The sequence below is a fragment of the Paraburkholderia sp. ZP32-5 genome, assembly GCF_021390495.1.
GTDB lineage: Bacteria > Pseudomonadota > Gammaproteobacteria > Burkholderiales > Burkholderiaceae > Paraburkholderia.
In genome coordinates this window covers 1,493,249-1,550,056 of record NZ_JAJEJP010000003.1, presented here as the reverse complement: position 1 = coordinate 1,550,056, position 56,808 = coordinate 1,493,249, and the positions used below count along the sequence as shown (strand labels likewise).

Here is a 56,808-nt window from a genome sequence, read left to right as displayed (position 1 = left end):
CACGAGCGATGCAGATGGCGGTCGGCATCGATGAACCGGATTACGGCGCGCTGCTCGAAGACATGTTTTTCGCCGACGGCGCTACCATTCCAACCGAGCGCTTTATCGCACCCCGCATCGAAGTGGAGTTGGCATTCATCATGGACCGGCCGCTCAAGGGGCCCGAGGTCACGCTGTTCGATGTGCTGGACGCGGTCCGATACGTAACACCCGCGCTGGAGATCATCGACTCGCGTTCGCAGATGGTCGATCCCGACACCGGCAGGACGCGCAAGGTTTTCGACACCATCGCCGACAATGCCGCGAATGCGGGTGTCGTCATGGGCGGCCGTCCGGTGAGGGTCGGGGACATCGATTTGCGTTGGGTGAGCGCGATACTGTCGCGCAATGCCGTCATCGAAGAGACCGGGGTGGCGGCTGGCGTGCTCAATCATCCCGCCAATGGCGTGGTGTGGCTTGCCAACAAGCTGTCCGAGCACGATGTGGGTCTGCAGAAAGACCAGGTGATTCTGGGTGGTTCATTTACGCGCCCCATATTCGCCAGGAAGGGCGACGTACTGAATGTCGACTACGGGCCGCTCGGCACGGTGTCCTGCTGTTTTGGCTAGTTGCCGTCTCACGGCGCTCGCACCGCGGCGTTTGCTTGAAATCGTAGTGGAATGTGCCAGTGTTTTCCCGAGGCCGGAGAGTCGTTTTCCGATGCACTACCCGTGTTAACATTTTGTTCAGGCGTTCTCGCGTGGCTTCAGTTTGGATCTCACCCGAAGATCGAGCGAAGCAGGCGTGATTCCTGGGTGTAACCGGTGCAATGTATCGGAGGGATGATGGGGAGCGGCGTGTCGTGGTTGACGCAATCGGGGTCGGAAATTGCAGGTGTATTCGAAGATCTCAATACCCTGCGTATTTTCGTGCGTACCGTGGAGATCGGAAATTTCTCCGAAGTCGCGCGCCGAATGGGGGCCACCCCCGCGATGGTAAGCAAGCGGATTGCCGGGCTTGAAGGCAAGCTTGGACAGCGGCTGCTGAACCGTAACACCCGACGGCTCGTCGTCACTGAAGTCGGTCAACTGCTTTACGACCATGCAATGCGTGCGTTGCTCGAGCTGGACCACGCTGTCGAGGAAATGTCCTCCATGCAGAACCAGGCAACGGGGCATCTGCGAATCACCGCGCCGGCCATGCTGGGCGGAGAAATCATTGCTCCGCGTCTGCCTACCTTTCTGCAGCAGAATCCGCTGTTGTCGCTCGACATCATTTTCGCGGCCGAAAAGCTGGATCTGTATGAAGCCCGTATCGATATCGCGGTGCGCATTGCCGATACCATCGATCCGGGCCTTGTCGCCATCAAACTCGCGCCCTATAGCCGGGTTTTCGTCGCCGCCCCCGCCTATCTGAAAAGCCACGGCGTGCCGGGAATGCCGGAAGATCTGATGGATCACAACTGCCTCATTACGCGCGGATCGACATTGCGTTGGCCTGTAAAGCGTGACGGCGGCATCGACTATATCCACGTCAAAGGCAATTTCACGTCCGATAGCGGCCCGGCGCTTCGTCTCGTGTGCCTGGCCGGTCTCGGCATCATGATGGCGCCGCGCTGGATGGTTGCTCACGACATCAAATCGGGCGATCTCGTCGAAGTGTTGCCCGGCAACAGTATCGATAATCGCGCTGTTTACGCCGTGCTGTTGCAACGCAGCGACGCGTCCGCCAAGTTGCGGGCCGCAGTCGAATTTCTGCGCGGCTGTTTCGCACACATGCACTAAGTCTACGCCGAAGCCTCTCTCCGCCTCCTGATCCTCTTCCCGCGTTTTCATACCGCGGGGAACAGTTCCTGTTCCGCCGCGCGTCTTGTACGGTGCCGCGCCCTGGCGCATTCTGACTACGTCGTTAAGTCGTATTTGGAACTCATCTGCAAGAGAGGGAGATAGCTCATGAATGAGCAATGGGCGGACGTTTGCAATATCGATCTGATTCCTGAAGACGCCCCACATGCCGTCGCGATCGATGGCCGCGAAATCGCGGTCTATCGCGTCGACGGCGAGGTCTACGCAACCGATAACGTTTGTACGCACGGCGAGGCTCGCCTGTGCGACGGATACCTCGAAGGCCATGAGATCGAATGCCCGTTGCACCAGGGACGTTTCGATGTGCGCACGGGCCGCGCGACGTGTGCGCCGCTCACCGCCGACATCCGGATTTACCCGGCGAGGCTGGAGGGCGATCGCGTACTGGTGCGGCTCGCGGCTGCCAGTTGATCGGGCGAGGAAAGAATGCTGTTCCACGTCCGGCATTGCGGTAGCGCGCGGGGCGGCGCACAGTACATCACAACAGCAGAGCGGGAAGATCAACCCCGCGCACCCACACGGAGACAGGAATGAAGCTGGTCAGCTTTCTCGACCAACGCAAGGGCGGCGCACGCCGGTCCTATGGTGCGCTGATCGACAACAGGATCGTCGATCTCGCCACAGCCGCTGCGCCTACTTTGCGCGACGCGCTAACGATCGACGGCGTGGCCGGTATTGCCGCCCGCCTGCAAGGCTTGCAGGGCGCCGGCGGCCCCACATTGCGCGAGGTGACGCTCCTCACGCCAATTCCGGATCCGGACAAGATCATGTGCGTGGGGCTGAACTACCACGCGCATGCGGCCGAGGCGAATCTCGCGGTTCCTTCGAAGCCGTCGGTATTCGTCCGTTTCGCGTCGTCGCTCGCATCGCAGGGCGAACCGGTGTTGCGGCCGATCGTGTCGGAACAGTTCGATTACGAGGCCGAACTCGCAGTCGTGATCGGACGTCGGGCGCGTCGCATCGCCGAGGCCGATGCGTTGCAATACGTCGCGGGCTATGCGTGCCTTGCGGAAAATTCGGTGCGTGACTGGCAGAGGCATTCCGCCCAGGCCACCGCCGGCAAGAACTTCGTGAAGTCCGGCGCGTTCGGGCCGTGGCTCGTCACGCCCGATGAGGCGCCTTCTCCTGAACAGATGTCGATTATCGGGCGTCTTAACGGCGAGATCGTACAGAACGGAAGCTGCGCGGACCTGATCTTTGGCGTCGCGCAGATCATTGCCTATGTCACGACATTCACGGAACTGCTACCTGGCGACGTGATCGCCACCGGTACGCCCGCCGGTGTCGGCATGAGTAGAAAGCCTCCACGTTTCTTGCGCAATGGCGACGTCTTCGAAGTGGAGATCAGCGGGCTCGGCACGCTGCGCAATCCCGTTCGGGACGACCTTTAAAACATAGTGGGAGCAGGAATGACTCAGCAAGCCATCTGGTTGAGCGAAGAGGACGTGACATCGCTCGTCAGCCTTAAAGATGCCGTTTTCGCACTTGAAGACGGTGTGCGCCAACTCGGCGAAGACTCCGCTTTCAATATTCCGAAGGCGCTGGGCAGTTTCGGTGACGCATCGTCCATGCATTCGCTGGGATCGGCGATGACGAGCGCCGGCTTTTGCGGCTACAAGAACTGGATCAACACGCCGGACGGCGCGAAGGCCGTATTCGTGCTGTTCGATTCGAAAGCCGGCAGTCTGCTGGCGATGATCGAAGCGAACTGCCTGGGACAGTTGCGCACGTCGGCGATGACGGCGCTTGGCACGAAATGGGTGGCACGTCCGGGCACCAACGACATGGCGATGATCGGCACCGGACGTCAGGCACTGGCCCAGGTTGCCGCGGTGAATATCGTCAGGCCGCTGGAACGGATTCGTATCTGGAGTCCTACGCCCGAAAAGCGCCGTGCGTTCTGCGCGTCCATCACCGAGCAGTTCCCGATCGAAGTAATCGAAGCGGACTCGCTGGAGCACGCACTCGAAGGCGCTCCGCTCGTCACCACCGTCACGCGGGCCAATGCTCCGTTCCTGAAGGCACCGATGCTTCAGCGCGGCGCGCATCTGAACGCGGTTGGCGCGATTTTGCCGCACTCGGCCGAATTCGAGCAGGCGCTGTTCGAGCGGATCGGCTTCATCGTGGTCGATGACGTGTCGAACGCGCAAAAGGCGTCACGCGAACTGATCGACTATTTCGACAAGGGCCACGGCGCGGGGCAATGGGATCGTGTGCGTCCGCTCGGCAAGGTCGTCGCGAATCAGGAGAAAGCGGGTGCCGATTGCGATGTCACGCTGTTCAAATCGATGGGCATGGGAATCTCTGATCTGACGGTCGCTATCCTGGCTTACCAACGTGCGGTGCAGGCGGGACGCGGCAGAAGTATTCCCCTGATGCCAAAGTCCGAGATTCGCTGGGCAAGTTGAAGGCTAAGGTTTGGCACGATTAATTTGAAGGAGACACAAATGAACAATCCAATCACTCTTGTTGATGTCAGCGGAAAGCCGGCCCGTGAGCAGGCGTTCTGGCCGACGGTCGTGCTGCGCCGCGCGCAGATCGAAGCAGAGATCGAGCGCCTTGCGTCGATCGACCGTCCGGCCGACGGCCGTCGTGCATCGTCGGTCAACCATCCGATGAATAGCGGGCCGATTCCCGCATTCGCGCCCGGCATTGACGTGCAGATCGTGGTGCTGAAGCCCGGCGAGGAGAGCACGCCGGTCGTGCGTAATTCGAGCGGCGTCGAGATGTGCATCCGGGGTTCAGGTGTGGTGACGATCGGCAGCAAGGAATTCCGCATCGAAAAATTCGATGTATGGAACACCCCTTCAATGCGTCCTCAGGTGGTGCGCAACGACGGCAACGATCTGCTCGTGCGCCTGTCGTACAGCAACGCGCCGCTACTCGAACGCCTCGAAGTGCACTTCGTCGACAACGCTCCCGATCTCGTCGCTTCGACCGGAACGGTCGCCGCCGCGGCGGATCAGCATCGCGCCCGCGATGCGGCGAAGCCGATTCCGATCGGTGCGGAAGGCGCGCAGCTACTCGGCTACGAGTGGCTCGTCGACATCGAGACAGTGGATTCCAAGGCATTGCATTGGCCATGGAAGGAGGTTTCGCCGCATCTGCAGACCGTCTACAACATGGAGTTGGGTTACACCGGGCGACATCTTTACGTGCTGTACAACCCGGCCACGGAACGTCGAATCGGCACGTCGCCGAGCTTCTTCGCCACCATCGCGAAACTGCCCGCGGGCAAAGTCGACCGGCCACACCGCCATACGTCGGCCGCGATCAACTACATCATGTGGGGGCACGGCCGGTCTTCCGTCAACGGACAGAAAGCGGAGTGGGAAGAGGGCGACCTGCATTTCTCGGCGCCGGGCTGGTCGATACACAACCACGCATCGCGCGAGCAGGGCTGCACGGTCCTGACGGTTCAGGATCATCCGTTGCACATCGCGAACGAATCCCTGTTGTGGCAGGAGACGTTGAAGTCGCCGATCCTGAAGCTGGGAACGGATTTTGGCATCCAGACCAACCTGTCAGAGATCCAGGAGTAACTGGACATGAGAGACCGGATTACACCGATCGTGGCGGACGTGCCGCGCAACCCACAGACTCTTGCGCTGGAAGCGGAAATTCGCCGCCTGTATGAGGACGTTGCCGACTTGCTCGACGACGACGAAGTCGAACGCCTACCGTCGTATTTCATCGACGATTGCGTCTATCAGGTCGTATCGCGGGAGAACTACTCGCAGAACCTGCCACAGGCGACGATTTATTGCGACGGGATTGCCATGGTGCGCGACCGGATCATCGCGCTGCGCGAGACGCAGGTGTATGTGCCGCGTATCTGGCGGCATTTCATCAGCGGTGTGCGTGTCACCGCGATCGTGGACGGCGCGATTCATGTGCGTACGAATTTCATGGTTACCGAGGCGATGCTCGATGCCGATCCCATCGTGTTCATCGTCGGCCAGTATCTGGACGTGCTGGTTCGCGAGGGGGAGCAACTGAAGTTCCGGCAGCGGCTCGCGGTTTTTGACAACCACCACATCAGGCGTTCGCTGATCATGCCGGTCTAAGAACAGGGAGGAGAGGATCATGGAGCAGGCAGTATCGACGATCGCAATGCCGGAAAAGCGCCGCAAGTGGCCAGAAGAAGGCTGGACGCGCGTGCCTTTCTGGGTCTACACGGACCCGGACATCTACCAGCGCGAGCTGGAAACGTTCTTCTACGGCAATACGTGGAATTACATCGGACTCGAATGCGAGGTGCCCGAGAAGGGTTCGTACAAGCGAAGCTATATCGGCGAACGGCAGGTGGTCATCGTGCGCGGTGACAACGACCAGATTCACGTCTGGGAAAACCGCTGCGCGCATCGCGGCGCGCGGCTGTGCTGGAAGAACAAGGGCAAGGAAGACTCGTTCACCTGCCCGTACCATCAGTGGAACTTCGCGCTCGACGGCAAGCTGCAGGGCGTACCGCTCAAGCGCGGCATGCTGAAGAAGGGCGGCATGCCGCCCGACTTCGACAATGCGGAACATGGCCTGACTTCGCTGTCGGTATACCGCCTCGGCGGCACTATCTGGGCGAATTTTTCGCAGGATCCGGTGCCGTTCGAAGCCTATACCGGCGAAGACATGATGAACGCACTGCGCCGGCAATTTCCGGGCAAGAAGCTAACGCTGCTCGGTTATAACCGCCAGTTGATTCCCAGCAACTGGAAGCTCTATTTCGAGAACCTGAAGGATCCGTATCACGCAACGCTGCTGCATTCGTTCCTGATTACGTTCGGTCTGTGGCGCGCCGATACGGATTCGACGTCCGAACCGTGCGGATCGGGCCACAGCCTGATGTCGTCACGCAACGTCGGCAAGAAGGCGGATGAGAACGCCGCGCAGATCGCACGCTTCAAGGAAGCGCTGGACCTCAACGATCGCGATACCGTCACGCCGCGGCACGAATTCGAGGACGGCAAGATCATCGGCATCAAGCATTTCCCAAGTGTCGTGATCCATCAGCAAGCCAACACATTCGGCATGCGTCACGTGATTCCGAAAGGACACGACAAGTTCGAGCTCGAGTGGACCTATTTCGGCTATGAGGACGATGACGACGAGATGACGCGCTTGCGGGTGCGCCACGCCAATCTATACGGTCCCGCCGGATATGTTGCGATGGAGGATGGCGAAGTGCTGAGCGAGTCGCAGCTAGGCGCGCATCATGCCGACGCGCATGCGGCGGTGCTGGAAATGGGCGGCAAGGACGTGCAGAAACAGGATCACATGGTGACGGAAGTGATGATCCGCGCGTTTTACAAATACTACAAAGAAAAGATGGGGCTGTAGTTCGCGCGCGAGCGATCCATGCACAAGACGTGGACGCTCCGTTGGCGGCACCCCGCCTCGATGTGATGCCGGCCGTTTGGCCGGTGCTACTCGAAGGCGCTGTACACACATGGTAAGGAGACGAAAAATGACGGAAAAGACGGATGATTCCGCGATCAGCGCTTCCCGGCGGAACTTCGTGAAGGGTGCTGGCGCGCTTGCGTTGTTTGGCGGCGTCGCGCCCGCGGTGTTAGCGAAATCGACGGCGCCACTCAAGTTCGGATCATTGAATACCTATTCGAAGGTCTATGCCGGCTTGGGCAATGCGAACCTGAACGGCATGCAGCTGTATTTCGACCAGATCGGCAATACAATTGCGGGTCGTAAAATCCAGATCATCAAGGAAGACGACGAGCTCAATCCGCAGGTCGGCTTGCAGAAGTTGAAGAAGCTGGTCGAATTGGATCAGTGCGATTTGATCACCGGCATACAGGGCAGCAACATCGCGATGGCGGCCGTGCAGTATCTTCGGCAAAGCCAGGCGTTTCTGCTCTGCTCGGGCGCGGGTGCAACCGAGCTGTCGTACGTCGGTCTGCCCTATCTGTTCCGCTGTTCGGCGGCCACGTATCCCACCATGGAGACGATGGCCAAATACTTCTACGACAACATCGACAAGCGCGTCGTACTGACGACATCCGATTTCGCGGGGGGCCGCGACGCGCTGGCGGGATTCAAGTCCGGCTTCCAGACGCGCGGCGGAACCGTGATCAAGGAAATCTATCCGCCACTCGGAAATAATGATTTCGGTCCATATCTGGCCGATATCCGCAATACGGACGTCAAAGCGACGTTCAGCTTCTACGCCGGCACCGACGCCGTGCGTTTCGTCAAGCAGTACGACGAATATGGCTTGCGGCAAAAGTATCGCCTGACAGGCTCGGGTTTCATGCTGGAAAGCGATACGCTGCCCGCGCAGGGGCGCTCCGCACTTGGCGCCATCAATGTGCTGCACTACGCCGATACACTCGATAACGCCGAAAACCTGAAATTCGTCTCGGACTATCTTGCGCGATACAAGGAGTATCCGAGCGTCTATTCCGAATATGGCTACGTGGCGGCGCGCGTACTGCATCTGTCGCTGGAGGCGGTAGACGGCAATACGGAAGCCAAGGAAAAACTGCGCGAAGCGATGCGCGCAGTGAAGTTTAATGCGCCGCGCGGCCCCTTCCGCTTCACACCCGAAACGCAGAGTCCCACTCAAAACATCTATATCCGCGAAGTCGCCGAGATCAACGGCCGCATTACGAACAAGGTGATCTTTACCTTCAAGGACGTGCCGGAGCCGGCTAAGCGGCCAGTCTGACTTCACTGCGGTCGAGGTGGCCCGGCACGTCCGTTGCCGGATGTCGTTCTCAAGCACGAGGCGGTGCTATGGATTTCTTTATTTCGCAGTTAATCAACAGTCTGGCTTTTGCCGCGCTGTTGTTCATGACGGCGGCCGGACTTTCGTTGATTTTCGGGTTGCTGAACGTCGTCAATCTCTCGCATGGTTCGTTTTTCATGATCGGGGCGTTCGTGGCGGCAACGCTCGTCAATCTCACCGGAAATTTCTGGTTAGCTATGGCAGTGGGATGGGTGCCCGCGACGGCCGTTGCGATTCTCGTCGAACGTGTGTTCATGCGTCCGCTTTACGGCCGCGGCCATTTGAATCAGGTATTGCTTACGTTCGGCTTCATCCTCGTATTCGGTGATGTCTGTCGATATTTCTGGGGGGCCGATATCCGCAACGTCGCGCCGCCGACGCTGCTCGACGGTAGTGTCCGTCTGGGAGGAGCAGTGCTGCCTGTCTACCGGCTTTTCGTCGCCGTATTCGGTGGCGTGGTCGGCGTGACGCTGTGGTGCTTTCTCGAGCGAAGCCGACTTGGCGCGATGGTTCGCGCCGGTGTCGATGATGCTCGCACGGCGTCCGGCATCGGCATCAATGTACCGCTGCTATTCAGCTTCATCTTTGCATTGGGTTCGGCGCTGGCCGCGCTAGGCGGGATCGTCGCGAGTCCGATTTTAGGGGTTTATCTCGGCCTTGATATCGATGTACTCATTCCTGCCTTCATCGTCGTCGTCGTGGGCGGATTAGGCAGCTTGCGCGGTGCGCTCGTGGCTAGCTTGATGCTCGCCTTCGTCGATACCTTCGGTAAAGCCTATTTTCCAGACGCGGCCTTGGTGCTCGATTATCTGTTGATGGTGTTCGTGCTGTTGAAGCGTCCGCAAGGACTATTTGGCATCTTGATGAGTTGATATATGAACCAGCGCAACCAGATCCTGTCTTTTTGCATCGTGTGCGTGCTGCTGATTGCACTTGGGTTCGGCACGCCATACATGCTGGAAACAGGCGCGGAAATTCTCATTTTCGCTATTTTCGCCATGAGCCTGAATCTGCTGCTCGGCTACACAGGCATGATGTCGTTCGGGCACGCTGCCTTCTTCGGCATTGCGACATACACGGTGATCGGCCTCGGCGTGCATCTCGGTCTGTCCGGGTGGTGGGGGCTTCTTGCGGGAATCGCGGCGTCAACGGTACTCGCGGCGGTCATCGGGGCTTTCTGTGTGCGTGTGACGGGTATTCCATTTGTCATGCTGACAATGGCTTTCTCGCAACTTCTATACGCCGTGGCGCTGAAATGGCGTGACTTGAGTGGCGGGTCGGACGGTCTGAATGGCTTCGAGCAGCCATCCCTGTTCGGATTGAGTCTTCAGCAGAGTCCTGTTGGGCGCTATGCGGTCGTGGCGATCGGCTTCATCGTTGTTCTCGGCTTCATGATTTGCCTCGTACGCTCGCCGCTCGGGTCGATCTTTATCGGCATTCGCGAGAACGAACAGCGCATGCGGGCAATCGGCTACCCGGTCGAGCGCTTCAGGCTGCTTGCGTTTGTCATCGCAGGGGCGCTCGCGGGCATTGCCGGCGCGCTGTACGCGCTCTTCAATGCCTACGTATCTCCCGACGTCCTGCGCTGGGGTCAATCGGGCGACGTGATGATCATGGTCGTGCTGGGTGGCGCGGGAACGGTCGTCGGGCCCGCAATAGGCGCGGCGCTGTATCTGTTGATGAAGAACGTGATCAGCACCCACAGCGAATACTGGGCCTTTTGGGTTGGATGGATCTTTATCTTTTGCGTGATGTTCATGCGCGAAGGAGTCTGGGGATTCGCGGCCGCGTTATTCAAAAGGAACACGCCGTGTCAGCTGCTTGCACGCTCGAAAGCAGTATCCGGGCCGGGGGTGAAATGAATCTACTTGCGACCGAAAATCTTTGCAAGGCGTATGGCAGCCTCGTGGTGACAAAGCAGGTCAATCTGAGCGTGGACGTGGGCCAACGGCACATCATCATCGGGCCGAACGGCGCCGGCAAGACGAGCCTTATTCATCAGCTAACCGGACAGGTGCGTCCAACTTCAGGAAAGATTCGCTTTCGTGGCGAAGACGTCACGAGTGCAACGCCGGACAAGCTGTGCCAGTTGGGCATGGGCCGCACGTTTCAGAAGAACAATCTGTTTCCGAGCTTGTCTGTACGCGAGAACGTACGCCTTGCGGTGCAGGGCAAGCAGGGCGGATGGTACGAATCGTTCCGTAGCACGCAGACGCGCCGTGAGCAATGGGAACGGGCCGACGAATTGCTGGAGCAGGTCAGGCTAACCGATGGACGGCACCGTCAGACATCCCATTTAAGTTATGGCGAACAGCGACAACTCGAAGTCGCGATCGGGCTTGCCGCGGAGCCTGCGCTTCTATTGCTCGATGAGCCGACATCAGGCATGTCGCCAGCGGAAACCGATCGCATGATCGATCTGGTGCACGGGTTACCGAAATCTCTCGCGATACTGATGATCGAGCACGACATGAAGGTCGTCTTCTCGCTGGGCGACCGGATCACGGTTCTCTATTACGGGGAAATTCTCGCGTCAGGGTGCCCGAAAGACATTCAGAGAAACGAGCGTGTTCGCGAAGTCTATCTTGGGGGGAAGCACTGATGCTCCAGATAAATGGCATCCACAGTTATTACGGCGACAGCCACGTTCTGCACGGCGTATCGCTCGACGTCAAGCCAGGAACAGTCACCTCCGTTCTTGGACGCAACGGCGCGGGAAAGACCACGACGGTTCTGTCGATCATGGGTCATCTGAAACCACGCTCAGGAGAGGTTATTTACGAGGGGCGCCGGATCACAGGGTTGCCGCCGCATCGGATTTCGCGATTGGGGTTGGGCTTTGTGCCGCAGGAGCGCGGCGTCTTTCCGAGCCTGTCGGTCGAAGAAAATCTGACCGTTGCGGCACGGCCGGGAAGAACTGGAGATTGGACGCTGTCACGTATCTATGAACTGTTTCCGCGGCTTGGAGAACGACGCAAGAATCGCGGGTTTCAGCTTTCCGGTGGCGAGCAGCAAATGGTATCGATTGCGCGGGCGCTGATGCTGAATCCGTCGACGATTATTCTGGACGAGCCGTCCGAAGGACTGGCACTCATGATCGTCAATGAAATTGTAGAGATTATGCGGCAGATGAAGCGGGCGGGAATGGCATTGCTATTGATCGAGCAGAATCTGAACGCGGCACTGGAACTCGCCGATATTCATTATGTTCTCTCCAAAGGGCAGGTTTGTTTCGTCGGGACTTCGGAAACACTGAGGGGAAACGAGAATGTGCTGAGCGAGCATCTGAGCGTCTAGTCAAATAAGAAGTAGCGGCCTAAAAGAAAATCCGCATAAGAACACTTCCGCATCGATTCCGATATGACGGCTGCCGAGGGCAGCCGCCAGGTGGCCTGTTGTCTGGAATCTTTCAAATAAAAATAAAAAATATCCGATCTGCCGAAACTTGTAGTTTCCTTTGTTTTTTTCATACTAAATATGGAGGTAGATTCCAATGAGGAGACGTCTTGTAGTGATTGCAGTATTGGGGGCGTTGTCATCGCCGGCATTTTCTCAATCGAGCGTGACGTTGTACGGTATCCTGGACGCCGGCTTGAACTACACGGTCGGTTCGCAAAAGGCAATAGTGAATGGTCGCCCGGTGGGAGCGGGAAATCAATTAGCTCTCAATGACGGCGCGTTCGGGATGTTTGGAAGCCGGTGGGGACTCAAGGGAACGGAGGATCTCGGCTCCGGCCTGAAAGCCATATTTACGCTTGAAAATGGCTTTTCAATGAGCAGCGGTGCATTTGCCCAGGGTGGCGCCGAGTTCGGGCGCCAGGCGTTCGTCGGACTCGATTCGCCGTACGGTCGGCTCACGTTAGGGCGTCAGTATGACCCTCATCTGGACATCGTTGCACCATTTTCCGCTGCGTGGCAGTTTGCCGGCTATATCGCCACACACGCAGCTGACGTCGACAATCTGCTGAGTACGAGGCGACTGAACAACAGCATCAAGTACACGATGCCCAAGTTTCACGGCGTGAACGCGGAGGCTTTGTACAGCGTGGGCGGCGTGGCGGGATCGGTGAGTCGTAATCAGGCATGGTCGTTGGCCGTGGGCTACGACGGTGGGCCGTTTCAGTTCGGCGCGGGCTACCTGACGATCAACAACCCGAACGTGTCCTTTTATGGGGCGAATCCGAACGGGACGGGCGTGACAGGAAACAACCTCGGCAGTCTGGGAAGCGCGACCTCGCCTGCAAACAACCCGGCATACGCGGGATTTGCGTCGGCAAACAGGTACAACCTCGCAGGTGTAGGGGCGTCTTATACCTATGGATCGGCTACAGCAGGTGTCATCTACACCAACGTTCGCTACACCGGCTTGGGCGACGTCGCGACGTCTGGTCCCAATCCACTCGGATATAGCGGAACGGCTGCGATCAATACCGTCGAACTGAATCTTCGCTATTTCTTTACGCCCACAATTCTGGTGGGAGTGATGGGCAGTCTTACTCGCGTCGGGTCAGTGGGCGGACACGATGGTGCATCCTACCGCCAGTTTGGCGGTGGCGCGCACTACTTCCTATCGAAAGCGACCGAACTGTATGCGCTCGTCATGTATGAGCACGCAACCGGCGTCGACTCGACAGGCAGGGCCGCCGTCGCGGCAATTTCCGGATTGACGCCGTCGTCGACGTCGTCGCAGACCGCAGTGCGAGTCGGTATCGTTCACCGCTTCTAACAGGCATTGAAGTCGCTGTCCGCCACATTGCATCGGATGCCATGGGCGGGCGGCGGATCCCCTCACGCAGTAGGCACTGGCCGGATCCGTCCGGACGATCTCGGACCTATCCCCCGGCGATGCGGCACATGACCTACGATTTCCGCCACCTAAAGTCAAAATGCCCGAAAACGGCATTACACGGTCAACGCACCCTCAAGCTCGGCCAGCATAGCCGGCACGCGTTCGTGCAGGAAATCGACGAACGTCCTGATCTTCGCATCGAGATACTGACGCGATGCGTAAAGCGCATAGATATTCAACTTCTGCAGATGAAATTCGGGCAGCACACGCACGAGTGATCCGTCCCGCAAGTGCGGCGATGCCGCCGCCACATGCAGCGGTCCGATTCCCATACCTTCGCGAATCGCAACAGCGAGCGTGTCCGCCATGTTCACGTGGAAAGTCGTTGAGCGAAGTCTCAAGCCAATCTCTCCGTCTGGGCCGTTCAGAAGCCATTCTTCCGATGGTTGGCCTGGAACGTGTAGTTGCAGACATGCATGATTTGCCAGGTCTTCCACGTCGAGCGGCATGCCGCGCTGCGCGAGATATGCGGGTGACGCGCACAGAATGGTTTGAGTCGTACCCAGCAGCCTTGAAACAAGGCCGACGTCGCTGAGCATGGGCGTCACGACGATTGATACGTCGCATCCTTCTTCGATCAGATTCGGCATTCGTTGCGCCAGCGTGAGACTGATCGAGACGTTCGGATATTGCTTACAATATCGCGCGATGAGTGGTGCCGCGTAGTGCTGTCCGAAGCCTGCCGTGGAGTGCACGCGCAGAGTGCCTTCCGGAGAGAACTGCGCGTCTATTGCTTCCGCTTCGGCTACGTCGATCAACGTGAGGATCTCGTTGCACCTTTGAAGGTATCGTTCTCCAACTGCGGTCAGGATGGTCTTGCGCGTGGTTCGCTGAAAAAGCCGGGTGCGCAGGTGTCACTCGAGTTCGGCAATTGCTCGCGATACTTGCGACGGTGTTGTCGACAGATGTTCCGCCGTCCGTGAAAAGCTTCGTGTTTCTGAAAGACGTGTGAACACACGCATGTTTTTTAACGTGTCCATGCGAGCGTGTGCCTTAGTTGATAGAGAGAAGTTGCGAAGCAGGGGGGGCGATCATTTTGGCGGGGAGCGTGATTCGCGGCTCGATCAGAAACGCTGCGGTTGTGCAGCGTCTTCCGCGTGGCAGGAGATGGGTGAGTCAGTATTCGTTTGCCGATCGCGGTGGTCAGGCATCAGTTATGATGCCAAGCGGATAGAGTTTTTCGTCGAAATGATCGAGCGACGGAAAAGATAGCGCATCGCGCGTGTCGACGTGCCGGACCGCTTCCCGAAGGTCTTGCATGACGCGTCGCCGTTCTTCCTGTGATATATACGGGACATGAAAGCCCACGAATGGCTTCAGCACGCGAAATCCAACGTAGCCGAGGGTACCGCGCAGCAGATGGCTGAGCATGCCTTGCAGTTCGCCGTGAATGCCGTGCGGTCCGAACATGTGAGGGCGTCCGCCTAGCGTCAGCGTGACCCACGCGGTTTTGCCAACCAGTCCGCCGCGGTCGTAGAAACGCAGTCCACCATAGAACAGACCCGATAGCAGTACGCGGTCGATCCATCCTTTCATGATCGCTGGTACGGAAAACCAGAAGACAGGGAAATTGAAAACCACAAGGTCGGCCCACACAACGTTTTCAACTTCTTCCGCGATGTCGGGTGCAAGCGAATGCTGCTCATGCGCATGACGTTGCTCGAGCGCGTACACGAGATAGTCCGGTCGGGTACGGAATGAGAAATCGTCGGCACTTGCTACTGGATTGAAGTGCTTCGCGTACAGATCCGATACCCGAACTTCGCAGCCGGCAGCTTCGAATTCTCGTGTCGCCTCGAATCTCATGGATGACGTGAACGATTGTGGCTCGGGATGAGCGTGAACGATCAGAACATGTTTCATGGCAACTCACCGGGTTGAGCAAGCAGTGCTTCCTCAACGAAATGCAGCCGATCCTGCCCAAAGAAAAGTTGATCTCCGACAAAAAAGGACGGGCAACCAAAAACGCCTCTTGAGATTGCCGAATCTGTATTGGCCTTCAGGCGGTTCTTTACTTCGGGAGAACCGATCCGTGCCTTGAAATCTTCGGTGTCGATGCCGGCACTGGTGAGAACCTGTTCAAGCACGGTGGCGTCGCCGAGATTGCGAGGTGTTTGCCACATCGCTGAAAACACGGCCTCCACATAGGCCGCGAACAGCGGGCTGCCCTGCAACGCGATGGCGCCGCGCTGCAACGCCAACGTAACGACGGGGAAATGAGGGTTTTCCTGGTACTCGATGCCGAATTGCCTCGCCCACAATGCGAGATCGGCGAAGAACCACTTGCGTTTAGCAGGAACGGCAGTCGGCTGTGTGTTGCCCAGTGACTGCAGTATCGCACCGAGCAAGACCGGGGTCCAAACGATTGTCGCCCCCGTTCTATCGGCGATGGTCGCTAGCCGGCGATACGCGATGTAACTGGTGGGACTACCAAAATCGAATAGGAATTCCACTTGCCTCGGCACACTGTTCTCCTCTAGTTTTTTCACCACGTTTCCATATACGGACGAAGATCCATCTCGAATGTCCAGGCATCGCGCGGCTGATTGTGCAAATGAATGTAGTTTTCGGCGATATGGTCGGGATTGAGAATGCCGTCCACCTGCTTGAGTGCGTATTGCTCAGGAAAGCGCTCCTTGATGAATTCGGTGTCGATCGCACCATCTATCACAATGTGAGCAATATGAATATTGCGCGGTCCAAGCTCGCGCGCCATGCTTTGTGCGAGTGAACGCAGGCCGTGCTTGCCGCCCGCAAATGCGGAGAAGTGGCTCGAACCTCTCAAACTCGCGGTAGCGCCGGTGAACAGGATCGAGCCGCGTTCGCGCGCGAGCATCGCTTTGGCGACCTCGCGGCCGGTGAGAAACCCCGCAAAGCAAGCCATTTCCCAGACCTTGAAGTATTTCTGGGCAGTCGTTTCCGTGATGCTGAACCGCACGTTTGCGCCGATATTGAAAACGGCGACTTCGATAGGCCCGACATCGCGCTCAATAGACGTCACCAGCTCGACGACCTGTTCTTCCTTCCGTGCGTCGGTGCCATACGCCACGGCCTGACCACCGGCTGCGGTTATTTCGTCGATGAGAGGCTGCAGCTTGTCCCGATTACGCCGCACTACGGCAGCCACGTATCCCGCGCTCGCAAATCGCTTCGCGATCGCACCGCCAAGCGCGTCGCCCGCGCCGACTATGAGTGCCACTTTTTCGCTCAAGATCACCTCATCCGTATGAGAAAACGGAGCCCGCGAAACGCAACGGCTCCTCACTGGCTTCCGTGAGGCCGCCGGCCAGATCGGCGCACCTCATCGGGAACGCCTGCTTAGTATGTTATCGTAATAGTAACGTACTGTGGTGCGAGGGCATTGTCAATTTTTTTGTTTGCGTGCGACACGCATAGCAGGTGGCTGGGCAGTGTGCTTCATTGCGGCTCGGAGCCATGCGTAGACGCTATCGTGTGAGAGTCCATGGTGAACCAGTGGGCCGATTCGCGAGTGCCGTGGGACACCGTGCGCCGAGAGAAGGGGGGCATTGTCAGAGCGTGAACTGAGTAATTTCATCGACGGAAAAGTCTGATTGGTGGCGAGTAGAAAGAGGTTGACGATGGCGCCGCAATCGAGGTGACGAACCCCGCGACGGGTGAGTCGCTAGGTACGGTTCCGCGAATGGGCGTGAACGAAACGCGACGAGTTATCGGGGCGGCAGAACTCGCATTGAACGACTGGCGTGCGCATACCGGTAAGGAGCGCGCGGCGATTTTGCGTCGCTGGCACGATTTGATGCTGGAAAACAAGGAGGATCTCGCAATCATCATGACGATTGAGCAGGGTAAGCCGATCGCGGAAAGCCGCGGGGAAATCCTGTACGAGGCATCGTTTCTGGAATGGTTCGGCGAGGAGGCAAAACGCATTTAGTGCAATACCATCCCTGGCCATCAGCGGGATAAGCGCATCGTTGTCGTCAAGCAGCCAGTCGGTGTGTGCGCGGCGATCACGCCGTGGAATTTCCCCGCTGCGATGCTCACGCGAAGGTTTGGTCCCGCGCTCGCCGCAGGTGGCACGATGGTGCTCAAGCCCACAAGTCAAACGCCGTTTTCCGCGCTCGCTTTGTGTGTGCTCGCAGAACGCGCAGGCGTTCCTGGAGGGGTGATCTCGTGTATTACCGGTACTGCCAGCGCAATCGGCGCGGAGATGGCTTCCAATCCGGTGGTCCGTAAGCTATCGTTCACCGGGTCGACAGAAATCGGCAAAACCTTGCTCGCGCAGTGCGCATCCACGATCAAGAGGACGTCCATGGAACTGGGCGGTAACGCGCCCTTCATCGTGTTCGATGACGCTGATCTGGATGACGCTGTCGACGGCGTCATCGCATCGAAATACCGCAATGCAGGGCAAACCTGCGTATGTGTGAATCGGCTGTTGGTGCAGGACGGTGTGTATGACACTTTCGTCGAAAAGCTGGTTGCAAAGGTCGAAAAGTTGAAGATTGGCGACGGTCTCGAGCCCGGTGTGGAGATCGGTCCATTGATTGATAAAAAGGCGGTCGCGAGAGGTTCCGAGCACGTGACGGATGCCGTGGCGAAGGGTGCGCGGATTGCGACGGGCAGTCTGCGCCACGCGAAAGGCGGCAACTTCTATGAACCGACTGTACTTGTCGATGCGACACGCGAAATGATGCTCTTCCGTGAGGAGACCTTTGGGCCGGTAGCTCCGGTTTTCGTTTCAGCATTGACGAGGAGGCTATCGCGCTTGCCAACGATACCGAATTCGGTTTGGCTTCTTATTTTTACACGCGGGATATCGGGCGAGTATGGCGGGTCGCGGAGGGACTGGATTACAGGATTGTCGGTATTGACGAATGACGGATTTCCACGGAAGTGGCGCCGTTCGGCGGCGTGAAGGAAAGCGGGCTGGGACGAGAAGGTTCCAAATATGGAATCGATGACTATCTCGAGTTGAAGTATTTGTGCGGTGGCGGCGTGGCGTAATCCGCTATATCGGTGATATCAGGTAGCCCCCCAGCATGTTTGGGCTTGGGCTATGCCCGGCCCAAACATGCTAATTCACGGCGTCGGCTGCGGCGTCCCTCGACGCCTGTGGACAACTTGCGCAATATCTGATGGTCGTGTGATGGGGGCGGTCTTCGCCGCACAGGCGGGTGCGGAACGGGAAGAGCTTCGTTGCACAGGGGCGCGCGCGTTGAACGACTGGCTTGGCAAGGCGATTGCGCTCGAATCTACGCTGCCGATCGGCGCGGTGCCGACCACTTATGCCGGCTCCGAGATGACGCCGATCGACAGCCTCACCAACGGGAGTCTGGAGCGCACCGGGCGCGATATGCGTGTGTTACCGCGCACGGTGATCTACGATGCGTCGCGGACTCTTTCGTTGCCCGCGAATGTATCCGCGGTGTCAGGCGTCAACGCAATCGCGCATGCGGTCGAAGCGCCGTATCTGGAGGACGCGAACCCTGTGATCAGTCTGATGGCCGAGGAGGTGATTCGCATGCTCTGCAGTACGTGGCTCGCGGGCTTCTGTGTCGGCGCGGTCGGGATGGCGTTGCATCAAAAGCTCTGTCATACGCTCGGCGGCACATTCAATTTGCCGCACGCGCAGACGCATGCGGCGATGCTACCGCACACTACAATCACGATGCGGCGGCCTATGCGCTTGCTCTCGAACGTGTTGCATAAGGATGCGGCCGATGCGCGGCCGCTGCTGTTCGGATTGAACCGCCCGCCCGGTGTGCCGATTTCGCTCGCACAGATCGGCGCCGGAACACGGACTCGATGAAGCCGCGGATCTCGTATGCAAGAATCCGTATGCGAATCCGCAGCCGGCGGAGCGCGGTGCGTCGCGCACTGTTGCAGCGCACATGGCAGGGCACGGGCCGGCGGCCTGAGCGGCCTGAATGGCCTGAATGGCCTGAATGGCCTGAATGGCCTGTGAGCGCCCTCAGCGCCAGCGCGGAAACCCATCAAGGAGGACACATGTCGACAAACAGCAAAGACAGCGAGCACGAGCTAACCGAACAGGTTATCGCGAGCTTCGCGAACACGTCCGATGAACGGCTGCGCACGTTAATGGGAAGCCTCGTGCGGCACATGCATGCGTTCGTGCGCGAGGTCGAACCGACCGAGGCCGAGTGGATGTCGGCGATCCGTTTTCTGACCGACACCGGCAAGATGTGCGACGACCTCGTGCGCCAGGAATTCATTTTGCTGTCGGATACGCTCGGCGTGTCGATGCTGGTCGACGCAATCAATCACCGTTACGCGACCGGCGCGACCGACACCACCGTGTTCGGCCCGTTCTACATTCGCGGCATGCCGGAGCGCGCGTACGGCGAGAACATCGCGTTCAGTCCCGGCACGCCGGCGCTCGTGCATGGTCGCGTGCTGACGACGGACGGCGAGCCGATCGAGGGCGCGGTGCTCGACGTGTGGCAGACCGCCGACAACGGCATGTACTCCGGGCAGGACACCGAGCAGCCGCACGGCAATCTGCGTGGCCGTTTCCGTAGCGACGCCGAGGGCCGCTACGCGATCTCGACGATCGTACCGGTCAGCTATCCGATTCCGACCGATGGCCCGGTCGGCCGCATGCTCAATGCGACCGGGCGGCATCCGTGGCGCCCCGCGCATCTGCACTTCATGATCGACGCGCCCGGTTATCGCAAGCTCGTCACGCACGTGTTCAACAAAGGCGACAAGTATCTGGAATCGGACGCGGTGTTCGGCGTGAAGCCATCGCTGATGGTGGATTACCACGAGCATCCCGCCGATCACGAACTCGCGCGTCGTTTCGGTTTCGACGGGCCGTTCCGCGAAGCAAGCTACGACTTCGTTCTCGATCGGAGCTGAGCACAACGGGGCGCTATTTCGCGGCAGGTGCCCATTGGGAATCTTCCGAAATAAAAGCGCCGCGTGTCTTTTTAGCCCGCCAGGTTAATCACACCGAAGGCAATACGTTTAGACTGGACTGCTACTGCGCCCGCCTATCCAACCTCGCGAGGGAGCGGCGAGCCAGCTATTCATCACAGGAAGACCACCGCATGAGTACATCCAGAACAACGCCACCCAAGCCACGCCCGCCTGTAGACGCTCTCAAATACGAAAAATTGGCCTTGGCCGCTTTCCGTGTCTGCGAGCAGAACAGAGAGCAATTCGATGCTCTGGTCAAACTTATTGCTTCGATCTGTCGCCATTCTGCAAACACGCTTGCCGATCGCCGCGAGCAAAGCAGATTGCTGCAATTGCTGATCGATACCGTCGAAGGCTATAAGCAGATGAACGCCGGCGACCTGGAGCTTTTCCAGGTCATCGCGCTTGACGCAAAAGGCGTCGGGCAGTGCCGGATGAGCGCCCAGTATGCGGCGGAGCTTCTCGATGATGCGGTGTGTCGTCCGCGTGCCGGCGTGATTACTCACTGATCCTTCACGGCACTCCGCCGTGTCTCCCGGAAAAGCGCGATGTATTCGCGCTTTTTTTAGTTCGCTCTCAATGAAAGTGCGAGACGGAGATTGGAATGTTTCGATTTTCGCGAGCCCGTCGCGCGCTGAACGACTGATAGGTATACACCGCGCTCAGCTCGACGAACCGAAATCAATCTGCTTCGCCAACGGCGTGCTTTTCAGCAGCCGTACAACGGCCTTCCATGCACCGCTTTCCTGCCACGCACGCAGACGACGCCAGCAACTCGCACCCGACCCGAAGCCCAACTCCGTGGGCAGTTCGTTCCAGCTCAGATCGTTCATCTGCACATACAGGATGCCGCAGAGCACCTGCCGGTCAGTGATGGGTTTGCGGCCGGGGTTATGCGAGCGTCTCGGCCTGGCGTCGGGCAGTAGCGCCGCGATACGCTTCCACAGCGCATCGTCGATGACGGGAATGCGTGGTTCGGCGGGTGGCGGCTCTTGCGCCGGCGGTTCTTCCTTCGGCTTCTGTTCGCTATTGAAGGCGATGCGCGCGGACTCGTGCGCGGCATTGACGTGCAATTCGGCCGCGGCCCGAGCGGCTATGGGATCGCGCCGCCTGATCGCTTCGAAGATGCCGCGCATTTCATCCGCGCTGTGCCAGTCGCGTCCCTCGTTCGCCATCGATTTGGCGCGCAACACGTTGATGCGCGCGAGCAGCGATGCCAGGATTTCCTGAATGATCTTGTTGCCGCAGCCTGTCAGGATAATTTCGTAGAACGCGCTCGTCGCGCGGATACGTTCGGTGGGCTGATGCTGCTTCACCGCGCTTTCGAAATCGCGCAGTGCGTGTTCGAGCCGCGTGATGTCTTCCGCGGTCGCTTCGCGCGTGAACAGCGCCGCGGCCTCGCCTTCCAGCATCTTGCGCACGTGGTAAATCTGGTCCGCTTCGAGCGGTGTAATCACGGCAACCGAAGGGCCGCGATTGGGCACGTTGACGATAAGCCGCTCAGACTCCAGGCGCCGCAGTGCCTCACGTATGGTCGTGCGGCTCACGTTCGTCATTTCGCAAAGCGTGCTTTCGACAAGACGTGTGCCCGGCGGAAAATGACCGTCCATGATCGCCTCTCGCAGCTTCATGGTGGTTTGCAGCAGCACGGTTTGAGGGGTGACCTTGATGTCCATGTTTTTATTGGGCAACCATACAATCTCGCATAAATTGCAATGTAGCACAATTCATTTCAAAATAAAATAGCTCATTTCAAAACGATGCGAAACGGGTCCCTCAGATAAAAAAACCGCCGCAAAATGCGGCGGTCGAGCAACAGATCAAGGCGCTGATCAGGCAGCCGCCTGGAACCGCGCGCCGAGACGGTCGAACACCACGTAGTGCCCCTTGAACCAGCTTTCCGCGGCCAGCTTCGCGCGCCACGGCGTAGCGCGCGCGGCTTCGCGTTCCGGCGACGATAGCGCGTCGGTCGACGCGAGGTAGTGCAGCGCCAGATGCGTGTACTTGCCCGGCTCGCCATCGATGATGTCGAAGCGCCGCACCATCAGCCAGTCATTGCATTTCATCAGCAACGGAATGTGATCTTCGGTGTACCAGCGATCGAAATCGTCCGCGCGATCGGCCGGTACTTCAAAAAACACTGCATACAGCACCGCTGCGTTGATCGACGCCGATTCAGGCTTTTCCCAGCGCCCACTTTCATTGCCGATGTAGCGCGTGAAACCGCTGACGTCGCCGAGCATGCGTTTCGTCAGCTCGCTCGGCTGCCCCTTGATCGACTGGTATTCCGGCGTCTTCAGCGCGCCGGCCGTGTCCATTTCATACACCGCCAGATAGGCGGGACCTTCATTCGCGCGATAGCGCTGCGCGCTCGTAAATCCCGGCGCGCGCATGCGCAGCGGAATGTGCTCGGTGTTGTACCAGTCGTTGAATTCGCCTTCCCATTCCGGGGCGGGTGTCATTTCAGAGAACAGCACAGCGGTCATGTCTAACTCCATGTGGAAGGGTTGATTCTCGGCCCCGGCAAAGTTCTACAGCACTGCCAGATTTATTTTGTCGGGGTTTACTCTAGGTGGCTGAGTTCATTTTGATAAATGCTTGACTATCATTGTACGACAATCGTAGAGTGAGACAAAACTCGTTGCAATCCGCAGCGAGATTTCAACCACGGAGTCAGTCAGCATGGAGTTGCAGGTCAAGGGTATTCACACGTTCATCGAGAATCACATTCCGAGCGGCAAGTACGCGGGCGAAGAGCCGTTGCGCAAGGTCGCCGTGGTTGCGGTTCTCAAGAATCCGTACGCGGGGCAGGAAGTCGAGGATCTGTCCGCATTGACCGAGGGGAGCGCGGCAATCGGTGAGCAACTTGCGAAACTCGCTGTCGAAACGATGGCTCCGTACAAGATCCAGAGCTACGGCAAGGGCGCGCTGGTCGGCGTGTCCGGTGAGGAAGAACACGCCGCCGCGCTGCTGACGAGCGTCTACGCCGAGCCATTGCGCGAGGCAGTGGGCGGAGGCAAGGCCTGGTTCCAGTCGCGCGTGAAAGTCGCGGCGGTCGGCGCTTCGCTCGACGTGCCGATGGCCCACAGCGAAGCACTCTATGTGCGCTCGCACTACGACGGCATGACCGTCGCCATCCCCGAAGGTCCGAAGCCCGACGAAATCGCCGTGATGTTCGTGGTCGCGAATCGTGGCCGTATCGGCGCGCGCGTCGGCGGCCTGCGAGCCGAGGATGTCAAGGGCGAAGACGGCCTCTATTAATCATCTGCAGTGGAGATAAAGCACGTATGAAGACCGCAATCGTAAACCTCAAGACCATCGTGACCGGTGAATGGCGCGAGCCTTTCGCGAAAGGTGACGGCATCCTGATGGCGGACGGCAAGATCGAGAAGATCGGCACGCTGTCGGACGCAGATCTGAACAGCGCCGATGTCGTGATCGACGCGGATGGCGCGACCGCCATTCCGGGCCTCATCGATTCGCAGGTGCACAACACGTTCGGGGATTACACGCCGCGTCAAAAGACGGTTGGCTTCCTCGAAAGCTATCTGCACGGCGGCACGACCACATCGATCACGGCGTCTGAAGTTCACGTGCCGGGCCGTCCGACCGATCCGCAAGGCGTCAAGGCCCTCGCAGTCGCGGCGCAACGTTGCTTCAAGGAATATCGTCCGGGCGGCATGCGTGTTTTTGCCGGTTCGATCATTCTCGAACCGGGCCTCACCGAAGACGATCTGCGCGATGTGGCTTCGCAGGGCGTATGGCTCGCGAAGGCCGGCTTCGGCGGCGTGAAGACGCCGTTCGATTACGCCGAAATGATTGGTTGGGCGAAGAAGTACGGGATGGTCACGACGGTCCACACGGGCGGCTCGTCGATTCCGGGCTCGTCGGGCATCTGGGCCGATCACCTGTTGAAGATGCAACCGCACGTGTCGTTCCATATCAATGGCGGACCGGTTGCGATGCCGGACGACGATTTCCCGCGCATCCTGCACGAAAGCACGATCGCGATGCAGGTCTGTACCGCCGGCAATCTGCGCACGCTGCTGAGACTGGCGGATATGACCGTCGATGCCGACCAGTTCGACCGCTATCTGATCGCGACCGACACACCGACCGGCAGCGGCATCATGCCGCTCGGCATGATGTACACGATCACGCATCTGGCGAGCCTCGGCCGCAAGATGGCTCCGGAAACCGCAATCTGCGCGGCAACCGGTAACAACGCGCGTACGTACGGCATCAACTCCGGCTTCCTGCAGGTCGGCAAGGATGCGGACGTCGTGATTCTCGACGCGTGTGTCGGCGGTACGCAACGTACCGCGCTCGATGCACTCGCGAACGGCGACATCGCCGCGGTCGCCGCCGTGATCACCGATGGCGTGCCGCGTTTCGTCGGCCGCAGCCGCAATACGCCGGCCTCCGAGAAGACGGTGCGCGTCGTGAAGTCGACCGTGATGCAGGATTTCGCCGCACCCAAGCACTAAGCTCGTCAGCAAAAAGTAAAGAGCCTATTTAATGAACGTACAGAAAGATGTGATCGTTGCCGGCGGTGGTCCCGTCGGCATGGTGACGGCGCTCGCGCTCGCGCAGCGCGATTTCAACGTAACGGTGGTCGAAGCCGACGCGCAGGTCGATACGAACCCGCGCGCCGCGACCACGCATGCGTCCACGCTCGAAATGCTCGCGAGCATCGGCGTGATCGACGAATTCATCGCGGCGGGTCTGACCGCGCGCTACTTCGATTTCTGGGATCGCGATCAGAGCCGCAAGATCGCACGCTTCGATCACGACTTGCTGCGCAACGACACGCAGTTTCCGTTTGTCGTGCAGACCGAGCAGCACAAGCTGGTCAGGATCATCGAAGCGAAGCTGAAGAGTTATCCGAACGTGACGGTACTGCGCGGTACGTCGGTTGCCGCCGCGGAGCAGGACGCCAATGGCGTGACGGTGACGGTCGAACGCGACGGTGTGCAGGAGAAGCTGAGCGGTCATTTCCTCGTCGGTACCGACGGCGGGCGCAGCACCGTGCGCAAGAGCCTGAATATCGAATTCGAAGGCTACACGTGGCCGGAGCAGTTCCTCGTGCTGACGACCTCGTTCGATTTCGAAAAGGCGCTGGGCAGCTCGTACCGTGCGTATTTCGCGGGCGCGGACGAGTGGTGCAATCTGTTCAAGGTTGCGGGCGACGATATGAAAGGCCGCTGGCGCGCCGTGTTTCCCGCGCCGGTCGATGTGCCCGAAGAAGTGATCATGAGCGACGAGGCAGCGCAACGGCGTCTGAACGGTATCTTCCGGTGCGACGAAGAATACGAACTGCTGCACAAGAATATCTATCGCGTGCATCAGCGCGTTGCCGCATCGTTCCGCAAGGGCCGTATCTTCCTCGCGGGCGATTCAAGTCACGTAAACAATCCGATCGGTGGCCTGGGCCTGAACTGCGGCATTCATGACGCGCTGGAAATCGCCAACACGCTTGCGCAGGCAACTGACGCGAATGATCCGTTGCTGGATCGTTTCGAGCGCCGCCGTCGCACGATGAATATCGAGTTCGTGCAGCAACAGACCATCGCGAACAAGAAGCGGCTGGAAGAGAAAGACCCGGCGGTGCGCGCGAAGAATCTGGATGACCTCGTCGAAATCCAGAACGATCCGGCGCGTCAACACGCTTTCCTGATGCGCTCGTCGCTGCTCGATAGCGTGCGCAAGTCGCAAGCCATTCAGTAAAGAGGACGACATGATGGATTCTTTTGTCCGGCCTTCGCTGATGGATCCGACGCTGCTGCGCACGCAGGCATGGATTGCCGGCGCGTGGCATGAAGCGGAAGACGGCGCCGTGATCACGGTGACCAACAAGGCGACCGGCGTGCCCATCGCCACTGTGCCGTCGGTCGGCCGCGAACAGACGCGCATGGCGATTGCCGCCGCGGAAATCGCCGGCATCGCGTGGCGCAACCGCAGTGCGAAAGAGCGGGCAGTGGTGCTGCGCCGCTGGTTCGACCTCGTGATGATGAACCAGGAAGATCTGGCCCGGATCATGACAGCGGAGCAGGGCAAGCCGCTACAGGAGTCGCGCGGTGAGATCGCTTACGCGGCATCGTTCATCGAATGGTTTGCCGAACAGGGCAAGCGCATCGAAGGCGACATGCTCGAAAGTCCGAATGCTTCGCAAAAGATCATGGTGCTGAAGCAGCCGGTTGGCGTGTGCGCCGCGATCACGCCGTGGAATTTCCCGGCGGCGATGATCACGCGCAAAGTGGCCCCGGCGCTGGCGGCCGGCTGCACGATGGTGCTCAAGCCCGCGTCGCAAACACCGTTGACCGCGCTTGCACTGGCCGCGCTCGCTGAAGAAGCGGGTATTCCGTCTGGCGTATTCAGCGTCGTCACGGGTTCGGCTCGCGAGATCGGCGCGGAAATGTGCGAGAACCCGACGGTGCGCAAGCTGTCGTTCACGGGCTCGACGGAAATCGGCAAGCTGTTGATGGCGCAATGCGCACCCACCGTCAAGAAGCTGTCGATGGAACTCGGTGGCAATGCACCGTTCATCGTATTCGACGACGCGGATGTCGATGCGGCTGTTGCGGGCGCAATCGCTTCGAAATTCCGCAACACGGGGCAGACCTGCGTCTGCACCAATCGCTTCCTCGTGCAGACCGGTATCTACGACACGTTCATGGCGAAGCTGAAAGCGGCGGTGCAGGCGCTGCGCGTCGGTGACGGCGCGACCGAAGGCATCACGCAGGGCCCGCTGATCGATGCGTCGGCAGTGGCGAAAGTCGAACAGCACGTGGCGGATGCGGTAGGCAAGGGCGCAACGCTCGTATGTGGCGGGCAGCGCTCGACACTCGGCGGCAATTTCTTCGAGCCGACATTGATCACCGGCGTGTCGCTCGACATGAACGTGATGCACGAAGAGACGTTCGGCCCGCTCGCCGCGGTGTTCCGCTTCTCGACCGAAGAGGAAGCCGTGCGCGTGGCAAACGATACGGAAGTCGGCCTTGCTTCCTACGTGTACACGAACGACATGTCGCGTTTCTTCCGCATGGCCAGTGCGCTCGAAACCGGCATGGTCGGTATCAATACCGGCCTGATTTCCAATGAAGTCGGCCCGTTCGGCGGCATCAAGGAAAGCGGGTTCGGCCGCGAAGGCTCGAAATACGGCATGGATGACTATCTGGAAACGAAGTACGTCTGCATCCAGGTAGCGCTCCAGGCAACGTAAAGGGCCGCGTCTAACGAATAACGTCGCGTCAGCACGGCTGACGCGTTATGGATTGAGAGGACTTCCAATGTCGGATATCAGCAAGCCGCTGCATCTAGCGGCCAGGCGTTCGGTACGCATGCGCTGGGTAGTGGCGCTCGTGCTGTTCGGCTCGGTTCTGGTCGGATTCTTCGACCGGATCAGTGTCGCGGCTCTTTTTAATAATCCGGACTTTTATAACAGCCTGCATGTCGGTTTCAATCCCACGAAGCTGGGATTTCTGATGACGGCATTTCTGATCGCATACGGAATCTCCTCCGTGGTGCTCAGTGTCATTGGCGACGTATTCAAGCCCGGAAAGGCACTCACGGCGTCGGCGGTGATCTGGGGCGTCGTAATGCTCGGCATGGGCGCTGCGCAGAGCTATGGCGCGCTGATTCTCGGGCGCGTCGTGCTGGGAATTACCGAAGGACCGCAATTTTCGCTGATCGCGAAGATCGTGCATCGTTGGTTTCCTCCGGATCAACGCGGTCGTGCCAACGCAATATGGATGGTTGGCAGCCCGATCGGATCGGCCGTGGGCTTTCCGTTCACGCTGTGGCTGGTTCACGCGCATGGCTGGCGCGCATCGTTCTACATATTCGGCGTGGTGAGCCTGTTTATCATGGCGCCGCTCATCTACTTCACGACGCGTGACCGTGCGCGTTATGCCGATCGCGAAGAATCGCGGCAAGCCGCTGGCGCTACCGAAGCAAAGGAGAAGGTCGATCTCCGGCTGTTTCTCAAGGATTACCGCTTCTGGCTCGTCACCGCGTATGGCTGCGGGCTTCTGATGTACCTGTGGGGACTCAATAGCTGGTTACCGACGTATCTCGCACGTGTGCGGCACTTTGATCTGGCGCAGATGGGCATCTATTCGTCATTGCCGTTCATTCTGATGTTCATCGGTGAAGTCCTGTCAGGGCTGCTTGCGGACCGTTTGGGTCGCCGCGCGATTCTCTGCTTTATCGGTCTCGCCGGTGCCGGAATTTTGCTCTATATCGGCACGCTGATTCAGGAACCTCACACTGCCGCGCTGGTGATCGCGCTGAGCGCCGGATGCTGGGGCTTGGGATTGCCGGCGCAGTACGCGCTTGCAATGGACATCATTCCGGTCTCGGTCACGTCGGCAGGCATCGGCGTGAAGAATGGCTTCAGCAACCTGATGGGAGCACTCGCGCCCGCTCTGATTGGCTGGATCGTCAGCACGACGGGAAGCTTCAACACGGGTCTTCTGGTCATCGTTATCGGCAGCATGGTCGGCGCGGTGATGATGATCCCGCTGATTCGCCGTCATTGAGTTATCGCCGCATCGTTAATCAGGCGGCAGCAATCGGGTTAGTAGAAGTAGCGATAAAAATAAATAGATGGCACTGCGGTGTGATGGAGACCGGCACACGCGGAGCAGGCTTCGGCGGCACCACCGCCGATAGCGAATCAGGCTGGCGGTTTGAATAACGCCGCAGCCGTATTCGAGCTGTATGCAATTGTTCTCGCATGGAGATGTTTTTTCCATGTGGTCAATGGTCGCAATGAATCTGCAAAGCACCAAAACGAGACACGACTAAAGCCGCCTCCTTGACTGGATCGAGCGGGAGGTCGACTCGCGCTCTGAATCTCTGCGGGATTTATTGCGGCCTGGCGTATCCGGTCAAGCTCGTCGACCGATATCCGTATTGCGATTGGAAAGAAGCGCTGAGACGTCATGCCATAAATATCTGGCATGCGTCCAGATATCAATATCTAAAGCTATTTTAAAAATATGAGAAATTGCAAAAATAAATTGATCGGTTGCCTCTCGCCCATCAGCGCGCGACTTGTCGCGGGATGCGTGCTTACGCTGTCTGTCTCGCCTGCTTTTGCCCAATCGAGTGTCACGTTGTACGGCATCGTCGATGGCGGCCTGGTGTATAAGACCAATGCCGATGCAGGCGGCCACAGCGTGACGGCTTTCGGAGCGGGTACCGAGCAGGCCAGCCGGTTCGGTTTCGACGCCAGTGAAGCGCTCGGACAGGGATGGTTCGCCACGATGAAGCTCGAGAACGGCTTCTTTATCTCTAACGGGCAGATCATCAATAGCGGGATTCTTTTCAACCGAGGCTCTACCGTTGGACTGAAGAATGCCGGCTACGGCTGGCTTCAACTCGGCAGGAACTGGATTCCGTTTCATGATTCCCTGTCGTTACTTGATGTCGCCAACTTCGGCAACTTCGGTACATTGAGCAATCTGTCGTACCAGAATCTGAGTGCAACGCGCAGCGGTCTGACCGGCGCCGGCTTCTACTGGGCCAACAACTCCGCGAGGTACACAACGCCCAACATTCACGGCTTCGTTGCCAGCGCACTCTATTCGTTCGGTGGCACGGCGGGTGACTTCCAGAATCGCAGTCTGTATTCGGCACTTGCGCACTATCAGGCCGGCAATCTGCTTATCGTCGGCTCGTATTTCTCAGCGAAGGACCCGAGTGGACTGACGAACAAGGTCGTGTCGCGCGCGTTCACCGCCGGTGTCAAATATGAATTTGCCAGTACGGTCACGGCGAGCCTCGCGCTGGTCAATTTCAAGGATCCGGCCACCGGCGACAATCAGACCTTTTATACGCTCGGCACCCGCTATCAGGCGACACCCGCACTCGCTTTCATTGGCGACTACATCCACCTTCAGAACGAACGCAATAGTCACGGCAACGGTGATCTGTTCAAGATCGCACTGAATTACAGTCTGTCGAAGCGAACGCTGTTGTATGCCGATGCAGGCTATACGCGCAACAGTTCGCAAGGGACGCTGGGTGTGCAGAACACGGCGCCGGTTGGCTTGCCTGGCGCAAATCAGACGGCTTTGGCGATCGGCATCACGTCGAAATTCTGATCGAGTGCTTGCTGAGCGGCCGCGTTGTTCTTGCTGTGCTTCGCCTGTCTTGCGATAAGGCTCCTTGAGGTTGGGCGCAATGAGCTTGATCGTAGGAGCCGTTCAGTTTGTACTCTTGTACCTAGGCATAAAACGCCGACGGCACAACGCCGAAATGCCGCTTGAACATCGCGGCGAACGCACTCTGACTCGCGTACCCGTGATTCATCGCCACCGCGATGATCTTCTCGCCATGTGCGAGGCGCTTTAGCGCGAGCAGCAAGCGTGCCTGCTGCCGCCAGCGTCCGAACGTGATGCCGGTTTCGCGCTGAAACCAGCGCTGAAAAGTCTTCTCCGATACATCGAGCGTGCGTGCCCATTCGCCGATCGTTCGTTTGTCGTCCGGCGCGGCGAGCAGGCGGTCGCAGACATCGCGCAGCCGACGCTCGGCCGGCCACGGCAGATACAGCGGCAGCAACGGCACCGCGTTCAGCTCCGCGAGCAGCAACTGCATCAGATGATCGTCGCGTGAACCGGCTGCGTAGTCGGGCGGCACGTCGATTGCCGCCAGAATCAGTTCGCGCAGCAGCGGATGCACGTCGACCACGCAACTGCGCGTCGGCAGATGCGTGGCCGCGCCCGGTTCGACGAACACCGTGCGCATCTTCACGTCGCCGCTCATTTGCACCGAATGATCGATCTCCGGTTCGAGCCATACGCCGCGCGTCGGCGGCACGACCCACGAGCCGGTCGCGGACTCGACCTGCATCACGCCTTCAATCGCATACAGCAACTGCGCGCGACGATGACGGTGCGCGGCGATCACGGTGCCGTGCGGATACCACGCGGCCATCGCGGAGACCGGCATCGGTGTGCTTTCGAATGGCACATGGGCGCCAGGCGCGGTTGGAACGCCGCCGGCGCTGCGTGCATTGGCATGGGTTCGCGTGTTCATTCGTACGAGTAGTTGAGTGTGAAGACAAGCATCAACGCGAGCATCCTGCTGGGCACGTGGGTAGACCTTGCATCGAACATTAGACCGCTCATTGACCGTTTCTCGGCAGGTAACGACTTTTTGGCGTGAGACAGACCCGCGACGCGGGCGCACGATTGCACTTCATTTCGAGGCCATTCCGATCTGCCCCGGGCCTTCTTCCGCTGGATTTCGAACGGGCAGTTCCAACGATAGCAAGGCAGAGCAACCGATGAAGAGATCGTATTTCCTGTTTCCGTTTGTGGCAATCCTGCTGTGGGCGGGAAACGTGATCGTGTCTAAGCTGTCCGCGCACACGATCGACCCGTCGGCGATCACGTTTTACCGCTTGCTGCTGGCCGTCGCGTTGATGAGCGTGTTCACGCTGAGGCCGGCCTGGCGCAACCGCGCGGCGATCGTGCCGCAATTGCCGAAGCTCGCGATGCTCGGTTTTCTCGCGATGGCGTTGTTCCAAAGCCTGTCGTACGAAGCGGCGAAGACCACGACCGCGACCAACATGTCGATCATCACCGCGCTGGTGCCGCTGATGACGATGGTCGTGAGTACGTTGTTGCTCGGCGAAACGCCGACTTCGGGCATGATCGGTGGCGGAGTGCTGTCGTTGCTCGGTGTGGTCTATCTGATTACGCAGGGCAATCCCGCGATGCTGCTTGCCCACGGTGTGCATCTGGGCGATCTGCTGATGATCTTCGCGGCGCTCGCATACGCGCTTTATGGCGTGCTGCTCAAACGCTGGCACGTCGGTCTGCCGACGTGGCAATCCACCTATATTCAGGCACTTTTCGCGTTGCTATTCATGCTGCCGATGCTGCTGCGTCTGCCCGCCGCTGAAGCATTGCCGACGCGCGCGAGCCTACCGCTGATTCTGTATGCCGGCGTGCTTGCGTCGGTCGTGTTGCCGTTTCTGTGGATGCAGGGCGTCAAGTATCTCGGGCCGAATCGCTGCGCGCTCTTTATGAACGTGTTGCCGATCGCGACTGCGCTGATCGCGATCGTGTCGCTCGGCGAGACCTTGCATCTGTATCACGTGCTGGGCGGTGGTGTTGCGCTGCTTGGCGTAGTGGTTGCGCAGGGATCGGGTCGCGGTGTGATGCGCAGAGCGGTTGTCGCTCGGGAGTGAGGCGGTTATCGGTGCAGTGGATATTGGTGGCGATTCGTTTGGGCAACACGTCGGCTCTTCTTTTCGAGTATTCTGACGCCCCGATGGGGAGAGGGTTTGACGTCCTTGACACACACGGCATGCGGCGTCAGCGAACAACAAGAGATTGCGTGCGATCGTTTCGCGTGCGAACAACGCGCTTTTGAAACATATAACCAGTGCAGAGGCTATTGATGGTCCAGGACCTTGCAGTCGTCTTTATCTACGATGACCACACCGATACGCTCAAGATGAGCAACGTGTCTCGTCGCGCTATTCAATCAACGTTGGATCGGGCGATGTTCATCGACATTCCGGAAGGGCCGGAGACTCCATTGGATGATGAGTCGGCCCGCAGGCTTGGAGCGTTGGCACTTCGATGCCTTGGAGAAGCACATCCGGACCTGGCTGCACGACTGAATCTTTCAACCCTAAAGTAGCTGTTCGTGCGATCCTGGATTCGTAATGCGCGGATGGTTGGTACGTAGACTTGCACTGCTATCGCTGTGGAGATACCCGTAGGCGGCGCACCACGGGTATTCCCACTCGTCGGGCGTCGAGATCACTTCGGCTTCAACAAGCGGAGCCACACCGCGTGCGCTTCGCGTCCCGCAAAAAGCGAAGTCCGCCAACGCGTTGACGGACTTCGCGGCAACAGGCAAATGCGACCCGACGCCACCAGCTAACCGCTAATCACCTAACCATTAGCCCCCAACCCCCTGCGGCATCACCCTATCCGCCACCCTCGCCAGCAACGGCCCCAATCCCTCCGCAAAAGTCAGGTGCGAGATAACCGCGTCGCGAAGCTTCTGATACGGAAGCTCCGCAAGCATCGCAGTCTGCATCGCAGCCATCACTTCACCCGCCTCCGCGCCGAGCATCGTGAAGCCGACGATCCGATCATCGTTCGCGCCGACGAGCACTTTCATGAACCCGTGTGTTTCGTCGGTTGCTTCGGTGCGCAGCACGTTGCTCATCGGCAGTGTCGCGACGCGAACCGCAATGCCGGCGCGCTGTGCATCGCTTTCGCTCAGGCCCACTCGAGCGAGCGGCGGATCGGTGAAAAGCGTGTACGGAATCAGGCGGTCGGTGGTCGACCGGTTGCCCCCGGCCATGTTGTCGCGCACGATCCTGAAGTCATCCACCGAGACATGTGTGAATTGCGGGCTGCCCGCTACTTCGCCGATTGCCCACACGCCTGGCGCCGAAGCCTGTAGACGGTCGTTGACGCGGATATAGCCGCGTTCATCGACGTCGATGCCGGCGACTTCCAGGCCGATGCCGGCGGTGTTCGGAATACGTCCCAACGCGACGAGTATGTCGCTGCCGTCGATCGTCTGCTCCCCAGAATCGGTGCGCAACGCGATATGTACCTGCGTTCCCGAGCGGCCTTCGACGTTGATCACTTCGGCATTCAGCGCAACATCGATTCCCTCGGCGCGGAGAATGCGCAGCATTTCATCGCTGACGTCCGCGTCTTCGCGCGCCATCAAGCGGGCATTGCGCTCGACGATCGTCACGCGGCTACCGAAGCGGCGATAAGCCTGCGCCATTTCGATGCCGATATAGCCGCCACCGAGCACGATCAGATGCGGCGGCGCGTAGTCGAGATCGAGCGCGCCGATATGAGTGAGCGGTTGCGCGGCGCGCAGTCCCGGCACATCCGGAATCGCCGCGTGGGTGCCGATATTCACCACGACCTGGCTGCCGCTCAATATGCGCGAGCCGCCGTCGTTCAGTTGCACTTCGATCGTCTTCGGCGCGACGAAACGGCCGGAGCCCATGATCAGCTCTGCGCCGCTCGATGCATACGCATCGATATGAAACGATGCTTCTCTTTCGACCATCCCGCGCTTGCGCTCGCGGACTTTCGCCATATCGACGGCAACGGGGCCCGTCGTCATGCCGAAATCGGCTGCGTGTCTGGTCAGATGCGCAACGCGCGCGCTCCAGATTTCATTCTTGCTCGGCAGACAGGCGACGGCGGGACACGAGCCGCCTACCCATTGCCGTTCGACTACGGCGACGCGCTGCCCGGATCGGGCGAGATGCCAGGCGAGCAGCTTGCCGCCCTGGCCGCTACCGAGAATCAATGTATCGAACTGTTCCACTTCCGACATGACATCCTCCGCTTAAGCTGATTGAACCGATGGACCTGAAAACTCGCGTATGCGCGACGGCGAGCGACGAGCGGCGGCGCGTTGCCGCATAACATCGGCGCTCGCCGACACACCTGTTACTTGACCGGCGGAAAGTCGACGTCGGTATCGTTGATGCGATTGAACGTGTTGGTGAAGATGGTCATCGCGATCGTCAACGAGATCTCGGCGAGTTGGGTGTCGGTATAACCAGCGGCGCGAATCGCGGCGAATTCGCTTTCACTGATCGTGCCGCGAGTGTTCTGCAGCACCAGCACGAAGTGGATCAGCGCATCGCGTCGCGCGTCGCCCGTTGCCTCACCCGCACGGATCAGCTTGAGCGCGGCCGGCGACAGGCCGGTCATCTTGCCGAGCATCGCGTGCGCGGCTACACAGTAGTCACAGCCGGTCTGCTCGCTGACAAGCAGCTTGATGGTTTCCAGATCCTGCTTGCTGAGGCTGCTGGACGCGAGCGCGCCTTCCGCATCCAGCGCCGCGTTCAACGTGGCGGGCGCGAGATGACCGAGCGCCGCGAACAGATTCGGCACGCTGCCGCCGGCGATTTTGCGCACGCGTGCATACACGTCGGCGGTGGCGCCAGTGGCGTTAGTAACAGCGGGGATAGCGATGCGACTCATGATTCACCTCATTCGGTGGTGGTTAGGAGCCTCCACTTTAGAGTTGTGAATTGATCCTGTTGAGACTTAAAATTGCCAAGAATATGCTCAAAAGTATCAGTCGCGCTTGGGCCTGAAACGAACCTGAGCTTGAGCCTTAAATTGACCCGAGATGCCCCGAGCTAGACCCGGAGGTTGGACATGTCGCCCCCACTCGATTGGCTCAGCCGTCTGCTCGGCATGATGACCGTGCGCGGTCAGCTTGAACTTCGATGCGCGTATGGCGCGCCGTGGCAAGTCGTCTACACGGACTCGGCCGCGGGCGAGATGCCGTACCACATCATCCTCAACGGCTCGGCCGTGCTAGAAACGCCGGGCACGGGCAAGCCGCAAAATCTTCGCGCGGGCGATATCGTGATGCTCACGCACGGCTCGGCCCATATCCTTCACGATGGCGGCGGCGCGCGGCCGAAGCGCGTGCGGGAACGCGAAGAACTGAATCTGATCATTAGCGAAAACAAAGGCAGTGGTCCGCGTCTGGACATGCTGTGCGGCCGAATCGTGCTGGCGCCGCCGCACGACCGCTTTATCCGCGCGTATCTGCCGCCCCGGCTGGTTGTCCGCACCTCGGCGGAAGATGCCCATCGCGGCGACGCGCAAGCTCAACTGGAAGGTCTGGTGGCGCTGATGCGCACGGAGTCCAATGCCGGCAACCTGGGCGGCTACGCGATGATGAATGCGTTATCGGCGGCGCTTTTTGCGCTGGCGTTGCGCGTGGCCGGCGAAACGGCACAGAGCGGCAAAAGCGGCGGGACGCCGACGGGATTGCTCGCGATCGCTGGGTACCCGCGCCTCGCTCCCGCGCTGGCGGTCATGTTCAACGAGCCCGCGCATCCATGGACGCTGTCCGAACTGGCTGAACTGTGCAACATGTCGCGCGCGACGTTGATCCGCCACTTCCAGGACAAACTCGGGCGGTCGCCGAATGATCTATTGACGGATGTGCGAATGGCGTTGGCCGCCAACGAATTGAAAAGGCCGGGGGTGTCCACCGATGCCGTGGCGGAGAGCGTCGGCTATCAATCGGTGGCGGCGTTCAGGCGCATTTTCACGCAGCACATGGGGATGACTCCCGCTGACTGGCGGCGCGCGCAAGTGCAGACGCTACACGCGGCCGATCATGCGGCCGATTAGCGCCGCGTGATTCATTCCTCTCCTTCGAGCAGCGCGAAATAGCGCTGTTCCGCGCTCGCGATGAAATCCTGAGTCGCCGATTTGATCCGCTTCGGGTCGCGTTCGAGAAAGCCGTTCAGCATTGCCTGCATACCGTCCACGACGATTTTCTGCGTCGCGTGGTCCTTCAGCGTTCGCAAACGCACCTGCTGCGCGTGATCGGCGAAACGGCGAATCGTGACCCGCAGCCGTGAATTCTGTACCGCGTCTAGCCAGGCATCGCGAAACGCAATGTTGGCCTCGATCATCAGATCGCCATCGTTCTTCTCATACGCTTTGCGCGCCTTCTGGAATGCACGCTTGAGCACATCGTCGACGCGCTCGTCGAGAATCGCCGCCGTGCTTGCCGCGGCACTCGGTTCGAGCAAGCGCCGCACTTCGAAAATCTCGCGTACGTCACCGCTCGTCAGCGTCGGCACGACGAAGCCGCGCGTGGTGCCGACCAGATAGCCCTCGCTGACGAGCCGCAGCAGCACCTGACGTACCGGCATGCGCGTGCAGTCGAATTCGTCGGCCACTTCGTAGTCGAGGACCCGGTCGTTCGGCCCGATTTCGCCATGCCGCAACCGGCGGCGCATTTCCGTATAGATCGTCTCGGTCAGGGTGGTCTGACGCAGCGCGGTACGTCGAGGCTGCTTCGTCAGATTGGCGGTGTCATCGGTCATGCGTGAAGGGTTGGCGTAAGTTTGATTGGGACTCATCGTATGCGGCGCTCGCGCGGGGCGTCAAGCGTGAGGCGTGTGGTCGGCAAGGGCCGTGGGTGGCCGCGCGGAATAGGGTTGCGGCAATGGGGCAGCCGGTTGCCCGGCAGCTTAACATCAGAATTCAGTTTATGAATTCATAAACACCGGATGGGTTCTGGTCTGTCCGCAGGTGGCAGCTTTCGATTGACAACCGAGCGAGCCTCAAGCGTTTGTCAATTTTCAGTATAAACCCTATAAATAGGCGTAAAAATTGTAAAGACTCACGTTCGTAGCGCGTGTTTTCGCGGCAGCGCCACACCGTTATCACAATGCTTGACATCTAAATATTTTCTCCATAAAGTGAATTCACTAACAAACTGAATTCAGAAACTTACGGCCCTGTCAGTCAGCTTGCGGCATGCAAGCCGACCGAGGGCATCAGGAGTGTTCGACATGCTGTTCCCTTCGCTGAAGCCGGCTTTGCGCGGCAATCAGCCTCTCGATCTGATCTGGCTGGCGCTCGGCAGTGTGCCGCTCGTTGAATTCGCCGCGCACGCGAAACCCGGCGCGCTCGTGCTCGATCTGCAGCATGGCTTATGGGATCGGATGCAACTCGAAGCGGCGGTCGGAGCCGCGAGCGGACGTGTGCCGGTCATCGTGCGCTGCGCGGAGAATTCGCACGCGGCGATTGCGCATGCGCTCGACGCCGGCGCGGCATCGGTGCTCGTGCCGCTGGTCGAATCGGTTGACGATGCGCGCCGCGCCGTTTCGGCAGGCCGCTATCCGCCATTCGGCAGCCGCTCCGCCGGCGGCGTGCGGCCGCTGCTGGCTGGCGTCGACGCGATGCTCGCCGCGGACCGTGAAGTGGCGATCGGTTTGCTGATCGAAACCGTGCAAGGAATCGAGCGCATCGACGAAATCGCCGCGGTAAGCGGCGTAGATTATCTGTTCATCGGTACCGGCGATTTGTCGCTGTCGCGCGGCACGGCCGATGCCGAAGTTATCGAGCGCGATTGCGAGCGCGTGCTGCACGTCGCGCGCACACACGGATTGCCGTGCGGCATCTTTACCGGCGAGGCCGGCGCCGCGCGGCGGGCGTTCGCCAACGGCTATCGGATGTCGGTCAGCGCGAACGATATCGACATGGTCAAACAAGGCTTTCTGACCGCGCGTGAACGCGCCTGCGGCGCCTTATGAACGCGGCAGCGAGCGCGGCTATACATGACCGTGTCGTCACGGTCACGGCTGCTCGTACCAACCGTGCGGCCGGCCGTCATGCCAGGCGAGCCGCAACGAATCTGACCCATCAACGAACGCAACGAACTGACTTGGAGACGCGATGAATCTGACGAGAGACGCGATCCTGACCATGCCCGATTCGCCGATCCTCGACGTGTGGCGCCTCGGCGTCGGACGCAGCGATGTGATCGGCCTGTGGGCCGGCGAAAGCGATCTGCCCACACCGAAGCCCTTTTGCGATGCCGCCGCCGCGGCGCTCGCCGCGGGTCATACCTTTTACTCGCAGAACCGCGGTATTCCCGCGCTGCGCGATGCGATCGCCGCGTACTACGCGCGTCTGTGCGACGTGACGGTCGCCGATGAGCGCATCGCTGCAACCAGCTCCGGCATGAATGCGGTGATGCTGGTCGCGCAGGCGATCATCGAGCCCGGCGACAACGTGGTCTGCGTGACCCCGTCGTGGCCCAACATCCTGCGCGCGATCACGATCACCGGTGGCGAAGTGCGCGCGGTGCCGCTCTCTCACGGCGACGATGGCTGGCATCTCGATCTGCAGCGTCTTTTCGATGCATGCGACGCGCGCACCCGCGCGATCTATTACGCGTCGCCGGGTAATCCAACCGGCTGGATGCTCGAAGGCGAACAGCAGCAGCGGCTGCTCGAATTCGCCCGCGCGCGCGGCATCGCGATTCTCGCGGACGAGGTGTATCAGCGCATCGTCTACGACCGGCCGTACGCGCCGTCGATGCTCGAATTCGCGAGTCCCGACGACCCGGTATTCGTTATCAACAGTTTCTCCAAAGCCTGGGCGATGACCGGCTGGCGCATGGGCTGGCTCGTCTATCCGCGAGCCATGCTCGACACCTTCGAAAAGCTGATCCAGTTCAACACCAGCGGCGGCCAGGCGTTTCTGCAAGCCGGCGCGGCAGCGGCGCTGAATGAGGGCGAGCCGTTCGTGCAGTCGTTCGTCGAGCGTTGCCGCGGCGGTCAGCGCATCGCGCTCGAACGTTTGCGTGCGATGTCCGGCGTGCAGGTGGTGCCGAACACGGCGTCGTTCTACCTGATGTTCAGCGTGGCGGGTGTGACCGACACGCTCGAATTCTGCAAGCGCGCGGTGCTCGAAGCCGGCGTGGGGCTTGCACCCGGCACCGCGTTCGGCGAGGAATCGGCGCAGCAGATTCGCCTGTGCTACGCGCGCGGCGACGAGAGCCTGATCGAAGCATTGGACCGGCTCGAAAAATTCATTCGCAAGTTCTAACGCAGCACCTTCGCAGCATCTACATAGCACCTGAGCAGCACCGACGACCGGCGCTTGTCCCGGCCTGGCTTCCTTTTGGCCGCACGTTAGTCGACAAGCCGCCATCCATATCAGAGGGGACACACAAAATCATGCAACGAAAACTACAAGCCGCGATTGCAACCTTGGGGATCGGCCTGACGGGCACCGTGTTCGCACAGAGTTCGGTCACGCTGTACGGCATCGTCGACCAGAGCGTGCGTTTTACGACGAATTCGAATGCCGCCAATGACAACCAGGTGCAATTGACCAACGGCGCGATCACCAATAGTCGTTGGGGCTTGAAGGGCGAGGAGGATCTGGGTGGCGGACTGAAGGCGCTGTTCCGGCTTGAAAGCGGCTTCGAGCCGCAAACGGGCGCGGTCGATATGAATGCGTTGTTCGGCCGCTATGCGTATGTCGGTCTGTCGGGACGCTTCGGTACCTTCACGCTGGGCCGGCAGGGCACTGAATCATTCAACTTCTTCGGCGATTTCGATCCGCTGACCGTCGGCAATTACACCGCGAATTCGTGGCCGTTCTTCATGACGATCGGCCGCATCAGCAACACCGCGAGCTACGCGGGGCAATTCGGCGGCCTACATCTTGGCGCGACCTACGGCTTCGGTCAGCAGCCGGGCAGCATGAGCAAGGATTCGTATTGGGGTACGCGCGTGTCGTATGATCTCGGCCCGGCGAGCTTCGGCGGCACGTATCAGGAGTCGCGCGACCTGAACAACAACGTGCAGCGCATGTGGGGCCTCGGCGGCAAATACAACTTCGGGCCGGCCACGCTGTTCGTCGGCTATATGGGCGGCAGCGATGCGACGGGTTTCGTCGACTCCGCACTGAATGCCAACACGGTGACGGGTGGCAACTTCGTCGACAACCCACGCCGCGACATGACGCTTTACACCGGCGCGACATGGCAGGCAATGCCCGCTCTCGCGATCACCGGCGCGTTCTATTACGACGACATGAAAAACGTCAACGGCTTTGCCGACAATAGCGGCAAGCGCTACACCGGCGTGCTGCTCGCCGAATACTCGCTGTCGAAGAGCACCCAGGTGTATGGGACGGTCGACTACAACAAGGTCTCCGGAGGCGCGACTGCCGAGTTGCCGGGCAAGAGTAACCAGACCGGCGTCGCCGTCGGCCTGCGCCATATGTTCTGACGAGCGGGTCGACGAACCGCTTTGACGAACCGCTTTGACGAACATCTCGCGCTGATACAAGGAAACGCAACATGAGCATTTCTCCCGCAGATCCCCGGCGTGCCGGCTGGCTGCTCTATCACTCGGTCGGTATGTTTCCGGGGCAGGAAGAGGCGGTGCGCGCGGCGCTCGACACCTTCGCGTCGAACTGGTGCCGTCCCGATCTGCAACGCTGGGACTATGGTCTCGCGGCACGTCGCGAGGTGCTGGATCAATGGGCCCGGCTCGTGAATGCGCCCGCGCATGCGGTATTCGCCGCCGAGAACGTCACCGACGCGTTCGCGCGTTTCGTCGGCGCACTCGGGCGCAACCGTCTTGCCGGCAAGCGCGTGCTGATCGCCGCGGACTGCTTTCCGAGCCTGCATTACATGCTGAGCGGTCTCGCGCCGGTGCTCGGCTTCACGCTCGACACAGTGCCGCTCGCGGAAGGCGAAGCGTATATCAGTGACGACGCATTCATCGCTCGCTGGCAGGACGACGTTGCGCTTGCAATCATCACGTGGGTCACGTCGACGGCATCGAAGCGCGCCGACGTCGCGCGTCTGGCCAGGCATGGCCGCGAGCAGGGCAGCCTGATTGCCGTCGATATCACGCAGGGCGCCGGTATTCTCGACTTCGACGTCACCGCGCCCGCGGTCGATTTCGTTGCGAGCACCACGCTCAAGTGGTTGTGCGGCGCACCGGGCACCGGGCTCGCGTATCTGAACTCGTCACTGCTCGACCATGCACTCACGCCGATGGTGCAAGGCTGGTTCAGCCAGCCCGATCCATTCAACTGGGATCTCGACCGTTTCGCACTCGCGCCGGATGCACGGCGCTTCGACAGCGGCACGCCGTCGTTTCTGCCGTTCGTTGCTTCCGGTCCAGGTCTCGCGTGGCGACTTTCACCCGCGGCCGCAGGCATGCGCGAACACAATCTCGCGCTGTCGCGCAAGCTGATCGCGCTGTGCGATGCGAAGGGCTACCGGCTGCGTTCGCCGCGCGAAGACGCGTTGCGCGGCGGCAGTGTGATGGCCGACTTGCCCGCGCACGTCGATCCGCACGCGCTGGAGACGAAGCTCGCAAGCCACGGCGTACTGGTCGATACACGCGGCAGCACCGTACGCATGTCGCCCGGCATGGTCACTCAAAGCGAAGTACTCGACGATCTGTCGGCATTGCTCCCCGCAGCCTGATCCATCGACGCAATAAGAACGTGACAGGATAAAAAAATGGAAGAGACAAGCATCACCTCGCGAGAAAAAGGCCTGAACAAGGCGCTGACCCAGCGGCAGATCGGCATGATCGGCATTGGCGGCGCAATCGGTACAGGTCTTTTCATGGGCAGCGGCATTGCGATCGGCTATGCCGGTCCCGGTGTGCTGATCAGTTATGCGATCGCCGCGCTGATCGCGGTGATCATGGTGTTCAGCCTCGCCGAGATGGCGGTCGCGCATCCGACGGCGGGCTCGTTCGGCACCTACGCGGAGATGTACCTGAACCGCTGGACCGGCTTCGTCGTGCGCTACACGTACTGGATCATCGAAGTGGTCGCGGTGGGTGGCGAGGCCATCGCGGTCGGCGTGTATATGAGCTTCTGGTTTCCGGGCGTGCCGGTCTGGATGTGGTCGATCGCGTTCGGCATTGCACTCATCTATGTGAACTGCCGCTCGGTGACCAACTTCGGTTCGTTCGAATACTGGTTCGCGCTGATCAAGGTGGTCGCGATCCTCGGCTTCATCGTCGTGGGTCTCGCCAAGGTGTTCGGCCTCGGCACCGGTACGCCGGTCGGCATGCACAATCTGACGGGGCTGCCCGGCGGCTTCATGCCGCACGGTTTCAGCGGCGTGTGGATGGGCGTGCTGATGGCGATCTTCTCGTTCTACGGGGTCGAGATCGTCGCGGTGACGTCGGGTGAAGCCCAGGATCCTCAGCGCGCGATTCCGAGTGCGCTGCGCTCGATGGTGCTGCGTCTCACGCTCTTTTATATTCTCGCGCTCGGCATCATGGTCACCTATCTGCCGTGGACCGAAGCCGGTGCGAAGGTGGTGCAGCAAAGCCCGTTCGTGAAGCTGTTCACGCATGCCGGTATCGCGCACGCGGCGGCGTTGATGAACTTCGTCGTGATCACGGCGGCGCTGTCCAGCATGAACACCAACATCTATCTGTCGTCGCGTACGCTGTTCTCGCTGGCTCGCGGCGGCTATGCGCCGCGCTGGCTCGGCTCGCTGTCGGCCAACGGCACGCCGCTCGTCGCCACGCTGATTTCGGGCGCCGGCGTGCTGGCCGCCGCCGCGGTGTCGTTCTTCAGTCCTCTCGCGTACAACTATCTGTTCGGGATTGCGCTGTTCGGCGGCATCTTCGTGTGGATCGTGATTCTCGTCACGCACCTGCGCTTCCGCCGCGCGTGGCAGGGCCGCAAGCTGCCGGTACGCATGCCGTTGTTCCCGATAGCGCAGATCACCGGCATCGCATTGCTGAGCGCGATTCTGATCACGATGGGGCTCGATACCGACTTCTGGAATATCTCGTGGATCGTCGGTGTGCCGTGGCTGGTGGGTATCTCGGTCGTGTATTTCATTTACCGCAAGCGGCTCGCTCAGGCAACGCTGTCGGGCGCGGCCGGCATCTGATCGGCAGATCGGGCGGTAGAAGATGTAGCGGGCCGCGACGACGCGCGTCGTCGTCGTCGCGGCAATAACGCATCAGCGGGTATGCGTGAGGTTAGAACAGCACGTCGATACCGACGGTCACCGCTGTCTGACTGGACGAGCCGGTCGGGTTGAGCGTGCTGACCACCGCGTGTTTGTACGACGTGTAATCGACCGCGCTATACAGCGTGGTGCGCTTGGAAAGCAGATACGCAAGCGAAACCATCGACAGACCACGGCGGCTCGCCTTGTCGTTCGATACGGTCGTCTGGTAGTAACCGCCGCGGAAAACCACATCCGGTGTGATGGTCCACGCAAGGCCGCCGAACGCATTGTTCGTCACCTGATGCGGCGTGGTCGGATTCTGCTGATCCTCGGACATGAAGCCGCCCGAGATCCGTACCGGGCCGATCTTGTAGCCGGCGGCGACCAGGTAATAGCTGTCGCCGACATAGGTCGTGCCGTTCAGGATGTTGCGATGGCCATACACGCCGCCGATACCCGCCGGACCTATCTGATAGCTGACGCCCACGGAGCGCGTCGCGCCGCTGCTGAAATTGCCGGGTACGCCGCCAAACGAGTTGTCCGCTTCGAACAGCAGCGGCCCGAAATTGTTCGTGTATTTGACCGCGTTGTTGTTACGGGTGCCGTCCGAGGCCAGCGTCAACGGCAGGATCGGCGTGAAGTGGAACCCGAACGGATCGTAGATGCTGATGATGTCGTGCGAGATCGTGTACTGGCGGCCAAGGTCGATCGAGCCTAAGCGCGTGTTGCCGATACCGACATACGACTGACGATTGAACAGCGTGTTGGTCGTATTGTCGAGTTGCCCGTTACCGAGGTTGAAGCCGTTCTCCAGACGGAAATGGGCGTTCCAGCCGCCGCCCAGATCTTCGGTGCCGAGAAAGCCGAGTTTGTTCGAACTGTAGTAGCCGTTCGAATTCATCGTGACCACCGAGCCGCCGCCTTTCGCGGCATTGGTCTGATAGCGGACGCCGCCATCGGCGGTACCGTAGATCTGCACGCTCGATTGCGCGTGCGCGGGCAGCGTGGCCAACGTGCCGGCTGCTGCCGAAAGTCCAATTCCAATGGTTTTCCAAACCTCTTTCTTCATTTTTACGTCTCCGCGTTAATGTTGTTGTGTGAAACGACTGACGATCGGAAGCGTCGCCGTACGATGCGTACGACGAGCAAAATCGTCTGTTCTTCGCCTCAGTTTCAGGTTTTCAGGGTAGGCCGGCAGTTGCTTTCGATTCGTGGTTTCAGATCCGCGCTTTCAGATCCGCATTGCCGGCCGCGAGAAGGGCTACTAGCTAATCATCAATTGCCTGCCGAGCCCCCGCTCGTTGCGTTGAGCCGCGTATGCGGCGGGTCGATCGGTTTGAACCCGGTACTCAGTTCGCGGCGCAGTGCGACGCGGTCGAGTGCCTTTTCCCAATTCGCCACCACGATCGTCGCGAGGCTATTGCCGACGATGTTGGTGAACACGAATGCACTGGAAAGCGCCTTGTGAATGCCGAGAATCAGCGCGATCGATTCGACCGGAATCGTGTTCGATGCGGCGAGTGTCGCGGCCAGCACCGCAATCGCCGCACCGGACACGCCCGCCGCGCCCTTCGACGTCAGCAGCAACACCGCAAGCAGCACCAGTTGGTCGTGCCAGTTCATCGGCGTGTTGGTGGCCTGCGCGAGAAACACCGCGGCCGCAGCGAAATAGAGGCAGGTGCCGTCGTGATTGAACGTGTAGGCGGTCGGCAGTACCAGGCCGACTACCGACTTGTCGCAACCGAGCCGTTCGAGCTTGTCGATCAGTTGCGGGAACACCGTTTCGGACGAACTCGTGCCGATCACCAGCAGCAGCTCGGCGCCGATATAGCGCATCAGGCGGAACAGGCTGATGCCGTTGAGCTTCGCGATCGGCCACAGAATCAGCAGAATGAACAGCGCGCAGGTCAGATAGAACTCGAGTACGAGCTTGCCAAGCGAAAGCAGCGTGCCGAAGCCGAACTTGCTGACCGTGTACGCGATCGCGCCGAACGCCGCGAGCGGCGCGATTTTCATCGTCAGACCGATGATCCAGAACAGCGACCCCGATACCGAATCGATCAGATCCAGCGCTGGTTTTGCACGCTCGCCGATTGCGGCGAGGCCGAACGCGAACAGTACCGAGAAGAACAGCACTTGCAGCACGTCGCCGCCGGCGAACGCGCTGATTGCCGTGTGCGGAATCACGTTGAGCAGGAATTCGCTGGTCGTCACGACGTGATGGGCTTTGGCGACGTACGCGTCGACCGCCGCGGAGTGCACGCTGTGCATGTCGACGTTCATGCCGACGCCGGGCTTGAGCACGTTGATCACGACAAGCCCCAGCACCAGCGCGAGCGAGGTCACGACTTCGAAATAGAAGAGTGCCTTGATCGCCACGCGGCCGACTTTCTTGAAGTCACGAACGCCCGCGATACCGCTGCACACGGTGCAAAAGATGATCGGCCCGATCAGCATCTGGATGATGCGGATAAAGGCGTCGCCGACCGGTTGCAGGTTGATGCCGAATTTCGGAAAGAAGTAACCGGTGGCGACGCCCAGCGCCATGCCGGCCAGCACCTGAATCGACAGGTCGCGATAAAACGGCTGACGTGCCCTCGGTTTCGGTGAAGTGGACTTGCCAGGCAAGCTCATGGTGTCTCCTTGTCAAGCAGTGGCGAACTCAGGTTCGCTCGGAAATGATCTGACGAACAGATACGGTGTCAGCGCGCGGCTTCGCCGAGAACGGCAAGACTGTCGGCGAAAATTTCATCGACGCTCAGCTTGCGCGGCAGCAACTGCTGCTGCTCGCAGAATGCAAGGGTTTCCGCGAGCGGCCCGCGCAGTGCGTCGTAACCGAACAGCAGCTTGTTCGGCTTGCCCGCGTTTTCCGCGGCGACCGAGTCCTTGCCGCGGCATAGCAGGTCATAGACCGCGCGCATTGCCTGCGGATGCGAGTCGGCCAGTTCCTGCGTGACCACGACGACGTGATTGATCGGAACATAGTGATGCTCCGCATACCACGCGCGATCGGCGGCGGCTGCGTCGACGATCAGCGGTTCGAGACCGGGCTCGTCCGGCAGATCGTTGCCGAGAATCGCCGCATCGAGTTCGCCTGCGCGAAGCATCGGCAGCAGTTGCTTGCCGGCCTCGGCGCGGCGCACGAAAGAAGGATCGCGATACTCCTCCAGATGCGAGCCTTCGATCGTGACCCAGTCGATATCTTCAAGCTTCACGCCGTAGGTTTGCGCGAGGATCGCGCGCACCCACACGCCGGTCGTTTGCGTGTAAGCGCGTACGCCGACTTTCTTGCCCGCGAGACTGCCGACATCGAGCCGGCCGCGCGCGGCGTTGTGAATGATGCAGCCTTGCTGGAAGCGCGCGGCCACGACCGCCGGCAACAGTACGACCGGTTTGCGATAGGCCTTCGCCTGCAGGTAGGTGACGATCGCCATTTCGCTGACGTCGTAGGCCTGGCGGCGCGCCATCGGCGCGAACGCGCGGTGGATCGGTTCGACCTCTTCGAACACGAGTTCGACGGCAGGGTCGGTCAGCTCGCCGGCCTTCAGGGCCCGGGTGTGCGGATAGGTTTTGAGCGCGGTTTTCAGGCGCAGCGGTTGGGTTGCGGTGGTCACTTGCTGTCTCCTATTTTGTTCCGGGCGCGTTGATCAGGCAAACGTATCAAGCCGAAAGGGCCGGATAAATCGTGCGCGCGGTGCCGCCGAAGATCGCTTCACGTGCATCTGCCGGCAACATCGACAAGGCCTCGCGCGCATCGGCGAACAGTTGCGGCAGCGTGCCTTCGGCCGCGGGGAAATTGGAGCCCCACGCGATACGGTGCGCCCCGAATGCTTCGAGCACGCGCGGGAAGAACGCCGCGGGCGTCGACGCACCGCGCGCGGCTTCGGCGATCGTGCGATTCGTCAGCTTCAGGTACACGCCTTCGTGCGACGCGAGGCTGAACAGCGGCGCGGCTGCTTCGTACGGCGGGCCGCCGGCGAGTTCCGGACGCGCGAGGTGATCGAGCAACACGCGGATATCGGGAAAGCGCGCGAGCATGTTCAGCAGCGCGGGAATGCCTTGCGCGGTCATCTGCAGGCAGATCGACACGTTGTGACGCTGCGCGTAGTCCCACACCGGGAACGAGCGTTCGTCATCGAGCCAGCCCGCCTGGCCCGGCATCGTGCTGCCGGTCGTGAACAGACGCAGCCCGGAAAGACCGGCGTCGAGCCAGCGCTGCATCTGCGTGACGGCGTCGGCTGCCAGCACGTCGATCGAGAACACGCCGGCGAACCGGTCGGGATGGCTACGCACCGCCTCGACCACATAACTATTGTCGTTGCCATACACCGTCGAAGCCTGCACCACCACCGCGCGATCGATACCGGCTGCGTCGAGCGACGCGAGCAGGCCCTCGAAACTGACCGGCCGCTTGGCCGACCATTCCGACTGATGACCGCCAACCGGCGCGAGCGGATAACGCTGCTGATCCGGGGAAATTGCGTGGGTATGGGTGTCGACGACAACGGACATAACGTGCTCCTGATTAAAAATTTCTTTGATCGAATAGCCGTTACTGTACGTGCGATATGGCCGAAGCCCTCAATATGAAGTACGCTTCACGACATAAATTCTGGTTAAGCTTAGGGTTTAACATGAGCCTTCGGGAGGTTGGATGAGTGAAGCCGGGCACGTATCGTCGGACGATGATCTGGCGCGATTACGGCGTCTGTTTCTGTTCGACGCCGTCTGCGAGGCAGGCGGCATCGGGCAGGCCGCGCTTCGCGCGGGGCGCACGCAACCCGCGGTGAGCCTTGCGATCAGCAAGCTCGAAGCGAGTTTTGGCGGACAGTTGTTCGAGCGCGGCTTCGGCGGCAGCGAGCTGACCGAAGAGGGCGTGATCCTGCATCGGCGCGTTCGCCGCATGCTCGATCAGATGGAGCGAGCGGTCGCGAACCTCACCGGTCAGACGACACCCGGCGCGGCAAACGCCGCCGCGATTTGCCGGCATCTGACCGATGCGCAGGTGCGTTGTCATATCGCGATCGCGAATGCGGGCTCCGCCGCGCAGGCGGCCGAAGCGCTCGGTATTTCGCAGCCGGCCGTGCATCGCGCCGCGCGGCAGATCGAGCAGAACGTCGGCGTGTCGCTGTACCGGCGGCGCGTGCACAGTGTGTCGGCGAACCCCGCCGGTATCGAGTTCGCGCGTTGTCTGAGTCTCGCGCTGTACGAGATCGCGCAGGCCAGCGAGGACCTCGCCTACGCGCGTGGACAACTCACGGGCCGGGTCGCGATCGGCGTGTTGCCGCTGCTGCCGCCGCGCCTCGTCGCGCGCGCGATTCAGCGTCTGCGCGCGCGCTATCCGGCCGCGCGCATCAGCGTCGACGAAAGCTCGCACGCGAGCCTGTTGAGCGCGCTGCGAATGGGCACGATCGATATCATCATCGGCGGTTTGCGCGAGCCGCGTCTGACGGCATCCGTGCAGGAAACCGAACTGTTCAACGATCCATACGTGATCGCCGTGCGCAACGGCCATCGGCTCGCGGGGCAGAAAACCATCACCGCGCGCGACCTCGCCGATTACGACTGGGTCGTGCCGCAGCGCAAGGTGCCGCGCCGCGCGGTGATCGATCAAATCTTCGCCCGCTTGCCGGTCCAGCCGCGGCTGGTGGTCGAAACGACGTCGCTCGCGATGATGACGGCGATGCTGATCGAGAGCGACTGCCTGACGTTGCTGTCGCGCTCGCAGATTCTCGATGGCCACCTGGGCAGCGAGATGGTGGCGCTCGAACTGGAGGCACTCGAGGCCAGCCGGGCAGTGGGCTTTACCGTCCGCACCGACTGGCTGGGCACGGCGGTGCAACAGGCTTTTCTTCAGCATTTGCGGGAGGAATGCGAGCCTCCTCGCATCTGATGGGACATGTGGCGCTGATTCCGGCGGGCGCGTGGCTTAGGGAATCAGCGAGGTGACCGGACGGCTCAGCGCATCGCGCCTTTGGTCTCCGGCATCAGCAGCACGACCGCGACATAAACGGCGCTGACGAGCGCGCTGACGATCGCCAGCGTGGCGGGCAGCAGCCCGACCTCGGTGGCCAGCAGCGAGACCAGCGTCGGCATCGAGCCGCCGATCGCGAAGCCGATATTCCACGAGATCGCGGTGCCGCTGGAGCGGATTTCGGTCGGGAAACGCTCGTTCAGCACGATCACCAGCGGCGCGTAACAGAACGTGCCGATCGAGCTCAGCGCAATCGTGTAGGCGGCGATCGCACCGATCGCGTGCGCGTGACTGAGCCCGAGATACAGCAGCGGAATCGATACGAGCGAAACGCCGCCGTACAGCAGCATGCCGCGACGCCGGCCGATGCGATCGGTCAGCGCGCCCGACAACACCGACGCAAGACTCACGCACACCGCCGACGCACTGAGGATCAGCCCCAACGTCGTATGCGGCACGTTGTTGACGAGCTTCAGGAAGGTCGGCAGATAACCGGAAGTCAGATACGACAGGCCGCCACCGGTCAGCGTCAACAGCACGCAGCCGAACGTGATGCCGACGAAGCCGCCGCGCAGCGCGCTGATCTGCTTGCCGCGCGCCGACGGCTGCTCGTGCTGTTTGGCCGCGAGCGCGAGCCACAGCGGCGATTCCTGCAGACGCTTGAACACGAACAGGCCGAGCACCGAACTGGCGAGGCCCGAGAAGAACATGATGCGCCATCCCCAGGCGTTGAACGCCGGGCCGGGAATCAGCGCGCTCACCACTACGAAGATCAGCGACGCAAACAGCTTGCCGACACCGGAGCCGCCGCCGCAGATGATGCCCGACGCGAGCCCCCGGTATTGCGGATCGATCGACTCGGTGCCGAGCGTGTGCGTGGCGGCGACCATGCCGCCCATGTACACGCCTTGCACGAGACGCAGCAGCAGGAACAGCGCAGGCGCGGCGATGCCGATCGCTTGATAGGTCGGAATGGTCCCCATCAGCGCGGTCGAAATGCCGACGCCCATCGACGCGACGAACAGCGTCTTCTTGCGGCCGTGGCGATCGGAATAGCGGCCGAACAGATAGCCGCCGAACGGACGCATGATCAGCGTCACCGTGAACGCGCCATACACGGCGGCTAGCGACAGCATCTGATTCGACGAATCGAAGAACACGTGCGCGAGAATCGGCGCGACGTACAACAGGATGAACAGATCAAACAGATCGAATGCCCACCCGAGGCAGGACATCGCGACCGCCTGGGTCTTCTGCCTGGGGGTGAGCACAAGACCCGCGGCCTGGGAGGGCGGGGATTGCACGACTAGGTCTCCTGGAATTATCGAATAGTAAGTTGAGGGATCACGAAGTCCGGTTTGGCATCGTATCGTCAGGCCTCCTCAGGCCAGTAGAGCCGCATCGGATTGGCGACCAGCAGTCTACGCTGCAGCTCGGCGGTCGGTGCGATGTGTGGGATGAAATCGACCAGCAGGCCGTCGTCGGGCATGTGGCGGGTCAGATTCGGATGCGGCCAGTCGGTGCCCCACAGCACGCGATCGGGAAAGCTCTCGACGATATGGCGGGCGAACGGCACCACGTCGCGATAGGCCGCGCGTTCACCGTGCAGCGCGTTCGGGCCGCTCGCCGACAGACGTTCCGGGCAGGTGACCTTCGACCACACGTTCGGGTTCTCGCGCATGAAGCGCATGAACAGCTGGAATTCGGGGCCGTCCACCGGTTTGGTCACATCGGGCCGGCCCATATGATCGACGACCAGCGTGGTCGGTAGCGATGTGAAGAAGTCCCACAACTCGGCGAGGTCCGCCGCTTCGAAATAGATCACCACGTGCCACCCGAGCGGCGCGATGCGGTGAGCGATTTCCAGCAACTCGTCGGCCGGCGTGGAATCGACGAGGCGCTTCACGTAGTTGAAGCGCACGCCGCGCACGCCCGCTGCGTGCAGATCCTGCAGCGCCGTATCGGTGATGTCGCGGCCGAGCGAGGCCACGCCGCGCGCGCGGCCGTTCGAGTGGGTCAGTGCGTCGACCAATGCGCGGTTGTCGGTGCCGTGGCAACTGGCCTGAACGATCACGTTGCGCGCGAAACCAAGATGATCGCGCAGCGCAAACAGCTGTTCCTTCGATGCGTCGCAAGGCGTGTATTTGCGCTCCGGTGCGTACGGGAAGCGCTCGCCGGGGCCGAATACGTGACAATGCGCGTCGACGGCGCCTTGCGGCAGTGCGAAAGCCGGTTTGCTTGGGCCGTCGAACCAGTCGAGCCAACCCGATGTTTTCTCGAACGGTCCGGTCACTGCTCTGGATTCAGGTACCAACAATTTATTTCCTCTTCTTTCTGGGGCCGCTTGAAAACGCGGATCAAATGCGACAGGTGACGCCTTCGCGGGCGTCGTGCCGTGGTGTTCAGTGGTTGGCTACCGTGGTAACTACTGCGGTGACTGCTATCGCTGATAGCGCGCCCGCTGCGTCAGGCTGGTCAGGCTGTACTGCTGACGGTACAGCCCGGCGATATCAAGGAGCGGCAGGCGGGTCGCCATCGGCGAGATTCCGGCCAGCGTCACGCTGGAATGGAAGGGGGAAGCAGACTTTTGCATGGCTTGATTCTGGCGATCAAGCGGGGCGCTGCCTAGTACAACGAACGCACTAGCTGTTATAACAATTTGTTATGGGCGAGAATTTCCCTCAGCAGTTTTGAAGTCTGACGAATCAGCGGCGTGACCGGCCGATGCGAGGAGACCGCCAGACACAGCGTGCTGGTCAGCAGCGGGTCCTTGAACGGTGACAACGTAAACGCCCCCGGCCGCTCCGACGCGGCGACCGCCGTCTGCGTGAGGACCGCGTGACCGTAACCGGCGTGAACGAGATCGAGAATCGACGGAACGCTCGATATTTCCAGCGCGATATTCAGTTTGACGCCTGCCATCGCGGCCTGCGTGTCGATGAGCCGACGCATCGCGTGCGTGCGCTCGGGGAGAATCAGCGGATAGTCGGCGAGCCGCGCAAATGGCAGCGATTTTGGCTTGGCGCCGCTGCGTGTCGCGCGGCTCACGAGACCCATTGCTTCGTCCGCCACCGGTGTGATCTCGATCGCCGGATTAGGCTCCGGTCTATACACGAGGCTCAGATCGATGCGGCCCATCGCAATCCATTCGACCAGATGAATGGATAGCCCTTCGACGATCGCGACAGAGGCTGCCGGAAACTCGCTGCGAAAGGTATCGACGAGCAGCGGCGTCAGACGCCGGCTCATGCTCGGCGGCAGGCCCAGCACGATGCGCCCGGACGGTTCGTCGCGCGCCGCTTCGATATCTTCGGCGACGCTCGTGACGAGCTGCAGAACCCGGAGGCCATGATCGAACAGACGCTTGCCGATCTCAGTCAGCACGACACCGCGGCCGTTACGGATCAGCAGCGTGGTGCGCAGATCGGTTTCGAGCAGCCGCACCTGACGCGACAACGCCGGCTGGGACATGTTCAGTTGCAGGGCCGCCTTGCCGAAGCTGCCGAGTTCGGCGACGCGGACGAAGTATTCCAGCTGCTTGAGGTTCATAGGATTCGCCGGGTGATGAAGCCGTGCCATCGCACGGACCGTCAATTATCGGCGAGACACGGGGAATCTGCAGGCGCCGCGGATTCGCAGGTCCTTTTGAGCCGAATCAGCGGGCACGCGCCTGAGGCGATCGGAGTACCTCAAGTTCAGCGCGATCGGCGTCGTTATACCGGGGGGCGAACCGTTGACGCGGATTATTCGCGCCGGGATGGACGGGCAACACGCATTTGCGCGGCTACGTATGAATCGACTTCAACGCGGTGCGTCAACACGACGACAAAGGACATTCGGGTGGGCTACATCAATTTCGATTTGACCAATTCGGGCAGTCTCAGCACGCTGGCCTCGGCCGGTGCGGGGATGGCGGGCACGCTTCCGGTGGGGATGCCGGCAACGGGTGGCTTGTATCTGATTTATCACCAGGCCAACAACAATCGCTACATTGGAAAATCAGGCGATCTTCGCCAGCGCTTCGATGGGCGCATGCTCACCGTCAACGAATTCGGCCTGAGCCCGGCTAATCTCGCCAATCTGGGCGTGTTCTGGAGCGAGGTGGATGCGTGGAATACACCCGCGCCGGTGATGGGCGTGGCCGCTCCGCTGGTGAACACGCTGATCGCGCCGATTGCACCTGCCGCGCTGGGCTTTCAGGTGATCAGAAATGCCGGTGGCGCTGCACCGCCGATGCCGAATGCCGTAGTCGGAACGCCAGGCGGCGTGATCAATTATGGTGGCGCGCAGGTGACGACGATGGTCGATGGTCTGCAGATCAATGTCGAAGCATTGCTGATCCGCTTTTTCCGTCAGGCGATCGGGGTTGGCGGGTCGATTACGAATGGCGTGTACATGGGGCCGTTTACCAATCCCACCAATCATGAACTAATCGTTCAGGTCGAATGGGGCGCGTGTCCGGTGGTGAATATTCCGGCTGCGCACTATTGCATCACGATTCCGGCGCACGGGCAGTTCTGACGTCGCAACAGCGGGGCATTGCGGCGGCTAACGCTGTCGCTGCGCTTCGCTGGCCTGTCGTTGCAGGCATCACGGGAAAGTACTGCGCGTAATACAGGACTTGTTTCTCGTCGAGGTTCCCACGCTGCGGAAACGGCGCGAGGCCGTTCCCTTGCTTGTCACTCAGTTCGACATCTAGCCAGTGCTTTCGCGTGAAAAGCCATATGTTCGCCTATAAAGCTCGCGATGAAGTAATAGCTATGGTCGTGGCCTTCGCGCAGATTGAGCTGAAGCGGGTAACCCGCTTTTTCGCAAGCCGCGCGCAACAGTTGCGGCTGCAATTGCGTGCCTAGGAACTCGTCGTCACTACCCTGATCGATCAGCAGCGGCAACCGCTCGCTTGCGCTGCCAACCAGTTCCACCGCGTCATACTGCTTCCATGCGTCCTGGTCATCGCCGAGGTAGGCTGCAAACGCTTTCTTGCCCCACGGTACCTGGCTGGGCGCCACGATCGGCGAGAACGCGGAGACGCTGCGATAACGGTCCGGATTGCGCAGCGCGATAACCAGCGCGCCGTGTCCGCCCATCGAATGTCCGCTGATCGAGCGGACATTGCTGGCTGGAAACTGCGCTTCGATGATTGCCGGCAGTTCGGAGACGACATAGTCGTACATACGGAAATGCGTGGCCCACGGCGCCTGGGTCGCATTGATGTAGAAGCCGGCACCCTGGCCGAGATCGTAGTCCGGCGAATCAGGTACATCGTTGCCACGCGGGCTGGTGTCCGGCGCGACGACGATGATGCCGTGTTCCGCGGCGTAGCGCTGCACGCCAGATTTGGTGATGAAGTTCTGTTCCGTGCAGGTGAGACCCGAAAGCCAGTACAGCACCGGACACGGGTTCCCACGCAACGCCGCCTCGGGCAGATAAATGCCGAACTTCATCTCGCAGCCAACGGTGGCCGACGTGTGTTTCCACACTTGCTGGCTTCCGCCGTGACTGGCGTGTCGTTCAATCCGTTCCATGGCGATTACGCCTCCCTGTCAGTCCGTTGCCGGATATCAGTAATGAACGACGGTGCGGATCGACTTGCCTTCGTGCATCAGGTCGAAAGCTTCATTGATGCCCGTCAGCGGCTTGGTGTGCGTTACGAACGGCGCGAGCTGGATCTTGCCGGACATTGCGTCTTCGACCATGCCCGGCAGTTGCGAGCGGCCTTTCACGCCACCGAACGCGGTGCCTAGCCAGCGGCGGCCGGTGACGAGCTGGAACGGACGGGTGGAGATTTCCTGACCCGCGCCGGCCACGCCGATCACCACCGATTGACCCCAGCCGCGATGCGCGCATTCGAGCGCCGCGCGCATCACGTTGACGTTGCCGATGCATTCGAAGCTGTGGTCCACGCCCCAGCCGGTCATTTCGACGATCACCTGCTGGATAGGCTTTTCGTGATCTTTCGGATTGACGCAGTCGGTGGCACCGAAGGCACGTGCCAGATCGAACTTGCCCGGATTGGTGTCGACCGCGATGATGCGGCTCGCCTTCGCGAGCTTGGCGCCCTGGATCACCGCGAGGCCGATGCCGCCCAGTCCGAACACCGCGACCGTATCGCCTTCCTGCACCTTGGCCGTGTTCTTCACCGCGCCGAGGCCCGTGGTCACGCCGCAACCGAGCAGACAAACCTGTTCCGGATTGGCTTGCGGGTTGATCTTGGCGAGCGAGACTTCGGCCACCACCGTGTACTCGCTGAACGTCGAGCAGCCCATGTAGTGATAAATCGGCTGACCGTTGTAGCTGAAACGGGTCGTGCCGTCGGGCATCACGCCTTTGCCCTGGGTGGCGCGCACCGATACGCACAGATTGGTCTTGCCGCTCTTGCAAAACAGGCACTCGCCGCATTCGGCGGTGTAAAGCGGAATCACGTGATCGCCGGGCTTGACGCTCGTTACGCCTTCGCCCACTTCCACGACGATGCCGGCACCTTCATGGCCGAGCACAGCGGGAAAGAGCCCTTCGGGGTCTTCGCCGGACAGCGTGAAGGCATCGGTGTGGCAGACCCCGGTGTGCGTGATCTTCACCAGCACCTCGCCCTTGCGGGGCGGTTCGACGTCGATCTCTACGATCTGAAGCGGCTTGCCCGCCTCGAATGCAACAGCGGCACGTGATTTCATGGTGGTTCCTGTGAAAAGGTGTGGTTGACCAGCTAAGCGCGAAGACTGCTGTGGGCTAACGCAAATAGGTGCGAACGAGAGTTACGACATCGTCGATCGATCCAGGCGGGGACTCCTTGGATTGGCCGAGCTGCGTGAATTCCTCGCGCAGATGACTTTCGAGCACACCAGCCATGACTCCGTTGATTGCACCCCTGATCGCGGCCAACTGCTGAAGCACGGGCGCGCAGTCAGCGCCTTCTTCGAGTGCGCGTTCGAGCGCGTCCAGCTGACCGCGCACTTTGCGCACGCGTGTCAGAACGCGCTTCTTTTCTTCGGGAGAATGGGGCATAACGGCACCGATGTCTGGATACTGGCGGGCAGTATAGATCAATACTGCTGGGGAGTATAGGATTTATGCCGCTATTGTTCTCAGCCGCGGAGGTGATCGAGGGCCGGGCGCCCAAGGTCGTGCCGATCAATCCGCGCTGGGCGCCGCCCACGTTCCATTGGCCGCATTCATTGTTCGGTTGTCTGCTTTC

At 60.4% G+C, this 56,808-nt stretch carries 52 protein-coding genes and 3 pseudogenes (1 of these 55 running past the window's edge); 34 read left to right on the top strand and 21 right to left on the bottom strand.

Features of this window, described 5'->3' with window-relative positions; all coding sequences use genetic code 11:
- From hpaH to L0U82_RS39235, 14 genes are all read left to right on the top strand, one after another.
- Positions 1 to 608: the 3' portion of a 2-oxo-hept-4-ene-1,7-dioate hydratase gene (gene hpaH, locus L0U82_RS39300; protein WP_233839212.1), read on the top strand. 196 nt of this gene lie to the left of the window's left edge; only the last 608 of its 804 coding nucleotides appear in the window; the start codon falls outside the window, past its left edge; its stop codon occupies positions 606 to 608.
- A 213-nt stretch (positions 609 to 821) separates the two neighbouring features.
- Positions 822 to 1,763, top strand: a complete 942-nt coding sequence (locus L0U82_RS39295) for a LysR family transcriptional regulator (RefSeq protein ID WP_326489802.1) — start codon at positions 822 to 824, stop codon at positions 1,761 to 1,763.
- Between the two features lie 168 nt (positions 1,764 to 1,931).
- Positions 1,932 to 2,255 (top strand): non-heme iron oxygenase ferredoxin subunit, encoded by a 324-nt coding sequence (locus tag L0U82_RS39290; RefSeq protein WP_233839210.1) that lies wholly within the window; start codon positions 1,932 to 1,934, stop codon positions 2,253 to 2,255.
- Positions 2,256 to 2,374: 119 nt separating this feature from the next.
- Positions 2,375 to 3,235: a fumarylacetoacetate hydrolase family protein gene (locus L0U82_RS39285; RefSeq protein WP_233839209.1), complete on the top strand. Its 861-nt coding sequence runs from the start codon at positions 2,375 to 2,377 to the stop codon at positions 3,233 to 3,235.
- 18 nt (positions 3,236 to 3,253) lie between these two features.
- Positions 3,254 to 4,252 (top strand): ornithine cyclodeaminase family protein, encoded by a 999-nt coding sequence (locus L0U82_RS39280; RefSeq protein ID WP_233839208.1) that lies wholly within the window; start codon positions 3,254 to 3,256, stop codon positions 4,250 to 4,252.
- Between the two features lie 39 nt (positions 4,253 to 4,291).
- A complete protein-coding gene (locus tag L0U82_RS39275) occupies positions 4,292 to 5,386 on the top strand; it encodes an AraC family ligand binding domain-containing protein (protein ID WP_267929975.1) in 1,095 nt (364 codons plus the stop codon).
- A 6-nt stretch (positions 5,387 to 5,392) separates the two neighbouring features.
- Entirely contained in the window at positions 5,393 to 5,911 is a 519-nt protein-coding gene (locus tag L0U82_RS39270) for an aromatic-ring-hydroxylating dioxygenase subunit beta (RefSeq protein WP_233839207.1), read from the top strand.
- Positions 5,912 to 5,930: 19 nt separating this feature from the next.
- Positions 5,931 to 7,178, top strand: coding sequence for an aromatic ring-hydroxylating oxygenase subunit alpha (locus L0U82_RS39265; protein ID WP_233839206.1), 1,248 nt, complete (start codon positions 5,931 to 5,933; stop codon positions 7,176 to 7,178).
- A 76-nt stretch (positions 7,179 to 7,254) separates the two neighbouring features.
- Entirely contained in the window at positions 7,255 to 8,520 is a 1,266-nt protein-coding gene (locus tag L0U82_RS39260; protein WP_233839205.1) for an ABC transporter substrate-binding protein, read from the top strand.
- Positions 8,521 to 8,588: 68 nt separating this feature from the next.
- The gene (locus tag L0U82_RS39255) at positions 8,589 to 9,452 is read left to right on the top strand and encodes a branched-chain amino acid ABC transporter permease (RefSeq protein ID WP_233839204.1); all 864 of its coding nucleotides are present in this window, start codon (positions 8,589 to 8,591) and stop codon (positions 9,450 to 9,452) included.
- 3 nt (positions 9,453 to 9,455) lie between these two features.
- Positions 9,456 to 10,442: a branched-chain amino acid ABC transporter permease gene (locus L0U82_RS39250; protein ID WP_233839203.1), complete on the top strand. Its 987-nt coding sequence runs from the start codon at positions 9,456 to 9,458 to the stop codon at positions 10,440 to 10,442.
- The gene (locus tag L0U82_RS39245) at positions 10,439 to 11,182 is read left to right on the top strand and encodes an ABC transporter ATP-binding protein (RefSeq protein WP_233839202.1); all 744 of its coding nucleotides are present in this window, start codon (positions 10,439 to 10,441) and stop codon (positions 11,180 to 11,182) included. Before L0U82_RS39250 ends, L0U82_RS39245 begins: the two co-directional genes overlap by 4 nt.
- On the top strand, positions 11,182 to 11,877 hold the full coding sequence (locus L0U82_RS39240) for an ABC transporter ATP-binding protein (protein ID WP_233839201.1): 696 nt from the start codon (positions 11,182 to 11,184) through the stop codon (positions 11,875 to 11,877). The genes L0U82_RS39245 and L0U82_RS39240 overlap by 1 nt, the downstream gene beginning before the upstream one ends.
- A gap of 196 nt (positions 11,878 to 12,073) precedes the next feature.
- Positions 12,074 to 13,306: a porin gene (locus L0U82_RS39235; protein ID WP_233839200.1), complete on the top strand. Its 1,233-nt coding sequence runs from the start codon at positions 12,074 to 12,076 to the stop codon at positions 13,304 to 13,306.
- A 176-nt stretch (positions 13,307 to 13,482) separates the two neighbouring features.
- Here the strand turns inward: L0U82_RS39235 and L0U82_RS39230 are convergent.
- From L0U82_RS39230 to L0U82_RS39215, 4 genes and pseudogenes are all read right to left on the bottom strand, one after another.
- Positions 13,483 to 14,409, bottom strand: a pseudogene (locus L0U82_RS39230) (LysR family transcriptional regulator).
- Positions 14,410 to 14,572: 163 nt separating this feature from the next.
- Positions 14,573 to 15,292: an NAD(P)H-dependent oxidoreductase gene (locus tag L0U82_RS39225; protein ID WP_233839199.1), complete on the bottom strand. Its 720-nt coding sequence runs from the start codon at positions 15,290 to 15,292 to the stop codon at positions 14,573 to 14,575.
- The gene (locus tag L0U82_RS39220; RefSeq protein ID WP_233839198.1) at positions 15,289 to 15,918 is read right to left on the bottom strand and encodes a 2-hydroxychromene-2-carboxylate isomerase; all 630 of its coding nucleotides are present in this window, start codon (positions 15,916 to 15,918) and stop codon (positions 15,289 to 15,291) included. The genes L0U82_RS39225 and L0U82_RS39220 overlap by 4 nt, the downstream gene beginning before the upstream one ends.
- Positions 15,915 to 16,643, bottom strand: a complete 729-nt coding sequence (locus L0U82_RS39215) for an SDR family oxidoreductase (protein WP_233839435.1) — start codon at positions 16,641 to 16,643, stop codon at positions 15,915 to 15,917. Before L0U82_RS39215 ends, L0U82_RS39220 begins: the two co-directional genes overlap by 4 nt.
- Before the next feature lie 381 nt (positions 16,644 to 17,024).
- On the opposite strand from L0U82_RS39215, the pseudogene L0U82_RS39210 reads away from it, so the two are divergent.
- The 4 genes and pseudogenes from L0U82_RS39210 to L0U82_RS39195 form a co-directional block, all read left to right on the top strand.
- Positions 17,025 to 18,412 (top strand): annotated as a pseudogene (locus L0U82_RS39210) (NAD-dependent succinate-semialdehyde dehydrogenase); the annotation flags it as partial.
- A 223-nt stretch (positions 18,413 to 18,635) separates the two neighbouring features.
- Positions 18,636 to 19,309, top strand: a pseudogene (locus L0U82_RS39205) (maleylacetate reductase); the annotation flags it as partial.
- 105 nt (positions 19,310 to 19,414) lie between these two features.
- Entirely contained in the window at positions 19,415 to 20,287 is an 873-nt protein-coding gene (locus L0U82_RS39200; RefSeq protein WP_233839434.1) for an intradiol ring-cleavage dioxygenase, read from the top strand.
- Positions 20,288 to 20,478: 191 nt separating this feature from the next.
- A complete protein-coding gene (locus L0U82_RS39195; protein WP_233839197.1) occupies positions 20,479 to 20,856 on the top strand; it encodes a hypothetical protein in 378 nt (125 codons plus the stop codon).
- Between the two features lie 153 nt (positions 20,857 to 21,009).
- Here the strand turns inward: L0U82_RS39195 and L0U82_RS39190 are convergent, their stop codons facing one another.
- The gene (locus L0U82_RS39190; protein WP_233839196.1) at positions 21,010 to 22,023 is read right to left on the bottom strand and encodes an FCD domain-containing protein; all 1,014 of its coding nucleotides are present in this window, start codon (positions 22,021 to 22,023) and stop codon (positions 21,010 to 21,012) included.
- A 156-nt stretch (positions 22,024 to 22,179) separates the two neighbouring features.
- Positions 22,180 to 22,833, bottom strand: coding sequence for a DUF4286 family protein (locus L0U82_RS39185; protein WP_233839195.1), 654 nt, complete (start codon positions 22,831 to 22,833; stop codon positions 22,180 to 22,182).
- A gap of 196 nt (positions 22,834 to 23,029) precedes the next feature.
- Between L0U82_RS39185 and L0U82_RS39180 the strand changes: the two genes are divergently transcribed.
- From L0U82_RS39180 to L0U82_RS39155, 6 genes are all read left to right on the top strand, one after another.
- Entirely contained in the window at positions 23,030 to 23,608 is a 579-nt protein-coding gene (locus L0U82_RS39180; protein ID WP_233839194.1) for an amino acid synthesis family protein, read from the top strand.
- A 26-nt stretch (positions 23,609 to 23,634) separates the two neighbouring features.
- Positions 23,635 to 24,834, top strand: coding sequence for an amidohydrolase family protein (locus L0U82_RS39175; RefSeq protein ID WP_233839193.1), 1,200 nt, complete (start codon positions 23,635 to 23,637; stop codon positions 24,832 to 24,834).
- A 31-nt stretch (positions 24,835 to 24,865) separates the two neighbouring features.
- Positions 24,866 to 26,074 (top strand): FAD-dependent oxidoreductase, encoded by a 1,209-nt coding sequence (locus L0U82_RS39170; protein WP_233839192.1) that lies wholly within the window; start codon positions 24,866 to 24,868, stop codon positions 26,072 to 26,074.
- A 10-nt stretch (positions 26,075 to 26,084) separates the two neighbouring features.
- Positions 26,085 to 27,569 carry an NAD-dependent succinate-semialdehyde dehydrogenase gene (locus L0U82_RS39165; RefSeq protein WP_233839191.1) on the top strand — a complete coding sequence of 495 codons (1,485 nt, stop codon included), beginning with the start codon at positions 26,085 to 26,087 and terminating at the stop codon, positions 27,567 to 27,569.
- A gap of 67 nt (positions 27,570 to 27,636) precedes the next feature.
- Entirely contained in the window at positions 27,637 to 28,887 is a 1,251-nt protein-coding gene (locus L0U82_RS39160; RefSeq protein WP_233839190.1) for an MFS transporter, read from the top strand.
- A gap of 531 nt (positions 28,888 to 29,418) precedes the next feature.
- On the top strand, positions 29,419 to 30,456 hold the full coding sequence (locus L0U82_RS39155; RefSeq protein WP_233839189.1) for a porin: 1,038 nt from the start codon (positions 29,419 to 29,421) through the stop codon (positions 30,454 to 30,456).
- Between the two features lie 121 nt (positions 30,457 to 30,577).
- Here the strand turns inward: L0U82_RS39155 and L0U82_RS39150 are convergent, their stop codons facing one another.
- Entirely contained in the window at positions 30,578 to 31,390 is an 813-nt protein-coding gene (locus L0U82_RS39150) for an AraC family transcriptional regulator (protein ID WP_442793724.1), read from the bottom strand.
- Between the two features lie 250 nt (positions 31,391 to 31,640).
- Between L0U82_RS39150 and L0U82_RS39145 the strand changes: the two genes are divergently transcribed.
- Together L0U82_RS39145 and L0U82_RS39140 are read left to right on the top strand one after the other, a co-directional pair.
- On the top strand, positions 31,641 to 32,549 hold the full coding sequence (locus L0U82_RS39145; RefSeq protein WP_233839188.1) for a DMT family transporter: 909 nt from the start codon (positions 31,641 to 31,643) through the stop codon (positions 32,547 to 32,549).
- Positions 32,550 to 32,761: 212 nt separating this feature from the next.
- On the top strand, positions 32,762 to 33,007 hold the full coding sequence (locus L0U82_RS39140; protein WP_233839187.1) for a hypothetical protein: 246 nt from the start codon (positions 32,762 to 32,764) through the stop codon (positions 33,005 to 33,007).
- Positions 33,008 to 33,271: 264 nt separating this feature from the next.
- Here L0U82_RS39140 and L0U82_RS39135 read toward each other — a convergent pair whose 3' ends face one another.
- Together L0U82_RS39135 and L0U82_RS39130 are read right to left on the bottom strand one after the other, a co-directional pair.
- Positions 33,272 to 34,687: an FAD-dependent oxidoreductase gene (locus L0U82_RS39135; protein ID WP_233839186.1), complete on the bottom strand. Its 1,416-nt coding sequence runs from the start codon at positions 34,685 to 34,687 to the stop codon at positions 33,272 to 33,274.
- A gap of 116 nt (positions 34,688 to 34,803) precedes the next feature.
- Positions 34,804 to 35,343 (bottom strand): carboxymuconolactone decarboxylase family protein, encoded by a 540-nt coding sequence (locus L0U82_RS39130; RefSeq protein WP_233839185.1) that lies wholly within the window; start codon positions 35,341 to 35,343, stop codon positions 34,804 to 34,806.
- A gap of 180 nt (positions 35,344 to 35,523) precedes the next feature.
- Between L0U82_RS39130 and L0U82_RS39125 the strand changes: the two genes are divergently transcribed.
- The gene (locus L0U82_RS39125; RefSeq protein ID WP_233839184.1) at positions 35,524 to 36,516 is read left to right on the top strand and encodes a cupin domain-containing protein; all 993 of its coding nucleotides are present in this window, start codon (positions 35,524 to 35,526) and stop codon (positions 36,514 to 36,516) included.
- A gap of 11 nt (positions 36,517 to 36,527) precedes the next feature.
- On the opposite strand, the gene L0U82_RS39120 is transcribed toward L0U82_RS39125, so the two are convergent.
- Entirely contained in the window at positions 36,528 to 37,220 is a 693-nt protein-coding gene (locus L0U82_RS39120) for a GntR family transcriptional regulator (protein ID WP_233839183.1), read from the bottom strand.
- Positions 37,221 to 37,691: 471 nt separating this feature from the next.
- On the opposite strand from L0U82_RS39120, the gene L0U82_RS39115 reads away from it, so the two are divergent.
- From L0U82_RS39115 to L0U82_RS39095, 5 genes are all read left to right on the top strand, one after another.
- Positions 37,692 to 38,435, top strand: a complete 744-nt coding sequence (locus L0U82_RS39115) for an HpcH/HpaI aldolase family protein (protein WP_233839182.1) — start codon at positions 37,692 to 37,694, stop codon at positions 38,433 to 38,435.
- A gap of 142 nt (positions 38,436 to 38,577) precedes the next feature.
- The gene (locus L0U82_RS39110) at positions 38,578 to 39,735 is read left to right on the top strand and encodes a pyridoxal phosphate-dependent aminotransferase (protein ID WP_233839181.1); all 1,158 of its coding nucleotides are present in this window, start codon (positions 38,578 to 38,580) and stop codon (positions 39,733 to 39,735) included.
- Between the two features lie 131 nt (positions 39,736 to 39,866).
- Positions 39,867 to 40,928, top strand: coding sequence for a porin (locus L0U82_RS39105; RefSeq protein ID WP_233839180.1), 1,062 nt, complete (start codon positions 39,867 to 39,869; stop codon positions 40,926 to 40,928).
- A 71-nt stretch (positions 40,929 to 40,999) separates the two neighbouring features.
- Positions 41,000 to 42,142 (top strand): aminotransferase class V-fold PLP-dependent enzyme, encoded by a 1,143-nt coding sequence (locus tag L0U82_RS39100; RefSeq protein WP_233839179.1) that lies wholly within the window; start codon positions 41,000 to 41,002, stop codon positions 42,140 to 42,142.
- Positions 42,143 to 42,178: 36 nt separating this feature from the next.
- Positions 42,179 to 43,579, top strand: a complete 1,401-nt coding sequence (locus L0U82_RS39095; RefSeq protein WP_233839178.1) for an amino acid permease — start codon at positions 42,179 to 42,181, stop codon at positions 43,577 to 43,579.
- A 91-nt stretch (positions 43,580 to 43,670) separates the two neighbouring features.
- Here L0U82_RS39095 and L0U82_RS39090 read toward each other — a convergent pair whose 3' ends face one another.
- The 4 genes from L0U82_RS39090 to L0U82_RS39075 all read right to left on the bottom strand — a co-directional run bounded on the left by L0U82_RS39090 (position 43,671) and on the right by L0U82_RS39075 (position 48,154).
- A complete protein-coding gene (locus tag L0U82_RS39090) occupies positions 43,671 to 44,711 on the bottom strand; it encodes a porin (RefSeq protein ID WP_233839177.1) in 1,041 nt (346 codons plus the stop codon).
- Positions 44,712 to 44,917: 206 nt separating this feature from the next.
- A complete protein-coding gene (dctA, locus tag L0U82_RS39085; protein ID WP_233839176.1) occupies positions 44,918 to 46,276 on the bottom strand; it encodes a C4-dicarboxylate transporter DctA in 1,359 nt (452 codons plus the stop codon).
- A gap of 68 nt (positions 46,277 to 46,344) precedes the next feature.
- Complete coding sequence (locus L0U82_RS39080; protein WP_233839175.1) at positions 46,345 to 47,256, bottom strand: hypothetical protein; 912 nt, start codon at positions 47,254 to 47,256, stop codon at positions 46,345 to 46,347.
- A 46-nt stretch (positions 47,257 to 47,302) separates the two neighbouring features.
- Positions 47,303 to 48,154 (bottom strand): amidohydrolase family protein, encoded by an 852-nt coding sequence (locus L0U82_RS39075; RefSeq protein ID WP_233839174.1) that lies wholly within the window; start codon positions 48,152 to 48,154, stop codon positions 47,303 to 47,305.
- A gap of 142 nt (positions 48,155 to 48,296) precedes the next feature.
- Here L0U82_RS39075 and L0U82_RS39070 point away from each other — a divergent pair, with 142 nt between their 5' ends.
- Positions 48,297 to 49,535: a LysR family transcriptional regulator gene (locus tag L0U82_RS39070; RefSeq protein WP_233839173.1), complete on the top strand. Its 1,239-nt coding sequence runs from the start codon at positions 48,297 to 48,299 to the stop codon at positions 49,533 to 49,535.
- A 65-nt stretch (positions 49,536 to 49,600) separates the two neighbouring features.
- Here the strand turns inward: L0U82_RS39070 and L0U82_RS39065 are convergent, their stop codons facing one another.
- From L0U82_RS39065 to L0U82_RS39050, 4 genes are all read right to left on the bottom strand, one after another.
- A complete protein-coding gene (locus L0U82_RS39065; protein WP_233839172.1) occupies positions 49,601 to 50,920 on the bottom strand; it encodes an MFS transporter in 1,320 nt (439 codons plus the stop codon).
- A 68-nt stretch (positions 50,921 to 50,988) separates the two neighbouring features.
- Complete coding sequence (locus tag L0U82_RS39060; RefSeq protein WP_326489801.1) at positions 50,989 to 51,933, bottom strand: amidohydrolase family protein; 945 nt, start codon at positions 51,931 to 51,933, stop codon at positions 50,989 to 50,991.
- 123 nt (positions 51,934 to 52,056) lie between these two features.
- Entirely contained in the window at positions 52,057 to 52,209 is a 153-nt protein-coding gene (locus tag L0U82_RS39055) for a hypothetical protein (RefSeq protein ID WP_233839171.1), read from the bottom strand.
- Between the two features lie 56 nt (positions 52,210 to 52,265).
- On the bottom strand, positions 52,266 to 53,165 hold the full coding sequence (locus tag L0U82_RS39050) for a LysR substrate-binding domain-containing protein (protein WP_233839170.1): 900 nt from the start codon (positions 53,163 to 53,165) through the stop codon (positions 52,266 to 52,268).
- Between the two features lie 291 nt (positions 53,166 to 53,456).
- Here L0U82_RS39050 and L0U82_RS39045 point away from each other — a divergent pair, with 291 nt between their 5' ends.
- On the top strand, positions 53,457 to 54,137 hold the full coding sequence (locus L0U82_RS39045; RefSeq protein WP_233839169.1) for a GIY-YIG nuclease family protein: 681 nt from the start codon (positions 53,457 to 53,459) through the stop codon (positions 54,135 to 54,137).
- 158 nt (positions 54,138 to 54,295) lie between these two features.
- Here L0U82_RS39045 and fghA read toward each other — a convergent pair whose 3' ends face one another.
- From fghA to frmR, 3 genes are read right to left on the bottom strand one after another with little or no spacing between them, the layout of a single operon-like run.
- Entirely contained in the window at positions 54,296 to 55,141 is an 846-nt protein-coding gene (fghA, locus tag L0U82_RS39040) for an S-formylglutathione hydrolase (RefSeq protein WP_233839168.1), read from the bottom strand.
- A gap of 36 nt (positions 55,142 to 55,177) precedes the next feature.
- Positions 55,178 to 56,287 carry an S-(hydroxymethyl)glutathione dehydrogenase/class III alcohol dehydrogenase gene (locus tag L0U82_RS39035; protein ID WP_233839167.1) on the bottom strand — a complete coding sequence of 370 codons (1,110 nt, stop codon included), beginning with the start codon at positions 56,285 to 56,287 and terminating at the stop codon, positions 55,178 to 55,180.
- A 55-nt stretch (positions 56,288 to 56,342) separates the two neighbouring features.
- Positions 56,343 to 56,618 (bottom strand): formaldehyde-responsive transcriptional repressor FrmR, encoded by a 276-nt coding sequence (frmR, locus tag L0U82_RS39030; RefSeq protein WP_233839431.1) that lies wholly within the window; start codon positions 56,616 to 56,618, stop codon positions 56,343 to 56,345.
- Between the last annotated feature and the right edge of the window lie 190 nt (positions 56,619 to 56,808).

Excerpts from the sequence above, each read along its gene's own strand:
- L0U82_RS39295 (WP_326489802.1), top strand. The coding sequence starts at position 822 with ATGATGGGGAGCGGCGTGTCGTGGTTGACGCAATCGGGGTCGGAAATT.
- L0U82_RS39290 (WP_233839210.1), top strand. The coding sequence starts at position 1,932 with ATGAATGAGCAATGGGCGGACGTTTGCAATATCGATCTGATTCCTGAA.
- L0U82_RS39285 (WP_233839209.1), top strand. The coding sequence starts at position 2,375 with ATGAAGCTGGTCAGCTTTCTCGACCAACGCAAGGGCGGCGCACGCCGG.
- L0U82_RS39280 (WP_233839208.1), top strand. The coding sequence starts at position 3,254 with ATGACTCAGCAAGCCATCTGGTTGAGCGAAGAGGACGTGACATCGCTC.
- L0U82_RS39275 (WP_267929975.1), top strand. The coding sequence starts at position 4,292 with ATGAACAATCCAATCACTCTTGTTGATGTCAGCGGAAAGCCGGCCCGT.
- L0U82_RS39270 (WP_233839207.1), top strand. The coding sequence starts at position 5,393 with ATGAGAGACCGGATTACACCGATCGTGGCGGACGTGCCGCGCAACCCA.
- L0U82_RS39265 (WP_233839206.1), top strand. The coding sequence starts at position 5,931 with ATGGAGCAGGCAGTATCGACGATCGCAATGCCGGAAAAGCGCCGCAAG.
- L0U82_RS39255 (WP_233839204.1), top strand. The coding sequence starts at position 8,589 with ATGGATTTCTTTATTTCGCAGTTAATCAACAGTCTGGCTTTTGCCGCG.
- L0U82_RS39250 (WP_233839203.1), top strand. The coding sequence starts at position 9,456 with ATGAACCAGCGCAACCAGATCCTGTCTTTTTGCATCGTGTGCGTGCTG.
- L0U82_RS39245 (WP_233839202.1), top strand. The coding sequence starts at position 10,439 with ATGAATCTACTTGCGACCGAAAATCTTTGCAAGGCGTATGGCAGCCTC.
- L0U82_RS39240 (WP_233839201.1), top strand. The coding sequence starts at position 11,182 with ATGCTCCAGATAAATGGCATCCACAGTTATTACGGCGACAGCCACGTT.
- L0U82_RS39235 (WP_233839200.1), top strand. The coding sequence starts at position 12,074 with ATGAGGAGACGTCTTGTAGTGATTGCAGTATTGGGGGCGTTGTCATCG.
- L0U82_RS39225 (WP_233839199.1), bottom strand. The coding sequence starts at position 15,292 with ATGAAACATGTTCTGATCGTTCACGCTCATCCCGAGCCACAATCGTTC.
- L0U82_RS39200 (WP_233839434.1), top strand. The coding sequence starts at position 19,415 with ATGTCGACAAACAGCAAAGACAGCGAGCACGAGCTAACCGAACAGGTT.
- L0U82_RS39195 (WP_233839197.1), top strand. The coding sequence starts at position 20,479 with ATGAGTACATCCAGAACAACGCCACCCAAGCCACGCCCGCCTGTAGAC.
- L0U82_RS39190 (WP_233839196.1), bottom strand. The coding sequence starts at position 22,023 with ATGGACATCAAGGTCACCCCTCAAACCGTGCTGCTGCAAACCACCATG.
- L0U82_RS39185 (WP_233839195.1), bottom strand. The coding sequence starts at position 22,833 with ATGACCGCTGTGCTGTTCTCTGAAATGACACCCGCCCCGGAATGGGAA.
- L0U82_RS39180 (WP_233839194.1), top strand. The coding sequence starts at position 23,030 with ATGGAGTTGCAGGTCAAGGGTATTCACACGTTCATCGAGAATCACATT.
- L0U82_RS39175 (WP_233839193.1), top strand. The coding sequence starts at position 23,635 with ATGAAGACCGCAATCGTAAACCTCAAGACCATCGTGACCGGTGAATGG.
- L0U82_RS39170 (WP_233839192.1), top strand. The coding sequence starts at position 24,866 with ATGAACGTACAGAAAGATGTGATCGTTGCCGGCGGTGGTCCCGTCGGC.
- L0U82_RS39165 (WP_233839191.1), top strand. The coding sequence starts at position 26,085 with ATGATGGATTCTTTTGTCCGGCCTTCGCTGATGGATCCGACGCTGCTG.
- L0U82_RS39160 (WP_233839190.1), top strand. The coding sequence starts at position 27,637 with ATGTCGGATATCAGCAAGCCGCTGCATCTAGCGGCCAGGCGTTCGGTA.
- L0U82_RS39150 (WP_442793724.1), bottom strand. The coding sequence starts at position 31,390 with ATGAACACGCGAACCCATGCCAATGCACGCAGCGCCGGCGGCGTTCCA.
- L0U82_RS39145 (WP_233839188.1), top strand. The coding sequence starts at position 31,641 with ATGAAGAGATCGTATTTCCTGTTTCCGTTTGTGGCAATCCTGCTGTGG.
- L0U82_RS39140 (WP_233839187.1), top strand. The coding sequence starts at position 32,762 with ATGGTCCAGGACCTTGCAGTCGTCTTTATCTACGATGACCACACCGAT.
- L0U82_RS39135 (WP_233839186.1), bottom strand. The coding sequence starts at position 34,687 with ATGTCGGAAGTGGAACAGTTCGATACATTGATTCTCGGTAGCGGCCAG.
- L0U82_RS39130 (WP_233839185.1), bottom strand. The coding sequence starts at position 35,343 with ATGAGTCGCATCGCTATCCCCGCTGTTACTAACGCCACTGGCGCCACC.
- L0U82_RS39125 (WP_233839184.1), top strand. The coding sequence starts at position 35,524 with ATGTCGCCCCCACTCGATTGGCTCAGCCGTCTGCTCGGCATGATGACC.
- L0U82_RS39120 (WP_233839183.1), bottom strand. The coding sequence starts at position 37,220 with ATGACCGATGACACCGCCAATCTGACGAAGCAGCCTCGACGTACCGCG.
- L0U82_RS39115 (WP_233839182.1), top strand. The coding sequence starts at position 37,692 with ATGCTGTTCCCTTCGCTGAAGCCGGCTTTGCGCGGCAATCAGCCTCTC.
- L0U82_RS39110 (WP_233839181.1), top strand. The coding sequence starts at position 38,578 with ATGAATCTGACGAGAGACGCGATCCTGACCATGCCCGATTCGCCGATC.
- L0U82_RS39105 (WP_233839180.1), top strand. The coding sequence starts at position 39,867 with ATGCAACGAAAACTACAAGCCGCGATTGCAACCTTGGGGATCGGCCTG.
- L0U82_RS39100 (WP_233839179.1), top strand. The coding sequence starts at position 41,000 with ATGAGCATTTCTCCCGCAGATCCCCGGCGTGCCGGCTGGCTGCTCTAT.
- L0U82_RS39095 (WP_233839178.1), top strand. The coding sequence starts at position 42,179 with ATGGAAGAGACAAGCATCACCTCGCGAGAAAAAGGCCTGAACAAGGCG.
- L0U82_RS39090 (WP_233839177.1), bottom strand. The coding sequence starts at position 44,711 with ATGAAGAAAGAGGTTTGGAAAACCATTGGAATTGGACTTTCGGCAGCA.
- dctA (WP_233839176.1), bottom strand. The coding sequence starts at position 46,276 with ATGAGCTTGCCTGGCAAGTCCACTTCACCGAAACCGAGGGCACGTCAG.
- L0U82_RS39075 (WP_233839174.1), bottom strand. The coding sequence starts at position 48,154 with ATGTCCGTTGTCGTCGACACCCATACCCACGCAATTTCCCCGGATCAG.
- L0U82_RS39070 (WP_233839173.1), top strand. The coding sequence starts at position 48,297 with ATGAGTGAAGCCGGGCACGTATCGTCGGACGATGATCTGGCGCGATTA.
- L0U82_RS39055 (WP_233839171.1), bottom strand. The coding sequence starts at position 52,209 with ATGCAAAAGTCTGCTTCCCCCTTCCATTCCAGCGTGACGCTGGCCGGA.
- L0U82_RS39050 (WP_233839170.1), bottom strand. The coding sequence starts at position 53,165 with ATGAACCTCAAGCAGCTGGAATACTTCGTCCGCGTCGCCGAACTCGGC.
- fghA (WP_233839168.1), bottom strand. The coding sequence starts at position 55,141 with ATGGAACGGATTGAACGACACGCCAGTCACGGCGGAAGCCAGCAAGTG.
- L0U82_RS39035 (WP_233839167.1), bottom strand. The coding sequence starts at position 56,287 with ATGAAATCACGTGCCGCTGTTGCATTCGAGGCGGGCAAGCCGCTTCAG.
- frmR (WP_233839431.1), bottom strand. The coding sequence starts at position 56,618 with ATGCCCCATTCTCCCGAAGAAAAGAAGCGCGTTCTGACACGCGTGCGC.